Here is a 57,162-nt window from a genome sequence, read left to right on the forward strand (position 1 = left end):
AAAATTTTGGCACATTTTTCAGTAGTACCATATTTGGTGGAAAAAACAATTAAAGTTTTCATATTATCTCCTCTCAATTTAAAATTCCATTAAACAATAATTTAATTATATATGAAAATAAATCCATTATCAAAATATTAAATCAAAGAATAAACAATAGCTTCATATGGTCTTAATTTAATCTCATCAATACTGGTAGTTGAATCACTATAATTACTAATAAGAAGTTCAGCTTTTTTATACTTTATACTATTAGGCAATGTAAATAAAACATCACTTTTATCAAAATTACAAATTATTAAAAGTTTTTCTTTATCTAGTTCTCTAGTATATGCAAATATTTCATCATGATTTTCTAGTATTAGTGCATATTTTCCATATACAATAATTTTATTTTGCTTCCTCAACTCTATTAGTTTTTTGTAATGATAAAATATTGAATTCTTATCTTTCATGGCTTCATTTGCATTTATTGTTTTATAATTTGGATTTCCATCATTATAGCTAATATTTTTAACATCATTTATGTCAGGATACCCTTTTTCTTTAGAAATTATATTAATTACATCCATTCTAAAACCATCTATTCCTATATTTAGTCAATACCTCATAATATTATATACTTCATTTCTTAGATTAGTATTTTTCAAATTTAAATTCGGTTGTTCTTTTAAAAAATATGAAGATAATATTGTCCTGATTTCTCATCAAACTCTTCTTGTAATAATTCTATTAGCAATTGAACACTAATAGAACCCCTTTTGTACCTGTATTCAATCAATATTCTTTAGAGTACCTTTAAGCTTGATATACTAGAATTCTTTTCTTAATTTTTCTTTTCATTCTAAACTCATAGTTATTATTTTTTCTATTTTACATAATTTTATTAATATTTCTTCTGCCTTTTCGATTTTAAAAAAATCCCCATAAAATAAACAAACCAGTAGATTGTGATATCTACTGGTTTGTAACTAAATATTTATAATTTTCTCGAAAGCTATTCTTTCACTTTTATCTTCTAAATAAATTATTCCACAATACTTAAACTCATTTTTCTTGAGTAAGTTTTTCATAGAAGAATTTTCTTCCTGTGTATCTACCTTGATACTATGTACATCTTTACTTAAACAAAGTTCCTCAACCTTTTTTATTATTTCAGATGATAACCCCAATCCTTTGTAATTGTTATCTATAGCTATTCTATGAATAACAGCATAGTCGTTATTACTAATCCATTCACCGTCATAAATATTTTCATATGTTTTTTCTCCATCAAATGAAACAGCTATAGTCCCAACAATGTTATTATCTCTTAACATTACATATCCATTTTCATCTACAATATCTTTTCTTATTGTTTCAACATTAGGATAATTATTCTGCCATTGATCAATACCTTCTCTTTTAAAATAATCTTGCGCCTGTTTAATTATAGCCATTATACTATCAATATCAGTTTTAACCGCTTTTCTAAACTCCATCTTTATTCTCCTTTGTATTTATTCTAAGGATTACTCCAAGTTTATTATAACCAATTTAATTATGTAACTCTACTATATAATTCAGAGATTTTATCCATTGCATACTCGTTTGATCTTATTGATACTTCAAGAAACTGTTTATCTTTTATTGTTCAATAATATCACTACCTAGTAATTCACTATCAATATTACCATCTCTAATAATTAATACTCTATCACTCTTGTCGGTTCATCAAATATATATCTCTCTTAATCAACAAATAACTCTTTTACCAAAAGAACCTTTTGCTGATTACGTCCAAGATAAATATATTACATCACTCCAAATAGAAGGTAATTTTATTGGTAAATCTTCTATTACGTTTTCTGCTAATAAATGTAATTTTTAACATTTGAAAAAATCCTTTTCAAATATGTTTTAATGTTAATTACGATAAAAACAAATAAAACAAAAGAGAATCCTTATCAAAAACAGCAGAATCTGTATTTTTTTGTACCAAAAAAGTTTTTTTAGACCGGAAGCTTTCTATGCGCTAAACGTCCCAGTTACCTTAAGTTAATATTACTTTACATGATAAAATAGGTTTAATGAGTTCATTCATAACCCATTAAACCTATTTGTTATTTTCAAAAATAACTTACTCTGATTAATTAATATTGATATAAAATTTATTTACTCATTACTCGTAACAGCCTTTATCCCTGGTGATAATCCTTTAGCATCAAGATCTGTTATAATTTTATCACCTTCAACTAGACCTTCTTCAATAATAGTTTCTCCTGTTAATTCATATCCTAGTACAACCTCTACTTCCTCTGTTTTACCTTTTCTTATAATCATGACCATATCTTTTTCATCTTTTTGGTACAAAGCACTGTTTGGCACAACCAGCTTATCAGTTGCAGCATAAACAATAAATTTTACGTCCACATCATACCCTGTATTTAGATATGTATTTTCTGGTTCTATTGTAACCAAAACTTTTCTTTCTTCAACACCTAAAGGAGAAATATCAACAGTGGCTTTATCATCTATTTTTATAATTTTACCTTCCAGTTCTATATCACCACTTCTACGATCTAATACTAAAACTACTTCATCATTCAACTTGACCTCTTCAATATCCCTGGTATTAACCATAACTTCTATCTCTTTATTTCCATTACCTTGAATAACAAAAGCTGGTTCTATGCCACTAATGCTATTCACCTGATTTATTTTCACTTCATCAACCACACCGTCAATTGTTGTAATAATATTAAATTTATCTTTTTTACTTTTTAATGATTCTATACTTACTTTTGTACCTTCTATCAAAGCTTTATAATAATCTATATTAGCATATGTTCTATTTCTTGATAAACTAGTATTAATACCACTTATTTGTGCATTAATAGATTTTTTCATAGCCTCATAGTAATCGCCATTTGAGCTATTATTTTTAAGACTTTCAAGTTGAACAATATTTTTATTGTAACTTACTTCATAACCACTTACTACTTGTTTAAAATCTTTAAATTCACTTTGTGAAATAATACCACTATCTAATAAAATCTTATACTTTTCTACATCCTCTAATCCTCTATCTAATATTTCTTTGCTTTGCTTTACAATCATTTCTTGTAATTCAAGTTGTCCTTTTACGTCAGTCTGAGCTTTAAGTGCTTCTAACTGACTCAATAGATTATTTTTATTAGCAGTCAAAGTATCAACATTTGCTTGATTTTCCACTTTAACATTTGCCAATTGTGCTTCATAACCTTTTATTTGATTCTCAAGTTTCATTATTTCGAAGTCTAGTGCACTGCTATCAAGAGTGGCCAAAATATCCCCAGATTTAACTAGGTCACCCTCTTCAACATTAATGGATAAAACTTCACCACCGACTAGTGGATAAATATTTTTTACTCCATTATTTTTCACTACTCCCGCTTCCACAAAAGAAACTTCAGAATGACTCAACGTTAAAGTCTTTGTTTCAATTTTCAAAGGTTTTAAGTATGAATATATAGCGTATATTACACTTAATATAACTACTATAATAATTAAAATAATCTTTACCTTTTTTTTCATTATTCTCTCTCCTTCAACACTTCAACTAAGTCTAGTTTCTTGATAGCCTTCACTGTAGATAAATTAGATAAAAATACCGCAAATACACAACCAATAATTCCCATCACATAAGCGCTTGAAGGTATACCCGACGGCCATGAAAATGCATCAACATCAATGGCTTTCTGTAAACCATAATTCAACAACATTGTAAATGGTATCCCAAGTACTATACCAAAAAAACATAAAATCCAATATTCAAAGCTCATAATTTCTTTAACTTCATTGATATTAAGTCCCAAAACTCTTAAGGTTGCATATTCCCGACTTCTTTCTGACATAGATATCACCGCAGTATTATAAATAATTGTGAAACCTATTGCTGCAGCTGCAATTTGCATCATATAAATAATAAAACTATAAGAACTAAATAACTCTTTATACATTGCCAAAGTATCATTCTTATCTTCAATTTTAGACACCTTGTCACTATATATTAAATTCTTACGGACTTGACTCAAATCAGAAGTTTTTATTATAATTGAATTTGTTTCAACATCTTTGTTCAAGAGTTTAGATAATAATTTAATATCCATATAACCGCTCATACCAATGCTTTGATTCACCACATCACTAATATAAATTTTTTGATCCTTATCAAAATAAGGACTGCTAATATAAATATAATCACCTTTTTTAACATTTATATTATTAGCAATCATGTTACTTAGAACCATACCATCTTCATCTAATCTTTTGTTAATTTTATAATCATCATCATATATTTTATATAAATAATTTTCTTCTTTAATTCCCACTAAGGTCGTCCCTGTTTTTTCATGTCCATTATAAATTACCACAGGCACCTTTAACACACCTTCCGCATAAGTAATTTCATCCATGGCCATAGCAGACTGTACACCTTGCTCATAAGGTACATTTTCTCTTAAAGCAATCTCAGCATCATATTTTAGGACATGTGTGAACTGATTATAGAACATGGAATCAATCATTCCTGTCATAGTTCCAATAATTACAATCATACTGTAAGAAAAAATGATACCAATCACAATAAATCCTGATCTAACTTTATTTCTCATAATACTTCTAGTTGCCATAAATCCTCTTGGTGTCAAGATATGTTTTGAAAATGGTAGTATCTTTGTAATATCTTTTTTCACTGGTTTAGGTGCTTTAGGCCTCATTGCATCTGCAGGACGTAATTTTATCACATCTTTAGCTCCTAAATAAGCCCCTATTACTCCTCCCATAATGGAAATAATGCCTCCAATATAAAAATATCTATAATCGGTTATGACATTTTCTATAGGCAACTTATAATAATCTAAATAAACTTGAATAAAAGCACCTGTAACCATATATCCCACTAAAAGACCCACTATAGCACCAAATATACCTGTTACTAAGCCATATATTATATAATGATTAAGTACCACAGTATTGCTATATCCAAAAGCTTTAAGCATTCCAATTTGGCTACGATCTTGTTCAATAATTCGTTTTAACATTAAATATAGAACTATGGCTGCCATTGCAACAAAAGCCATTGGCATAGAGGTTGACATCGATTTACCGCTTTTAATTTCTTCTTCTAGCATAAGATAACTAAACAAATCATCTTTTTCGTATAAGCTTATTAATCCATATTTTTTAAGTTCATATTCTAACTCATTCTTAACATCATCATAAGTAATACCTTCATCAAATTGGAATGATAAATCATTATAAATACCTTCCATACCCGTTATATTCATATAGATTTCTTCATCTATATAAGCGATATTATATTGGGTTGTATCCGAAAATAAATCACCTTGTTCTTTAACAATATAAACATATTCTGGTGAATATACACTTCCTGCAATATTAAAATCATAAACCTTATTATCAACCAATAATTTTATCTTATCACCTGGTTCATATTCATATGCTTTATAAAAATCATAACCAAGAAAAATATCGTCAATATTCACCAAATCATTACCTGTATGTACATAAGCATTAAGTCTTTGATCATTATGTCCAATAATTGTGGATATTAATCTTAAAGTAATAACATCTTCATTGTTATCCGGCATAATCACCCTTACATTTTGTACTAGGCGACCATTTACTTGTTTAATTCCTTCAATTTCTTCTAATCTATTTATACTAGACCTTGGTATTTGGGTAACTGTAGCAAATGCATGCCCTAAACGGTTATCATTGTAATATGCTTCTTTACCTTTATCCACCACAAATAAAGCTGTATTCATTGATGTGAATATGATAACACCTAAAGCCATTAACACAATACATGAAACGTATGCTTTTTTATTTCGAAGGATTGATCTTAATGCCTTTTTTAAAAGTATCACCAAGTAACCTCCTCTGGCTCTATTGGATGATCATTAACAACTACTTTCTCAATCATACCGTCTTTTACATAAACAACTCGATCTGCCATCTCACCAATAGATTTGTTGTGAGTAATAATGACAACTGTTTTTCCATAAGCTTTGTTAAAATTTTTAAGAACACGTAGTGCCCCAATGCCTGTACTCATATCAAGTGCTCCTGTTGGCTCGTCACATAGTAGTATATCTGGATTTTTAGCAACAGCTCTTGCTATAGCAACTCTTTGTTGTTGACCCCCTGATAACTGTGATGGAAAATGATCGCCTCTATCAGCTAGTTCAATGTCCATCAATAATTTATTAACATCTATTGGGTGAATTGATAGTTCAGAAGCTAATAAAATATTTTCTTTAGCTGTAAGGTTTGGTACCAAATTATAGAATTGAAACACAAACCCAATAGCTTCACGTCTATATTTTGTTAATGCACGCTCCTTTAATTGAGCAATCTCTGTCCCCTTGTACTTCACACTACCTTCTGTTGGAGAGTCTATACCTCCAATAATATTTAAAATAGTACTTTTACCCGATCCACTAGGTCCCAATACAACAATAAATTCACCCTCATAAAGATCTAGATCAATACCCCTTAAGGCATGTACAATAACCTCACCCATTTTATATTCTTTTATAATATTTTTAACTTCCATTATTTTTTTCATTTTCGAATCAACCTTAATATTTTTTATTTAGTTTAACTTACACTTTAAATTTTTACCACACAATAATTATAACATAAGTATACTCTTTGTGAGAATTTGGCCTGCATAGATTTATAGTTGGAGTTACTTATTTTTTATTAGCTGACTACTCTTTCCATATTATTCTATAGTTACGTAATTTTATATCATTGTATATCGTGTCATTTAAAAAATATACATCTTGAAATACCATACTTATATGTTTTAGTAGTGAATCTGGGTTTACATCTTTTATATCTTTTCCACCTATCTTTATAGTTCCATCATTTACATCCCAAAACCTAGCTATAAGACTTGTAACTGTAGTTTTTCCTGAACCTGAAGGTCCTACAAGTGCAACTATATTCTTAGGCTCTATGGTTAAAGATAGATTATTAATACTTCCATTTAAAAACATTATTCCTCCAATTGGAATTATAAATAAAAGTCCTGAATCTATAAGAACTAAGAATATACCATAAAGTGGAGCAGTTTTCATAGTTATGTTAGTCCAGTAATCTTTTTATTCTTCTGTTGTATCTTTATAATTTTCAAAAGACCTTGCAGATAGATTAAAAGCTTTCATTTTATTTTAGATAAAAAAATGACTGTAAATAAATTTTATTCAAATCTATTTACAGTCTCCGATTTACAATTCACTCTTTATTTTTATAATCTACTACTATTCATAGGTTGCTCTCTTAAGTATTAATCAAACTACTTTTGTTTTTAATCTTTTTATTCTTAAATGCTATTAATATTTGTATCATTGTATTTTCATCTAATTTTCCGTTTAACGTTAGCAAATTATCCTCTATTTCATAATCAATTATTTTATCTATGCTAATATGTACATAATCTGCAGTAGATGTGTCATTTTTGGGATTATACCTATTAATAATGATTAATGGATCTGCAAAATATATATCAAAATACTCATAGTGAGTTTGTACCAAAATTTCCTTGTTATTATTTAGTATATTTACTTCACCTTTACATTGATATTCTGTTGTTTTTTCAATAGTTTCTTTTAATTCCTGAAGTTTCCTCATGTCAAATTCGTTTATTGCTTTTATATAATCTTTAAAACTCATTCTCATATTATACCCTCCTTTAAGTGATAATATATATTATATGAGGATTTGTTTAATATGTCTATGATCAAAGAGTAATTTAGAATAACTAACTTTAAACTTGATTTAATATTATAATTATACTATTATGTCTAATTATTCAGTATATACTTTAATACTGATAGGATGTTCTAAATCCAATGAAAAATCAAAAAATAAAACATAGTAAAGATATTGAAAAATCTAAATTTAAGTATTTATAATAATGGAAATATTCATTAAAATTATCAGCTATTCAATGTGAAGTTAAGTGTGAGGTGAAATTAGTTAATATATAATAAGACCGTCAATACTAGCTAGAGAGATTACTTTCATTGCTAATTTAAATCATTTCTGAGAACTCAAATTTGAGTTCTCAGAATTTTAGCCACTCTTATAAAGAATATTAATGTTTATTCATGGAAAAACTTCTATAAGCCTTTCCGTAAGAATCCTTACACACTAGACTATCTCTTACTGCAACCTTACCATTTAATATAACATATTTAACTCCAATAGGAGCTTTAGTTGGCTCAAAGTAATTTTCAAAACCTTTTATTTCATTTAAATCAAATAAAACTATGTCAGCTGTTTTGCCTACTGCAATCTCTCCTATATTACTAAGCCCTAATGTTTTTGCAGGTAAATATGATATTTTATATATTGCTTCTTCAAGAGAAAGCACCTTTTTTTCTCTTACAAATTTGCCTATAAAAAGAGGATAGTTACCATAAAGTCTTGGGTGTGGATTTCCTGCTGGTATGCTATCTGAACCTACCATTTGTAAAGGATGTTTTATAAGTTTAATGGTATCCTCTTGTGAAAATACATTTATCGTTACTATTGCTACACCAAACTTTTCTTCCATAAGAAGCTTTATGGCAAAGTCTACAGCTTCTATTCCTAATTCTCTAGCAATCTCTCCCACAGTCTTTCCAACATATTTTAGATTTTCTTCTCTTTTTACTGAAGTTATAAGTATTCCATCCCAACCTGTAATTAAGCTGTAATTATCCCAACCAGCATAATGAGTTTCATAACTTATAATTTCTTCTTTAAGTTTTTGGAGAGTTTCTTTATTTTTAAGCCTTTTTGTCATTTCTTCACTTCCTCCAGCAGTAACCCAAGGTGGTAAAAGCTGAGTCATAAGAGTGCTTCCAGATAAATATAAATGCTCATCAAAAGTTATTTTTACTCCTCTATCTATGGCATTTTCTATGTAACTTATAAGTCTATCAGCATTACAACCTAACTCCTTTGAGTTATAAGACCTCATGTGTGATATGTGAAGTCTTACCTTAGATTGTTCAGCTATATAAATCATCTCTTCAAGAGCATTTGTTATAGTATCATCATGATTTCTAAGATGAACCATAACAATTCCATCGTACTTTGCTATCACTTTACATATCTCTATCAACTCTTCTTTTGCACTAAAAATTCCAGGGATATATTGAAGACCCATAGACATGCCAAAAGCACCAGATTTCATAGCTTTATCTGCTATTTCACACATGGTGTTAATTTCATCTTCATTTGCTGGTCTATTTTCAAATTCCATAACTCTTGTCCTAATTGCACCATGAGATATTAAAACTGTAACATTATTTTTTAATCCTTCTGAAACTATTCTATCAATATATTCATCTAGGTTAGGAAAATTCCACTTGAATCCTGGATCTCCAACAACTCCTCTTATATAATTTTTCCATATATCATTTTCTTCTTCAATACAAGGAATAACGCCAAGACCACATTGTCCCACAAGTTCAGTTGTTACCCCCTGCATTAACTTTAAATTTCGAATGTCTTCGTCCATAAAAGGTACTAAATCATTATGGCTATGCATGTCAATAAATCCTGGAGACACTACAAACCCATCAGCATCAATAATTTCTGAAGCTTGTTCATCTATATTGCTTTGAATTTTTAATACTTTCCCATTTTTTATTCCTAAATCCCCTCTATAACTATCATCGCCCGTACCATCTACAATTTTTCCATTTTTAATTATGATATCTAACATCTAAATCTCCTCCTCGTATTTAAATATAATACTTTACCAATTATTATGCAACCATAGAAATTTTTAACATAACCCCATTTGATACTACTACCCGCACACTTAAATGAGCCGCCATAATGGCAGCTCATTTAAATTTATATTCATATACTTTGAGAATTTCTTTCATTTTTCAATTGATCTTCTAACGAATAATTTTTACTATTTATATTTAAAAATCTATTTGCAATAATAATAAAAATTCCTAAAAATATAAACATAACATATAATGAAAACTTATCACTAATATAACCTAATAATGGAGCCAAAATCACTAATAATAATGACTTCATTTGGCTATTTACAGAAAGAGCTGTAGCTCTTTCTTCCTTATCCATGTAATTACCACTTACATCCACAAATAATGGACCTCTTACATCTTTCATTATATATAATACAAAATATAATAAAACAACAATATTTGTATATCTATTTTTCATAGCAAAAGCAATCATAACAAGTGCTATTCCCATAAAATCAAGAAAACTCTTCATCATACCGTAAGAATCATGACGTTTAGTTAATCTATGAACATTTCTTGAAGCCATGGAACTACAAATATAAATAACTCCGTATATTATTCCAAGATATATTTTAAGTCTGTCATCCGATTCAAAACTACTAAAACTATTAAAATTAGAATTTAAAATAATTATTCCTAAAATAGGCTGAATATAATCCTTTAAACTATCAAAAATACCATTATAAATTGAAGAACTTAATAGTATTTTAGTTAAATCCTTTTTCTGCAAGATGCTTTTCAATTTTTTAACGCTTTCTTTGAAAAAACTATTCCCTTTCATACTATTATTTTTCTTATCAATATTATCTGGGTAAGTGCTTATTAATATGAAATCAACTATATAAGGTATAATCGCTATCAAAAATACCCATTTTACTTCTGGTAAATTTAGAACAAATAATATTGATACAAAAGCAGATATGGACGCTCCCATAAGCGAAAAAGACTTTGTCCTTCCATACACAAAAGCTTTATATTTAAACCATTGTCTTTCTTCTAAATACGAATATATCATTGCTTTATGAGTACCAGATCTAAAAGCATCACCGAGACCATAAAAGATCATCCCCATGACAAGAATAAAATAATTACTTCCAATAAAAAAGAATACAAAAGATATGATATAAAAGGTAAAACATATCATCAGTTCTCTTTTCTTTCCATAATTATCAGCAAATATCCCTGATGGAATTTCAAAAACATAAATAATAATCTCTCTAATTGAAATTAAAGTTCCGACTTGAAATAAATTCATACCCATAGATATCAAATATATAAATAAGTATGGTTCAAAAAATCTTAGGTTTTTAAAAAATCCATAAAAACAAAATTTCCATATTTGTTTATCCTTTTTTATTTCAGAATAAATATTTTGCAATATGTCCTCCCTAAATTATAAAATCCCTTAAATACTTGAATAAGGGTAACTATCTTATAATTCTATTTTATTTTTTAGTGCAAAAAGATATTACCTTTATATCTTTACAACAAATTTATTATAACAAATCTTATTAAAATTTACTAACTATTAGTACTTAAATATTAATAGAAAATTTCACCAGAATAAAACACCAAAAACTACAAAGAATAATTTTATAACTAATTCTAAAGACAAACCATATGTAAACTTAATCTATGCAAGTGTAAAATCTCAGTCACCCATAAGTCTTGAATCTGCATAGATTTATATTTGAAGTTGTTTGTCTATAATAAATAAAGGAGAATTTTATGGCTAAAAACAAGAAAAGAAAAAATGCTAAAAAATACGAGAGCAAAGCTCAAAATCCAAACTACAAAGAGAAAACAAAGGATTCTGATTCAAATTATATAGATCCAGTAAATCTTGATTAAATATCATAAAAAAATCCCAATAGAACTATTTAGTCCTATTAGGATTTTTTTTAACTGATTTTTTATTTTTATTCTGCAAAACTGCTTATTTCAGAATCCTTCATAAATATTGATGTAATTACAAAACCGCCTATATATGCAATAACTAAACCTATAAAATAATTAAACATTGACCCTGGTTGCATTAGAGGTATTGCACAAACACCAGATGGCCCCCAAGAAGTTGCTAAAACTTGTTGCAACATTACATATGCTCCACCAAATCCAGCTCCCAATCCTGCAGTTATAAATGGTTTTCCTAGAGGTAATGTAACACCGTATATTAATGGTTCACCAATTCCTAGAATACCTGCTGGCAAAGCACCTGAAATAATTTGTTTTAATTTATTATTACCAACTTTTTTAGCTTTTAAGTAAATTGCGATTGCTGCTCCTACTTGTCCTGCTCCTGCCATAGCTAATACTGGGAATAGTGATACTCCACCCATTGCTTCCAATTGAACAGCATATATTGGAATCAAACCATGATGTAACCCTAACAATACCATTGGTAAGAATAGCGCAGATAAAACATAACCTGAAATAACACTAACAGCTGGTACATCAGATGCTACTAATAATTCTAATATTTTTACCAGTCCATCTGATAAGAAACCTGAAACCGGCATTACAATAAATATCATAAGTACAGCTAATATAAGTAAACTAATAATTGGAGTAAGAATTAAATCTAACACATCCGGTATAACATTCCTTACTTTCTTTTCTACTTTTGATAAAATATATACGCCTATAATAACTCCTATAATTCCGCCTTTTCCAGATCTAAGAATTGAATTTAGTGGTGAATCTACATTATACATACCTACCATTTCAGATATTTCATTGATTTGTCCCATTACAGTAAGAGCACCAATCATGCCCCCAAGTCCCTCAGTAGCTCCAAATTGTTTAGCAGCATTCACACCTGTAAATATTGCAAAATATCCTAAGAAAGAACCACCAATTAATGAGAATATTAATCTAATCATATTCCATGTAGCAGTTGTTGGAAGACCACCTGTATTTTGAAGGTTAGTTATAAGTCCAGCAAATCCATTAAAAATCCCCGCTGCTATAATAGCTGGAATCAAAGGTATAAATATCATTCCTATAGTTTTAAGACCTTTTTTTAGCCAATTTTGTTTTTGCTTGTTCTTAATCTTTTGCTTGTTATCTTTCCAGTCATCATTTACATCAATATTTGCTTTTGTGTTAGTAATGCTGGTTGTTTCTTTTAAAATTATTAGCAGTTTTGCAGCCTTTCCAGGTCCTACTATAACTTGAAGAGTATCGTCTTCAACAACACCTAATACCCCATCAAGACCTTTGAGTTCCTTAACCTTAACTAACTCAGGATTTTTAAGCTTCAATCTTAAACGAGTCATACAGTTTGCAGCTTGTTCGATATTGCTTTCTCCTCCTACTAACTCAATAATTCTTGTTACTAGTTCTTTATTAGTCATTTTCTCACCTCATATATTTATATTTCAAAAGCTATAAATAACTTATGATTTCCAATTTAAATCTTCAAATTATTTGAAATTTTGCAATACTAGTCTAATATTATCTTTATTCTCTCGTAATAAATCTTTAGCTTTATTTGCATCCACTCCTAGTAAAATCATTACAATAGCTGATTTTGTATGGTTTTCAGTTTCTTTTAAAGCTGTTTCTGCCTCTTTTATAGATGCACCTGTAGCTTCTACAACAATATTTTTCTGTCTTTGAATAAGTTTTAAATTAGTAGTTTGTACATCAACCATAAGGTTTTTGAAAACTTTACCATTTTCGATCATCGCACCAGTTGTCAACATGTTGAGAATCAACTTTTGGGCTGTTCCCGCCTTCATACGAGTAGATCCAGTCAATACTTCAGGGCCAACAAGGGGAGCAATTGAAACTTCAGCAACTTTTGACAGTTTAGAATCTGGATTACAGCTTACTCCAATAGTCTTAGTTCCAATCCTTTTAGCATATTCTATGGCACTGATAACATATGGAGTTCTACCACTTGCAGCTATTCCAACAAGAACATCATTTTTATTCAAATTAACTTTTATTAAATCCTCCACTGCCTGTTCTTCAGAATCCTCAGCATTTTCAACTGCAGACCTTATAGCCTTTTCCCCTCCTGCAATTATACCTAATATTTGTAATGGATCAGTTCCATAAGTTGGCGGACATTCGGAAGCATCTAATACCCCAAGCCTCCCACTAGTGCCTGCTCCAATGTAAATCAGGCGACCTTCATTTTGCAATGCAAATGCAATAATATCAATAGCTTTTGCAATTTTTTCCGACTCTTTGCCAACAGCTAAAGGCACTTTACAATCCTCACTATTAATACACTTAACAATTTCAATTGTGCTTAGCATATCAATATTTTCGCTTTGCTTATTTCTTGACTCCGTTACTAAGTTATTTAAATTCATATATCTCATCCTTTCATGGTCGGCTTACCAATTACTCTTATTTTTCTTTCAAAAATATGAGGCTTTAATTATTTTTTGAAAGAAATTAGTAGAAGTTATTGTTAAACGATCCCATTCATTAATTGGCTAGTAATATATAAAACAAAAAAAGAGCTCACAAATTGCAAAACTGCAAATTGTAAGCTCGTGCCTGCGTTACCAGTAACACGCTTATTAATAATACGCATTATTCTATTAAATTAATAATACCACATAATAACTTATTTGTAAATATATAATTATTTTATTTAGCTTTAATTTTAAAAACATTATCATTACCTGCAACAACAGATTCACCAAGATTACAATAATCTATTGTTTCTAAAGATTCCATATTAGTTACAAGAACAGGTGTAACTAATGAGTATCCACCGCCTTCAATTAACTCTCTATCAATTTCAATAATAGGTTGTCCTTTTTTCACCATCTCTCCTTCATTAGCTAATCTTTTAAAACCTTCTCCATTTAATTTAACAGTATCTATTCCAATATGAACCAATATATCTATTCCATTTTCAAGTGTCATTGCAAAAGCATGATTTGTCTCAAAAATCACTTTTAATTCCCCACTCGCTGGAGCAATAAATATCTTTCCACTAGACTCTATTGCAATACCGTCACCTATAATTTTTTCTGAAAAAACTTTATCCTGTACTTTTGTTATATCTATTACCTTACCATCTACAGGCGCAGTAAGTATTTCAATACTTTTATCTCTTTTATTCATTATCTTATCAATAAATTTAAACATTATTGTCTAACCTCCCTATAGTGTTAAAACTTTTTTTCTATAAATCTAAATTTCTTTTCTTCTTTTATGTATTTAAGTAGAAAAACTTCTTCTTGAACTACTTTTCCAACTACATTTACTCTTCTATCAGCAGGTAAATTTTTTATACATACTTGTAACTCTCCACAATATCTTAAATAATCTACGTTATCTATAGTTATATATCCAATTTTTCTATCTATGTTGTTTTGAGGAAATATCTTATCTTTTTTTACTGATTTTTCTCTTGAATAAGTTGATCTTATTACATCACTTGAGTAATCCGCCCTATTTATATGAAATTCGCTAAAAATAATTTTTTGTTCTAGATAATTGTTAGTCATCAACTCTATATTTAATTCTAATATATTCTCATCTAATTCACCTACTGACTTAAGCTCATCCTCATTAGCCATATAATCTCCAAAAAAAACATTATCAGTCCCTAATGCCAAAAGTTGTTTAGCACAAATACTTGGTTTCATAAATCTATGTTCCTCTAAGGTTGGTAACCCTTCATAAATAGGACCTCTCTTACCTACTTGTGAAGGTATAAAAGCTGATATCTCAACTCCATACTTCCTTAACAACTTATTTTTTTTAATAAGAAGTGCTTCTGAAATACCTGTATTAAGTCTTGGATAATAATTGTGGCTCGCCTGAAACATTTTATAATTTGGATTATTCATTTCAAACTCTTCTAAAAATCTTTCAGTTACTGTACTTGCATTTATTTCAATCTTTATGCCATATAAATTCTGAGTAAATAAGGCTATCTCATTTGGTGTAAAACCAAAATCAACTCTAATAACATCTATCTTCAAATCTGAGATACTCTTTATATCATTCATATCTGCTTTCAAATAATTGAATGCTCTAGGAGAAATATCCGCCACAATATTCATTCCTAACTTTTTAGCAAGTTTTGTAATTTCATTAAAATCATCAACTACATAACCATAGTTAGCTTCAGGAATATGCAAAGATGTAAATATTCTATCAAAACCATGTTTATGAGCTTTCTTTATGTAATCAAGATTCTCTTTCAAAGACTTATCCATTCCAACAAATACTGATATGCCTTTTCCCAAACTATCTCCTCCTCATTAATAATGTGAATAATTTTCTAACATCTAATTTTTTTCTATTTCACTTAAAATGTTTTCTAGATGAATTGCTATATATCCTATCTCTCCATCTGGAAAATCTAAAAAGTATTCTTCTTTAATCTTTTGAGCTAAATTAACTGATACATCATAAGAATTTTTATACTTTTCCTTTATATCAGATAATACCAAATTTTTTATATTAATGTTTTTTATGGCCCTATCAATAGCAAATCTCAAATGAACAATTAGTCTTGTATATTGTAAGCTATCTTTGTTCATTGTCACTCCTAGAGTATCTTCAATATAAGCTACTGCATCACTTATAATAGATGTATTTAGACTAGCATTTGAAATACTTTTATTATTTAATGCCGCATGAATATGCATCGCAATAAAACCTACTTCATCATTAATAAGATTTACTCCAAGTTTTTCATTAATAATTTTCAATGATTGTTCTGCAACTAAAAATTCTTCTTTGTATAACAATTTTATCTCAAATAAAAAAGGATTTTTCATCTGTATATTACTCTTTAACCTTTTCAAAGCAAAATTTATATGATCTAGCAATGTTATGTGAAGCATTTCATTCAACTCTTGCGAAAAAGACCTAGAAATCAGTGCAATAACTTCTTCAGTAACCCCAACAATATTAGCATCTACCTTTTCAGCCATCCTACTAAACTTTTCGATATTATGTTCTTCCATAAGAAAGAACACTTTTTCAATATTTTTATTATTCTTAATAACTTGGTTATTTTTCACTCCAAAACCAATACCTTTTCCAATTAATATACACTCTCTTTTTTTATTTCGTGAGATACAAAATACTACATTATGATTAAAAGGTTTTATTACTCTAAAGCTATCTCTAAGCAAGATCTCTTCACTCCTTTAAAAGATATAATCTCTTTCATATTTATATATGCCCTATTTTGAACAACAAAAAAAGCCACGAGAGAATCCTATACCTGCAGTGGTATACGTTATAATTCTTGCTCATGCCTAATCTAATTAGTAACACACATTATTTTTTTTCAATCTATATGCTATATAAGTATTATTATAGCACATCATTTTTATGTAAACAAGGTATTTTATGGTTTAACCATTATATGATAAAGTCATAAAAGCTACTATAGCATTTTGCCTCTAGTAGCTTTTATTAGATAAATAAATCTTAAATTTTGTTTAGTCTTTTTTATTATTTTTCTATTTGCAATAATACGCAATTGCTTTGCTCATAAATTCTGCTAATCCTTCACCATATTTATCAATATTCTTAGTAAATCTTTCATCAGCTATATACATTTGTCCTAAACCAGCCAATATCTCTTTTGTACAATTATAGAAGTATTTTGTTATATGATTTTTCCACTCTTTAACATAATTTTGAACTTCTGGTGAAGAAACTTCTTTATCCATATTATCTATGAATCCTTTATAAATTCTCTCGCTGTCTTTAGAAATTTCCTCCCATTCTTCTTTACCATACTTTGAAGTTTTTCTTTCACTTTCTTTGTAAGCTTCAGTACCGCCCCATCTTTCCTCAACTTCTTCTTTATATTTTTCTTGCACTCTCTTTATCTCTTTCATATCAAATTCTTTAAAACTCATTTTCTTTTCCCCCTCTAACGTTTTATTAACAAGTTCAATTAGTCTATCCATTCTATCTCTCTTCAATTCCAATAGCTCTTTGTGTTTTTCTAAAGCTTTTGTTTTATCAAAGTTTGGATTATCAATAGTTTCTTTAATATCTTTTAATCCAAAATCAATCTCACGAAAAAATAGTATCTGCTGTAATCTTTGAAGATTTTCATCATCATATAATCTATATCCTGCTTGTGAAATATTAGATGGCACTAACAATCCTATTTCATCGTAATAATGAAGAGTTCTAACTGTAATTCCAGTAAGTTTTGCTACTTGTTTCACAGTAAGTTCCACAGATTACCTCACCTCCTTAAATATATTCTAGCCCATAACGTAACGTTAGAGTCAAATGTTTTTAATAAGTTTTCGTAGTTCTTATAGAATATAAGGTATAATAAATATAAGCATAAAACTTCAACTATAAATTAATATAAGGAGAAAACAAATGAAAGAAATAAATAACGTAACAGCAGATCTCATTGAAGACCTAAAAACTTCAAATGACAAACAACGAACTGCCATAATAAATCAACTTTCCCTAGATTACAATAATGCAATTCCAATGCTATGGTCAAAAGTATTAACCGAAGATAATCTTAGGTCAATACTTTCTGTTATAAGAGATCTTTTAAAAAAGGAAAAACCAAGAGGTATATTAACAAGAACCATTGGTAATTCAAAAGAAAAACTTGCTATTCTTCTTCAGCATTCAGATCCAAAAGTAAGAAAAAACGTATGTGGTGTAATTGGTGCATTAGAAGACCCTGCTTATTTAGAGCCTTTATATAATGCCTATACTTCCGAAGATAAGCTATTTGTAAAGTCTTCCTATATACTTGCAATCGGAAACTGCGGCGGTGCTGCTGACGCAGAAAGATTGCAAAAATTTCTACAAGATTTAACAACAAAAGAAAAGAATTCAAAAGATACAGACTCACAAATAACAAATAACAAACATATTAATGAAGAAAAACGTGCACTTACAAAGGCCATAGATAAATTATCTCCACCTGTACGTCATACATTTACAGGATTTGAAAACCCTGTTCCTATGTTACTTACAGCAATGAATCATCAGTTTAAGCTTACTTTAAATGAACTTAATGAAAAATCAATTAAGGGCAAACTTATTGATGAAGGTATACTTATCCACGAAAAAGATTTATCTAAGGTTTACTCTTGTAGAACTTTTTATGACCTTTTCTATCCTTTAGATAAGTGTAAAAACTTAGAATTTGATTATAAGTTAATAGCTTCTGCTATTATAGATGCAAATATTGTAGATTTTCTAAATCATTGTCATGCTAGTGATTCTAATTCTCCTTTTGGGTATAGAATTGAATTTAAAAGTGATGATTACATCAAAGAAAGATCATTGTTTATAAAAAATTTATCTAGAGAATTAGATGAACTTTCTCATGATGCTTTAAGAAATAGTACTTCGTCCTATGAAGTTGAAATTCGAATAGTAGAAAAAAAAGGTCTTTGTAGTGTATTTGTGAAACTCTATACTTTTAAAGATAATAGATTTGACTATAGACAAAATACCATATCTACCTCAATAAATCCTGTATCTGCAGCTATTATTACAAAATCTATAGAAAAATGGCTAAAACCAAATTCTAAAGTTATAGACCCGTTTTGTGGTACTGGAACAATGCTTATTGAGAGAGCTAAATCAAAAAAATTCGACACTTTAACGGGGGTTGATATATTTGGAGAAGCAATATCATCTGCAACAATAAATTCTAACTTAGCTAATGTGAACATCGAATTGATATATGAAGATATATTAGAGTATTCTACCTTAGAACCTTTTGATGAGCTTATAACAAATATGCCTTTTGACAATAAGTCATCAACCCATAACAGGTACTCCGACTTATATAGTGAATTCATAAATAAAATTCCTAGTCTTGTAAGACGGGGAGGAATGGCATTTGTTTATACCGTAGAAAAAAAATTATTTAGGGAATTTCTAATAGGTACTGATGAACTTGAATTGCTCCAAGTTATAAAAATTGAAAGTGGTACACTTACACCTCATGTGTTTGTATTAAGGGTGAATTAAAAATAGAATAAAAAATACAAAGGAATAGATAAGCCTAATTATTAAGGTACCTATTCCTTTTCTAATTTTTATTCTGATAAAAACTTCATTCTTATTTAAATGATTTCAACTTTGTCTCCAACAGAAATAGTTCCGCTTTTTAGAACTTTACCAAATCTGCCTTCTCTACTTATTATATAGTGTCTATCATGTTCTTTAAACTTGTCTTTTCCAATATGAAATATTTGAAATTCAGCATCTCCAATTCTAAGTTTTGTTCCAACAACAAATTTTTCTAGTGAAATTCCTGAAATAGTTACATTCTCAGTATAACCTCCTCTTTCAACTTCTTCTTTCATATGATCTGGAACTTTTTGTAGTGCTTCTACAGGAAAAATACTTATCTGCCTGTCCCAATCGCCTCCATGAGCATCTCCCTCAACACCCCAACCTTCAACTATTTTTGCAGTAGATACACTATTTTTAATAGTTCCTCTTTTCTCACTTATATTTATACTAATAACTTTACCCATTTGAATCCCCCTAAAATGTTTCTGGCTTATGTTTTTAATAAGGCTATATTTTAATGTGTTGTTGATTTAAAATTGTTCTATTTTTGTTATCAACATCACTTTAAAACATTACTTATAATAATTGTATTATATATATAAACTAATTTTAACAAAATATTACTGATAAAAAAAGTAATTTCACACAAAGTTTTCTCTATCCTCTACACTTACTATCACTAAGTATCCCTGTTATTTATAAATAGATTGCTGTAACATAGTAAGTATGTTATTCTATTAAATACACTAATATATTTTAGATGGAGGAAAAGATGGTTAGAAGTAAAAGAGTAAATGATCAAATTAACATTAGTAATAGGAAAAAAACCGGTTCGGATTTTATGTATAAGGATTTAAGAAGAAGTAATTGTTACAGCTGTAATTTTTCGAATTCTAACTTTAATCATACAAGTTTTAGAGGTGCACAGTTCAAATCATGTAACTTTTTTGAATGTACATTCGAGTCTACAGAATTTGTTGCAACTAATCTCAAAAAGAGTAGATTTAAACAAGCTAAATTTGTAAATGCTATATTTGATTCGTCAAATTTAGAGGGTGTAGATTTTGAAGAAGCAGAATTTAAAAATGTTATATTCGTATCTACAGATACAAGTAAAGCTATAAATTTAGATTTATCAAATGAAGAAATAAAAATATTTAATAAAATGCCAAAATTAGAGATTAGTGAAGAACTTGAAAGTGCAGTTAAATCAGCTATGAAAAATGAATACATAAAGTTTGCAAGAATATTGGATACAAAAAAAGGTGGGATTAATCCTATTAGTATGATGATATTATTAGAAAACTTTGATGAAAAAACTTTAATCAAAGGGTTTGATATTTTAAAAAGTAAAGTGAATAAAAATTTTGGTACATTAAGTTATATAATTCAAGAATTAAAAACTTATCAAGCTGACGGGGTTATTTAAAGGAATATGATTCAAAACTTATAATATACTTATATTTTTGAATACACTTCCTTTGAAGTGTATTCAAAAATTTTCATATTCTATTCCCATCTGGTACTATTATGATAATTCTGGGAAATATCCTTTATTGGCTTCTATATAATCATCTAGTATTTTTTTAGCAACATGAATTGAAGGAATTATTGGATTTAACGTTAATGCTTTTAAAGCTTTTTGGTATGAACCTTCTAAAGCTGCATCAACTGTCAATTTTTCATACGCATTTACCACTTCCATTAAGCCTTTTTGGAATGTTGGAATTTCTCCAATAGCAATTGGTTGATATCCTGTCGCATTAATAACTGCAGTACATTCTATAATTGAATCACTTGAGAAGTTAGATATAACTCCATCATTTGGAACATTAACTATGAACTTTTCATTTGAGTTATTAGCTATTGCTGCTGCAATATCAACTATAAAGTCACCATGTATTGTGTCAGTAAGAACATTTCCTTTTGCTGTACCATCCTTTACTCCTTTTCTACACAAATCAAAAGTTTCTTTTTCTCTATGGTCCATACAGTAATCAGCCCTTGTATAATTAGGATCTTCATCTTCAAACATCTCATCTGGGTAATAATAATATTGTAAGTAACTTGTTGGTAACACATCATCAAAATGCCCCACAAATTGTTTTAATCTCTTAGCTGTTTTTTCCCAATAAGGATCAGTATAAACATCTGCTTTCAATCCAGTTTCTTTAATCATATTAATAAGTCCTGGTAATCTATCCTTACCATCTTTATCATGCATATGAGTGAACCACCCTAAATGGTTTAATCCAAAATAAGTGTATTCAAAGTCTTCTTTTTTGCTATCTAACATGAGTGCCATATCTTTTTGCTGCCATGGTGGCACATCACAGATACAAATACTTTTAACCTCTGGAACCTCTCTCTTTATCGCTTCAGCTATTATTGCTGTTGGATTACTGTAGTTTATTATCCAAGCATCAGGAGCATACTTTACTACATCCTTAGCTATAGAAACCATTTCTGGTATTTCTCTCATAGCAAATGCAAATCCTCCTGGTCCACAAGTTTCCTGTCCAATAACCCCATATTTCATCGGAATTTTTTCATCAATGCTTCTCATTTTTAAGCATCCTGACCTGATTTGTGCTAGAAGAAAGTCCATTCCTTTAAAAGCTTTTTTTCTATCTGTTGTTAATACAAGTTCAACTTCTGGCGCTCTTTCTTTTATCAAGATATCCATAAAGTCTCCTATAATATGAAGTCTTTTATCATCGCTGTCTATAAGTGTTATTCTCTCTAATGGCAGCTTATCTTTTTTTTCTAATAAACTATTTACCACACCCGGAGTATACCCGCTTCCAGCTCCAATGATTGTAATGTTATACCTCTTCATTAATTTGTCCTCCTTAATATTTTTTTCTCAATACCTTAAATATATCTATTATCCCTTACTAAGGAGTAAGCTAAAGATGCACTAGAAAATGATTTTAAGCATGTACCACCTTTATCCGATATCTAGCCACTCTAATTTTCTCACATTTTAAAAGTGCATAGATCCTAAAAAATTCATAACTATTTTCTTGTATCCATCATTTCAAATATGTCTACTAACTCATTTACTAAGGAATGAGCAAAAGATGCACTAGAATAATGATCCTCAGCATGTACTACCAAAAAATGTGTTGCCTGATTTTCTTGATTCATAGATGCCGTTAATAAATCCATATGATCCTTTGATGCATTTGAAAGTTTATTTGATGCTTCTTTAAGTAACTTTCTAGCTTCATCATAATCTCCTTTTTTAACTTTTTTCAATGAATACATTACGTCACTTTTAGCATCACCTGCTTGTGATATTATTCCAAACACTTGTTTTTCCAATTCTTTATCCATTTCACTCAATCCTTCCATTTAATCCTTAATGTTTTAAAAATCAAAACTTGTATCGTCTACATTTTCTACAATTTCTTTCTCTATTCTTAACTGCTCTTTTTCCATTGTTTTAAAGAATGGATAATATATTAATGTCATTAAAACTATACTTCCCAAACATAATACAACAGCCTTCCAATCTAATGTAAGTATGAATGCTCCTACTCCAGGTGGCATAAATCCAGGGGGTTCCATTATTGGTTTACCAACTAAACCAGTAGCGAATGTCATAAAGTCAATCAGCCCAACTAATACTGGTCCAAAGACAAAAGGTATAAACATATATGGATTCATAACAATAGGTGTCCCAAATATCACTGGCTCATTTATACCAAAGATTGATGGTATTATTGATACTTTACCCATACTTTGAAAACTCTTAGATTTACTGAACATCATAAGTAATACTAATCCCAAAGTTATTCCTGACCCTGTCACTTGAAGAAAGCTATAATAAAATCCTATAGTGAAAATATGTATTGGATCTTGTCCTGCTGCTATTCTTGCTGCATTTTCAGCAATATAATTTGCAGCTATTGGCATCCATATACTTGAAGTTATTGCTGGTCCATGTAATCCAAAGAACCATAATAATTGAGTAAGTAATATTATTATTACTATCGCTGCTGGACTATCTAAACTACTTATAGCTGGAGCAAGAATAGTCATAACTAATTTGGGTAATGGTTCTCCAGTAGTATTTTTGACTAATACTGATAATCCTGTGAATATAATTACGCAAACTATCATTGGAAGTAAGTTATTGAAACTTTTACTTACAATACTTGGTACTTCTTTAGGTAATTTAAACACTAAATTTTTCTCATTCATAAATCTAGTAATTTCAACTACTAAAATTGCAGCTAATATGCTTACGAATAATCCCTGTGCATCTAAATACCCTGTCTTAATAGCCCCATCAGCCACTTCTGCACATAATATAAATTGCACTATTACTGCTGTCACAGCAACTTCTATATAATTTAGACTATATTTTCTAGCTAAAGATATTGCTATAAAAAAGGCAGAATAAAGTGAAATAATGCCCATTGTAAAGTTGAAAGGAAACATAAATATTCCTAAATTATTGCCTAAGAAATCTTTAGCTGCCCCATTTGGCAACATATTTTTTAACGCTATAGATAGAAGGCAAAGTGATCCCACTATAATGATTGGAACTATGCTCATCATTCCTTCTTTAACCGCTTGAAGATGAACTTGTTTTTCTACTTTTTTAGCTACTGGCACTAAATATTTTTTTAGAGTTTCTTGAAATTTACCATTTTCCTTACTCATATGACTCCACTCCTCTTATAATTTACTTTTAAGTAAACACATTGCAGTTTTTCAACTTCTCCATTTGAGTATTAATACTGCCATGGATCAAATTTGAATGCTGATTCAACATCTTTATCTGGATCATATTCTTGCAGAATCTTTTCATAACGTTCTTTATAATCGTTATCTACTTGTTTTTGAGGAATTACAATGCTTGCTTCATTTAAGAAATGAAAAGAATCACGTCCCATAGCCGCTCCCCTTAACGTATGTTTATCTAAAGCAATATCAGGTATTTCTGGAACATACCCCATAGCAAAACTCTTGATTACAATATTTTTTAATAAATCACTTGAACGATCCTTTTCACATTGACACAAATAACGTATAGCATGAATAAAGTATATTGGACGATCTCCATCAGCATAAGTAAATTCTTTACGCATTTGATTTAAATTATTAACCAAAATAGCTGCATTAGTATCACCCATACCAATATCTTCAACAGGTATAGTAATTAATCTTCTCCATAATTTTTCTTCCATTTGAGGAGAAGTTATATACATCTCATAAGCAAACTCACATGCCTGCTCTACTAAACCACGTCTAATTGATTTTTGTAAAGCTGAAATTACTTCATCTGCATTCAATCCATTTCGTGTTTTTGTTCTAGCCCATGGATCTTTAATAAATTTATTTTCCATAATATAAACTCCTTTATTATTTTTTATTTTTATATAATTTAATTGCAGTTTTCAAAACTGCCGGGGCATCCATTCTTCCATAATCTTGTGTATTTATGACTTCCACTCCTATGGAATATGGTGCACATATTTCATTTATTTCATCTTCTTTATATCTTATTTGTGGCCCTATAAGCACTACATCCGTTTCATGAGATTGAAGATAGTTTTCTATACTTTCACAGGATACTGCTTCAATGTTAATTTCTTTCGTTTTTAATTTTTCATGTTCCTTAGCAAACCTTTTCATTTTTTCTACTAAAACTCCAGTAGATGCTCCATTGGCACAAACTAAAAGTATATTCATATTAGCTCCTCCTTTTTTCATAGTTTTGTTTATCTTGATATTATATTTAGCAATTATTATACCAAAATCATATTAACCTTTGAGACTGGCTAATACTGCTCATTCTATTAACTCAACACAAAATCTATTTAAATATCAACCAATGTGTTTAATAAAATCTCTGTGTTTTTAAACAGACTATTACAAGTGTTTAAAATTTAAGAATCTCTAGAATTCTGATTAAAATCAAAATTCTAGAGATTCTTTATTATAAATTATCTTGTGATTTACCCATCATATGGTTATTCCACAAAAAGTATCTTAGTTGAACTTCAACCACAATATATAGCGTCAGAACGATTCAATCTGCGGTAGATATTGTAGTTGATTGTAGTTCAACTTACTTTTTGTGGTTTAACCATCATTTAAAATACAAAGGATTCCATAACATTCATTGTCATCAATATTAATGTTATACTGCTTCTCTAATTTATTCATTTCTTTCTTTATTATATACAGTTTCTTCTCATGTTTCTCTAATTTTTCAGGAGCAAATTTTTGCCCCACCCTTATATTACCAACTAAAGTATCCACCATAAAGGCAAGATGCATTGCCAGACCAATTACCATATCATATTCCTTTTTTATACCAAATCTAAATAAAACAATCTTAATAGTATCTCTTACATCTTCAAATAACTTAGAATAGTTTGTAAATTTTAATGAACTCTTTAATCCCTCAATTACATTATTATATCCCTTATTAATTTTAATAATAGTTCTTAACCTATTAATGCCTTCATTGCATTTTAATTCATTTCTTTTAAAATATTCTATTCCATCTATACCAAAAGAATATTCATTAATAAGTGCAATAACATTATTATCCTTAATAATTTTATTAACAATCATACGAAATTTTTGATCATTATCATTAGGAACAAGTACAATATCTATACCCTCAATATATGTACCCAGATTATCCTTTATAATCTTCTTACTTTCTTTTCCTAAATCTTCACTGACACTATAACCAACAATCATTATATTTTCTTTTTTCTTGTTAGTAATTCCGGTTTTACTATCAACACTATAATTCATCATCTCAATTATAGAATTGTATACCTCAATAAGCGAAAAACCTATATTCAATTTTTGCACAGCCTCTAACACCATTAATGTTGTAACCATAGAAATAGTTTTAACCTGTATACCCAACTCCTGCTTAATGATACTGTCAAATGAATTCAATGAGCCCATATCCGTAAATAGCAGTAATCCATCCTTAGCCTTGATACTTCTTATTATCTCTTTAAATTCCTCAACTACTTCAATATAACTTTTATTCAACTTCATATCAAATGAATAGATATTTCCTACACCTAAGATATCTTTAACAGCTTTAACCATACTACTTGCTGTACTATCTCCATGCATAGCTACAATAACATCAACATCATGGTTAAACATTTTCTGCTCTTCCTCTATATCTTTCGCCAAGAATAACGCAATATATGACACATCTTCTATAGATAAAAATATATTAAATTCACTCTCAATTATATTAATTATTTTTAGTGCCACCTTAAATTCTTCCTTATTTTTCTGCCTCACTTCATTTATATCTAATTTATTTCTAGTAATTTTAAAAGAATTATTTTCAATAATATAATTTATATGAATCACCATATGATAGAACTTGTTTTCACCCAATGGTACTGATAACTCATTTTGTATTATAGCTCTTATATCTTGGCAAATCTTAAAAAACTTTGCATTCATAAACAACTTTTCTATAAGTGCATTACTTCTTATACCTTCCCTAAAAAGTGCTAATTCTGCTTTACCTCCATCATCATCTTCATCTTTCTTTATCTCCTTAAAACCAAAATTTTCTTCCTTTCCTGATGGATAAAATATATGATAATCTATATCTTTGGGAACCAAAATCTCTACTTCATATGCCTTTCCCCTATAGTTACTTTCTATTATCTTTAATGATTTATTAAAATAACTTAAATGCATATCCAAGATTTTACTTGAATCCCTAATATGATTTAGAAATGAGTTTGCAACTGCCAGTCTAATATCGCTTTGAAGTTGACCTATATTGTTTTTACACTCATAAAGCAATAATGACTTCATAATCTGCCTATGCATTTTGATAGGCTTTTTAACCCTTTTAGCCTCTTCTCTAATAAAGTGTTTAATTAGTTCTATCCTCTCAACAAGACTTCTTTCCCTCAATGGTGGCATTTCAATAGCCATAGGAATTCTTCTATTAAATGTATCCAGAAGAGTGGATTCAGGATTTTCAGTAGTTGCTGCTATTATTAATACTTCTGAACTAATCTCCTTAGTAGATTGTCCCATTTGCTTAAAGGTACCCTTATCTATAAATGTAAATAGCATTTCTTGCCCTTCTGGAGGTAATCTATGTATTTCATCTAAAAATAAAACACCTTTATCTGCTCCTTTTAAAAGTCCAGTCTTAGAACTTTCTGCACCTGTGTATGCCCCTTTTTCCACCCCGAAAATATGTCCCATCAAAAGTTGAGAATTATTAGCATAATCAGCACAATTAAATGTAACAAAAGGAGCTCCCTCTTTCCTAACCCCAGATTCTATTGAAAAATTATACATATACTTTGCTAACATACTCTTTCCAACACCAGTTTCACCATAGATAATCGAATGTAATCCATAGGGTGGGTATAGAATTGCAGCTTTAGCCTTTTCTACTACCTTTTTCAAGCTGTGCCGCTTACCAATAAGAGTTGAAAAACTACCATCTTTATAGCCGTGTTCCGATTTGCTATTTTTATCAATTGGGAAAAAATATACCGGCCTAGATTTGATTTTTTGGACTTTACCCTCTTTGTACAATTTATTTAAATAGTTGCTTGTATTAGATCTACTAATTTTAAGTCTATTAGAAACATCTTCAGCAGTTATTCCACTCTTGGTATCTATATATAATTGTTTTAAAATATCATACACCTTTTCTTTATTATTCATTTGCTATCACACCTTTTAGTAAACATTTCAAATTTATTATATGGATAATCCACATGATAAAAGAATCCTTTAATAAATTATATATAATATATCCAAACAAAGATATAATATTGCCTAAATTTTTCTAATATATCTTAAAATCACAAAAATAATGGACTATCTAAGATTTTAACAATACTTTTGATAAGTTTCAGCAGCATGTAGCATCGCTCGAATATTTTCTTCCGGTGTATCCCTAGGCACTTCGCAACCTGAACTCAATATAATTCTTCCCTTTGGACCAATATCTTTGATGCATTTAATACTCTCTTGATATACTTTTTCAGGTGTTCCTTGAAGCAATGTCTCTACCGGAGCAACATTTCCTGTAATACATACTCTATTTCCCACAATTTTTTTTGCATGTTCAAAAGATACTTGTGTATCCACTTCCAATGAATCCGCTCCTGTATCAGCCATTAAATCTAAAATATGATTGGCATCGCCACAAATATGCAAAAATACAGGAATTCCGTTTTTCTTCAATTCAGTAATTGCATGTTTTACAAATGGAAATGCATACTTTTTATATAATTCCCGACCTATTAAACCAGCTGTTGAATCACCAAATGTCAATCCATGAGCCCCTGCTTCTGCCGCTGCTTTTCCATATTTAATAAGTGTATCAGTACATATTTGGAGTAAATCCATAACAAACTGCTCATCATCATATAAATCCATAAAAAATTTTTCTTCTCCTCTAACCGCAGATGCTAAAGAAAAAGGACCCGAATCTATATTTGTTTTAATAAAATACGCTTCTTTCAACTCTTCTCTTGCTATTTTAGTGGCATTAAGAATTACAGGAATCCTTGCAGATTTTCTTGTGTCTACCTTTAATAACTTTGTCAAATCTTTAGTATCACCAAGAATTCTTTGTACTATTTGAGGTGGTTCATCGTAAGGTAAATGTATCCCACATCCCCACGCTTCCGCTAAAATCGAATTATCTGTAGTAAGATGAATACCATCATAGTTATATAATTTTGCAGCAACTATTTGAGACTCAGCCATTTTTTGTGCATTACTAGAATAAATTGAATGAGGAATACCACTTATCTTCAAAGAATGCTGTATAATTAAAGGAATAACAGGAACTCGATCTATCTTATCCCCTTTTAAAGCTCCCATTGTTCGTTGATATGAATTCATTTTATCCCACCTTTCAAAAGTGATATAAATTATCCTTTAATAGCTCCCATTGATAAACCTTTTACAAAATCTTTTTGTAAGGCCCGTACTATAATAACAACTGGAATAATTGTTACAACTGTTGTAGCAGCCATTGGTCCCCAAGCCAACCCTCTATCAGTAATAAACCCTGCAATAACAACTGGTAAAGTCTTTGCTTTTCTTATACTTAGAATAACTGCAAAAAGAAATTCGTTCCAAGTTGCCACAAATGTTAAAATTGCTGCCGCAATCAATCCTGGTTTTGTTATTGGTAAAACTATTCTAAAGAATCTATTAAACATATTACATCCATCAAGCATAGCCGATTCTTCCAATTCAATAGGTAGATCCTGAAAAAAACCCATCATCAACCAAATTACTAAAGGTATACTAAAACTTGTATTCATAATAATTAAAGCTGACTTTGTATCCATTAATCCCAATTTTCTTATAACTAGAAAAACAGGAATTGCAGTAGCAATAGCAGGGTACATTTTTTGAACCATAAACCATACTCCAAATATTGTTCGTGCAATTTTGCTTAACTTTCCTCTTGCCAAAGAATAAGCCGCCATTGAGCCAATAAAAACACTAATGAGAGTAGTACTCGTAGAAACTACTAAAGAATTATATAGTGCTTTACCTAATCCATTATTGTTGAAAACATCTATAAAGTTGTGAATGGTAATCTTAGACGGAATAAGAATTGGTGGATATGATAGATATTCTTGTTCTAATTTTACAGAACTTGTAATAAGCCAATACAAGGGAAATGCCACTAAAAAGACACTTAAAAAGACTAAGATTACTTTTACATATCTACCAGCAAAGTTACTAATAGCATCATTTACATAATCAACTTGATTTATCTTTTTCACTACACACTCCCCCTTGTCTTTTTTTGTTCCTTCACTCTTAATTGAATAAAGCTATAAGTGACTAAAGACATAAATATTATAAATATTATTGCTAAAGCTGCTGCATATCCTGCATCAAAATATTTTAATCCTTGACGATAAATAAAGTTTGGAAGCATTTCAGTGGCTATTCCTGGACCTCCTCCAGTCATTACATAAACTGTATCAAATACTTTAAAAGCATCTATAATTCTAATCATTAAAGCAATAATAATTACTGGTTTTAAATAAGGTATTATTATTTTGGTGAATATCTGCCATCTTGAAGCACCGTCTACCATACCTGCTTCAATAGTTTGTCTCGGTATTCCCTTTAAAGCTGCTGCTAATATAATAGTTACCCATGGTGTTAATTGCCATACATTAACACCAATGACTGATACCATAGCTGTAAATGGTTTTGATAACCAAGGTATATTTGGAAATCCAACTAACACAAGGAAATAATTAATTACTCCTGTGGATGAATCTAGCATCATCCTCCATAACGTTCCTGCAGCTACAGGTGCCATAATCATCGGAATCATTAATAATGACAGTACCCATTTGCTCCATTTTTTATCACTTGATATTACCATTGCAATTGCTAAGCCTAACAACATTTCTGCACCAACAGATACTATCGCAAATACTATGGTATTTAAAGTACATCGTTTAAGCACTTCATCTCCAAGCATCTTTACATAGTTACCTAATCCTATAAACTTTAGTTTTTGATTAGGTAAATTAAGTTTAAGTCTAAATAAACTCAGATAAATAGAATATACTAACGGAAATAATGCAGTAATCCCTAAGAATATCAATGTAGGCACTAAAAATAGCCAAGATGTTATTTTATCTCCCAGATTTTTAACATTTCCTTTCATAACTATCCTCCATATGAGACATTATAATTTTGTACAAGGAAGACACAACATATTCCTTGTACAAAATCTCACTTTAAATATATTCGTCTAATAATCTATTTACCTGTATTCTTTATGCCTTCATCTATCGGGTTATTTTCTAATGCTGCCTTTAGCCCTTCTTCTAGTTCTTCTAAAGCCTCTTCAGTGGTTTTCTGTCCAGACATAACCGATGATACCGCCATTCCAACTGCAGTATCTGCTTCAGTTGATGCAGGTACTCTCCACCAAATTAATGCAGTATCCAAAGCTGGTCTTACATCCTCAATTGGAGTTCCAACTATAGCATCAGTTTTCCAAAAACTTTCTCTAGGAGATAAAATATTAAATTCTTTATAGAATTCTGATCCTTTTTCTTTGCTTGAATACATCTTTATCCATTCCCACGCTAATTCCTTATTTTCAGAAGCTTTTGGTATGCTTAAATCCCAAGCACTTAGCATTGTTTCTCCAGTTTTATCTTTTGGATAAGATGCTAATGCCCATTTTCCAACAATTTTTGATTTTTCAGGATTATCTCCATTCTGAGTAATTCCTAATGTTGGCCATGCTTCACAAACAGCTGCTTTCCCATCTAAGAAAGCCTTTATTGATTCTTCTAATCCCCATGATAATGCTGCCGGATCAGCATATTTAGTTAACTCTTTAACATGCTCCATTGCTTTTTTACCTTCTTGAGAATTAACTGTAACATTCCAATCTTTATCAGCCCAAGCTCCGCCCATAGACCATAAACGAATATCCCATAATCCTGCAAATTGTTCTTTCACACCTGGTATAGAAACACCATACATTCCTTCGTCAGGTTTTGTGAATTCCTTTGCTAATTCTAAGTACCCATCCCAAGTATCCGGCATTTTATCTATTAAATCCGTACGATATGCAATAACCATTGGTGTATTAGCATGTGGAATACCAATAATATCACCCTGCCACTTTCCCGCATTTTCAAAAACATTTGGTATAAAATCTGTCGTATCATAATTATCTGCTTTAATAAATTTATCTAAATTTTCCATATAAGGTGCAAATTCTCCGTCCCATTGACAAGCTACACTCATTACGTCATAGGAGCCAGTACTACTAGTTAAATCTAATAATGATTTTTCATGAAGTGTCACATAAGGGAAATCTACTACTTCAACTTTAGCTCCAGTTTTTTCTTCAAATTCTGGCACCATTTTCTTAGCTGCTTCAGTGTATACACTAGACATATACAAAACAGTTAAAGTTTCTCCTTCAAAAGGTTTATCTTTAGATTCAGATGTACTTGTTGATTCAGAATTCTTCGATTCACTAACCTCATTAGATTTACCGCATCCAGCTAAAAGACTTATCATAAGTGTTACTACAAGAATTATTGATAATAATTTACCATGTTTCATTAATATCCCCCTCCAATATTAAATTTCTTGACTCTTTCTCAAACTATGCATTTCCTTAAATTAATACAATTTAAGACCACTCCTTTCTATTTCATTTATTAAATTGTATATTAGTAAAGTTTATCTAAAACAGCTTCGCATGTCTTTTCTTTATTTTTGATTGACTGATTTTTTAACTTTAAAAATACCCCATTATACAAAATACTAATTACAAATAATTGAGCTATTTGTGCTGAAACATCCCCACCTTGAAGTGGTGCTTCTTTTGCTCCAGTAAGCAGCACAATATCAGAATACCTTGTTATAGGTGAATTAGCATGATGAGTGATGCAGATTATTTTAGCTCCAGCATTTTTAGCTATTTCCAAATTTTTCACAGTATCAATTGAACTTCCTGAAAATGAAATACCTACTGCAACATCATCTTCACTAAGTAAAGATGCCGTCATAGCCTGAATATGTGAATCAATATCTGCATAAGCATTTATCCCAATTCTAAGAAACTTATTTTTTGCTGCCAACGCAATAATCCCTGATGACCCTAATCCATAAAAATAATTTTTTCTGGCTTTTGCAATTGCAGAAATTGACTTTTCCACATTTTCTATATTAAGTAACTTAACTGTATCGTTAAGTGCTTTATCTTGAATAATAAGAGTTTTATGAATAATATCATCAAGCGAATCATCTTCATAAATTTCATCGTTTAGTTGTTTAATGCCTTTTGTATTAGCAATTGCTAATTCTTGTGCTATTGCCATTTTAAATCCTTGATATCCTTTAAAATTAATCTTACGACAAAACCTTAAAACCGTAGTATCACCTACACCAGCCATTTCAGCAAAATCTGATATAGAGGCATATAATATACTTTCAGTTTCATTTAAAACTACATTAGCTACTTTTTTTTCAGCCTTTGTTAATGAACTATAAACACTTTTTATCAAAGGTATCACATTAGCTCCAACATCAACTATCATTCATCACCTCTTTATCTTATTTATAATTCCATATTTGTTTTCTTAAGTTGTTTCACATTTTCACTTTATATTTTGAATAGAATCAACAAATTTACGAGTTATAAGACGTGGTCTTGTAATAGCTGCACCTACTACTATTGATGTAGCGCCTCTTTTAAAGCATTTAATTGCTTGTTCAGGTGTTTGAATATTGCCTTCTGCAATAACTGGTATACTAAGATCTTTGCTTAGTTTTTCAACTAACTGTAAATTTGGTTTTTCACACCCTAAAGTATAATCTGTATATCCACTTAAAGTAGTACTTACTATATCAACTCCTAATCTCTCAGCTTGTATCCCTTCTTCATAGTTTGATATGTCAGCCATTAATAAACCTTTGTATGATTCTCTAATTTCTTTAATAAACTCTTCAAGTGTTTTTCCATCAGGTCTTTTCCTTGATGTAGCATCAATAGCAATGATGTCTGATCCTACTTCTTGAATTTCTTTAAATTCTCTTATTGTTGGTGTAATGTATACGTCATTATTCTTATATACCCTCTTTAAAATTGCTATTAAAGGTAAATCTATATTTTCCTTTATAGCTTTACAATCTGCTACAGTATTTGCTCTTATACCCATCGCTCCCCCTATTTTAGCTGCTTTAGCCATTCTAACCATTATATCTGAACTATATAATGGCTCATCTTCTAATGCTTGGCAAGAAACTATTAATCCACCTTTGATTTTTCCAAGTATATTATTTAAATCTCTCATATTTCCTCCTTACTCAATTCAACTAGTCATCTCATACAACATATTTATTTTTGTAATTAATTCACAATAATAGATCCATCCCACATTATTATTTAACCATGTTATATTAATATTTATATGTCCAGTTAAATGGAATATTCTTTTTTTATTTTTCAACATAATGAAATAATCCACTAAATATAATAATTTCTAGTAATTTTTTATTAAGCTAAAATTCTTTATACCACCTCCACTTAGACAATTCAAAAATTTATATAAACACAAAAAAATAGTGTGCTCAAATTTTAGCACACTATTTTTTCTATATAATTCATAACTCCATAAAGGTTATAAAAAATTTTGTTCCTACATTAATCTTACTTTGGACCTCTATAATGCCACCGTGAGCTTCTACTATAGATTTAGCTAAAGCTAATCCTATTCCAACAGAATCATTCTTTTTAGATGTTTTGGATTTATAAAATCTTTTGAATATGTTTGGTAAATCTTCTTCTTTTATACCTTCTCCAGTATCCTCTATAATAATTCTAGTATAAAGAGGATTTTGTATCATTTCTATTGTGGCTTTACCACTTTGATCAGTATGTTCAATTGAATTTTTTAAAACATTTATCAAAGCTTCTTCTAACCACAATTTATCATGACACATATATATTTCTTTATTTTCTATGAATTCAATATCAATATTTTTATCATTTGCCTTGCCTACTAAAGCATCTATAGATTCTTGAATAGTATCGTTTAAACTTAAATTAGATTTATTAAGCTCAATTGCCTTAGCATCTAATTTTGCAAGTTTTAATAAACTTTTTATCAATGAATCCATTCTATATAGCTGAATTTCATTATTTCTCAAGAAGCTTTTTCTTTGTTCGTCAGATAATTCTTTATTTAAAAGTATATCATTATAAACTATCATAGAAGAAAGTGGAGTTTTTAATTGATGAGAAATATCTGATAATAAATTCACCAAAAAATTCTTTTCAGATTTCAGATTATCAATATTACTTCGGATTATATCCTTCATAGAATTAAATGAACTTGCTAATTTAGAGATATCCCCCTCTTTGTTCTCATCAATTGTTATTGAATAGTCTCCCTTTATAACTTTTCTTGCTCCTAAAGTTACCGCCCTTACTCTATTATAAAAAAATAGATGTTGTAAATAATTCATTATAAATAAAAATACAAACAAAAATATAAAAATTATAGTTAGGAAATAGATATTTCTTTCAATAGTCCTATTTACATAAGGAAATAGTTTATTCTCTAAATCACTATCTATCCCATACTGTTTCAACAATTCTTTACCCTTCACAACGTCATCTTCATTAATTTCTTTTGTAATAAGAGGTATAATCTCTTTTTCTAATTCAGGATCTTTTTCAATAACTCTATTAGCTATAACTCCTAAACTTTTTATATAATCTTCCTTTAAATTTTTATGATATAAATTTAATACAAAAATAGTAGCTGAAAAAAATAAAATTGTAGAGAATAAAAGAATGATTGAACTTTTTTTTAGCTCTGGATTATTAAAATTCTTATTCATTTCACTCTACTCCTTAATAACCTCTTTAGCCCACTTATACCCAAATCCTCTTTTATTAACAATATACTCAGGCTGTTTTATATTATCTTCAATTTTTTCTCTTATTCTTTTTATATAAACTGCTATAGTATTTTCATCGAAAAAAATATCTTCACTTTGAATTAGTTCCCCTAGTAATTCATCTCTTTTCATAAGCAGGTTAGGTTTGTTCATAAACACTAATAAAAGCTTATACTCTTGAGCAGTCAAAACAACTTTTTCGCCTAACTTTTTGACTAATGCTATATCTATATCTACACAAATATCTCCACTAATTAATTTACTACCCATAGATTTATTCTTATTATTTCTTCTAATCGCTACTTTAATTCTAGATAAAAGTTCTCTAACTCTAAAGGGCTTAGTAATATAGTCATCTCCACCAATTTCTAAACCTAGAACAATATTTACCTCATCATCAAGCGCAGTCAGAAAAATGATAGGAATTTCGCTCTCATTTCTTATTTCTTTGCAAAACTCATAACCACTACCATCAGGTAAATTTACATCTAAAAGAATCAAATCAAAATTCTCAGTAGAAAAAAGTTTTCTACTCTCTTTCAAATTTTTAGCTACATGAATTGAATAACCTTCATCCTTTAAAGTAAATTCTATACCAAGTGCTAAAGATTCATCATCTTCAACCAACAGGATTTTACTCATTTATTTCACTTCTTTCTAACAATATATCAATGCACAATTATGAAAATTATGCATTGATATATAAATTATACCATTAACTAAACTAATAATCTTCCCTTATTGTTTCAATTAAGTTTGCTTTCTTTATTCTTGATAAAGGAGCAAGAACTGAAAGATATCCAATTACTAAAGCTGCAACACCAGCTATTAAAATTGCCTGCCAAGGCACTCCCCATGAAAACTCTCGAATTCCGCCTAAGCCTATAAACATTAGATAAGATAATCCCGTTCCAAAAATAGCTCCATAGATAGTTCCAATTATTCCATATAATAATCCTTCAAGAATTATAATTTTTCTCAATCCTTTTTGTGTCATTCCTATAGATTTTATTGTTGCAAACTCCCTTTTTCTAAGTATAATATTTGTAGTCAAAGTATTAATTATATTGATACTACTTATCAAGGAAACAATTATCACAAATCCATATAATAGTATTTTAACCATCAATATTACAGATTTACTTCTTTTATTCTGATCAATATTGTTTATAACTCTAAAATCTTCATCTACGTCTAATATTTTCTCTAAATTTTCTAATGTGATTTCTTCATTTTTAGTATTATCTATTTGAATATTTAAACTATAAGGAGTCATTTTTTCTACTCTATTTAGTTTTTTGGCCATTTCCTCTGTAGTAATCATCTTTAGCACATTATTTGCTCCTCTAAAATTAAACGGTTCACTTTCTAAAATAGCCAAAACTTTAACCTTTGATGGATGATTACTTTCTTCTTCTTCAACTTCATTTTGTATTTTAACTTCTATCTCGTCTCCAACCTTTATATTAGCAATTGGTCCTATATATGGCTTATGAGTTTTTTCATTATAAATGGTATTTTTCTTTATTATAATTACTCCGTTTTCTTCATTTAATTTATCTATGTCAATTTCGCCAGAATCTATATACTTCTTTGCAAGTTCCATAGATTTTTCGTCATAAATCTCAATAGCTCCTTCCAAATTTACTTTTCCTTTTTTATCTACCATATTTTCTTCATAAATATTTTCCATATTTCTAACTGCTTCATTTTCCATATTCTTATCTATAAGTACTGAAACTCTAGATATATCAAATGCTTTATACGTATTTTCAACCAATGGCAATTTATTTATTTCCCGTACAATATTATCATAATCTTTGGAGTCTCCCAGTCTATCATTTGATGAACTAATAACAGAAAAATGAATATTATGAGACTCATTTAAATTGCTTGAAATATTTAAACTCATATCCATAAATGATTTAAAAGTGATAAATAATAAAACACTTATAAATATTGAAAACACTGTAGTTCTATATCTTCTCCTACTTCTTTTAATATTTTTATAAGCTAATTGTCCTTCAAAGCCAAATACTTTCATAACAATTGCATTTTTTCTCTTTTTAATCTTTTCTTTAGTTATAGAATTTCTGCTACTTATGGCAACAAGAGGCGATATCCTTCCAGCCATAAATGATGGTACGAAAGCAGATATATATACTGAAACCAAACCAATAGCAGCACTTATAAGCATAATATTTAATGATATTGATGGTTTCATTTGTATTACCGAATCTGCACCAATTAATTTAAAAGTAAAATCAATTCCATAAATCGCTATAATTCCACAAAGTAATCCTACAGGAACACCTATAATTGCAAAGAATGTAGCTTCTCTTATAACTATATTTCTTATTTGTCTTGGTGTTGTTCCAACAGCTCTAAGCATTCCGAATTGCTTAATTCTTTCCACAATACTAATTTGAAATGAATTAAATATTACAGCGATTGTGGCTAATACTACTATGGCAATAATAATTCCTGTTACAAAATATAGTCCTGTTACTCCTTCTGTATTATCTCCCACTCCTTGAATAGTAAGAAGCTGCCTATTTTCAATAACATCATCTTTTCCTCCTAAGTTCTTTAATTCTTGGAGTGCTTTTTTTAGATTGGTTTTCTTACTTATTTCAAGAAGTAAATAAGGTTTTTCCCCATCTTGAAACTTATAATGATATAGTGCTATTCCTTTATTTATCTCCTGAGTTTTAATATTGTTTTCTAGTATACCTGATAGTACATATTCTTTATTCTCAACTAAAATCTTATCCCCAACAGATGCATCTTCAAATAATTCTTTAACCATCCATTTTTCTAAAGCAATATTTTTTTCATCTTCCGGAAACTGGCCTTCGATTAGTTTGCATGGTAATAGTTCAAATGCTCCTTTTGTTCCTGATATTTTGTTTATAAACAGATTCTCTTTTATTTCTTTCTCTCCATCTTCTCTATATACTCCACTTCTAGATACCTTAGAATTAAAAGCTATTTTATCCTTAAGTTCATCATCAAATTTTGTAAAAAGTAAATGGTATGAACCAACATGGTTCTTTACCTCTTCAATTTCTGCATTAATTAAAGCTTTTAGAAAAAGTCCTATAGATGAGACTAGTGCAACGGATAAAATTATCCCTATTATAGTTAATAAACTTCTTTTTTTATTTAATTTCAAATACTTCCATGAAAGTTGTTTATAGTTATCTAACATTTTTTTCACCACCTAATTATTCTTCATATTCTTATCTGAAAGAATTTTCCCATCCTCAATTGTAATTACTCTATCAGCCATAGTCGCAATATTGATATCATGGGTGATTAGTATAAGTGTTTGATTATATCTTTTTGCAGTGTATTTTAATAAATCAATTACTTCTTTAGAATTTTTACTATCAAGGTTTCCAGTAGGCTCATCTGCAAGAATTATAGATGGTTTATTGAGAATCGCTCTTCCTATTGACACTCTTTGCTGTTGTCCTCCTGATAATTCTGAAGGAAGATGCTTTTTCCTATCTTTAAGTCCTAATATCTCTATTATTTCAGCTAAATATTTTTCATCTACTTTATCGTTATCTAATAATGCTGGCAAAGAAATATTTTCTTCCACATCTAATACAGGTATTAAATTATAAAACTGAAATATAAACCCGATTTTTCTTCTTCTAAATATAGCAAGCTTTGCTTCTTTATAATCATAAATATTTTCCCCTTCAATAACAACATTTCCACCTGTAGGTCTATCTAATCCTCCTAATAAATGAAGAAGTGTACTTTTCCCAGAACCAGAAGCACCAACAATTGCTACAAATTCTCCTTTATTAATAGATAAATCTATATTTTTTAAAGCTTCCACTTTATTTTCATCTTTCCCATAAGTTTTACTTAGATTCTCAACTTTTAAAATCTCCATATTTTTTCTCCTCACTTTTATTTGGCTTTATTTTAGCTATGAAACCATTATACTTTTTCTTTGTTTTATACTCTATGTCTTGTAGCTTACAGGATAATTTTTTGTCTTACAATTTTGTAATATAAAAAAACTACAGTTTATTCTTTTTTAAATAAAAATAAACATTATTATTTAGAAATAAATAATAATGTTTATTACTTTACTTAATATATAATTTTAGTTATGTATTTTATAATTCACTGCTTGCAATTTCTATAATTTTATCTAACAATAAACTAGCATTCTTTGCTGCGATAGGTAAAAATTCCGGATAAGACAACTCTGCTTCACCATCAGCATTATCTGAAATAGCACGAATGATTACATATGGTACTTCATTTAAATAAGCAACATGTGCAATAGCTGCACCCTCCATCTCAACTGCATAAGGCTCAAAATTAGTTCTAATTCTTTCTTCTAAATCTCCGCCAGCTATAAATTGATCTCCACTTGCAATACGACCTTTAAAAACATTTACACCCTCTAAATTTATACCTACAGCTGCTTTTTCAGCTAAATTAATTAAACTTTCATCTGCCTTAAAGTATGTAATTCCCAATCTTGATATTTCACCTAATGGCTCCCCTAATGCTGTTACATCAAAATCATGTTGTACCGCATCTGTAGAAATAACAATATCCCCTTGCTTTAATTCTCCGAACATTCCACCAGCAACACCGGAATTAATTAAATAGTCAATATTAAATGAACTAGCCATTATTTGAGCACACATAGCTGCATTAACTTTCCCAACACCTGAACGCGCTAACACAATATTTTGATCATGTACAGTACCTTGGTAGAAAGTCATTCCTGCTATCTTTACTTCTTCTTCTATATCCATTTTATTTTTCAATATCTCTACTTCCTCTTCCATAGCCCCAATTATTCCTATAACTTTTGTCTCTGAGGTTATAGTTTCTTTAGTTTCATTTTTTTCTTTTGTACTTGCATTAGTTGTCCCACATCCTGTAAAAATTATAATACATGCTACAATTACTGTTATTAACTTATTAATTTTTCTGCTCATTTCTTTTCTCCCCCTAAATTTGATAATTAACGAACATTATTCTTGTTATTCCTAAAATTATTCGCAAGCTAATTAAACCACATAATGGATATATAATCAAGCCAATTGCCTATTTTATTTAAAAAATATATTTTCGAAAAAGAAAAACAGCAGAATCTGCTGTCTATAATGTTCCTTTTATATAATAATCCTTATAAGTTTCTATTCTTCAATTATTCTTACAATTCCATTTGATCCATCAACTTCAAGCATATCTCCGTCTTTTACAATATCCATAATTCCAAGCATTCCGCTTACACAAGGAATACCATATTCTCTAGCAATTATACCTCCATGTTGAAGTGGTCCTCCTACTTCCATAATAACTCCTGCAGCATTTATAAAAATAGGTGTCCATGATGGTTCTGTGGCTTTTGTTACTAATATTTCACCAGGATTTAACTGTTTTTCATATGGAGTTCTGAGCACCTTAGCCCTCCCTCTTGCAATGCCAGGAGCTATTGCAGAACCAACTATATCACCATCTTTAGCATTAATTTTGGGCTTAAATATCTTCCCTCTGCTATCAATAACAAGTGGCCAATCCTTAATATGTGCTACTTTTTTATAAGGTGCAAGGTTTTTATCTCTAATAGCCTTAAGATCAATATCTTCACCATTTTGAACTTTAGTTATTTCATTCATATGAAGATCAAATATATGCCATTTGTTTTCAAGTCTACCCTCCTGCACAAATTTCTCTCCCAGTTCAAGTGCTATATCGTGAAGTTTTGCAAATATCATTACAATCATATATTTAGGATGTTCTCTGTACCCAAAAGTTGCCTGATAAATTTCTGCTTGTTTTTTGAATTTTTTATCAAACCCACCTTCTTTAGCTACAGAGAGTAATTTTTTATACGCTTCTTCTCTTTTCGCTTTAACATTTGTTATTTGACTATCTTCAATATTAATATTAATTAACTTCTCATATAGCAATGTAATGTCTTCATATACTCTCTTTGAAGCAATATCTATCTCCATAAAACCTCTTGCTCCAAACTTGTCTATATACTCAACATAATCCTTCATGAATTCTTTTGAATATGATTTTTGTTCTACCTTTAGCACAAACTCATCTAATGATTTAGTCAATTGAAATTCATCATAAGAAACAAGTTTAAACAATAAATGCCCCATTTCACTGGTTGGATTTCCATCTAAATCCATTCCCAGCGCAGTTACTAGTTTCTCTACATCCTTGCCTTTAAACATTTTTTTAATAGAAGCATATGATGCCATACCAGCCATCATGATTCCAATGGTATTCATAATAGTTTTAAGGTCTTTCATTGAAAAATCAACTAATTCACTAAATTTCTTTTCTGAATTTAATGTTTTTCGATGCTCCATTATATTACTTGCTGTTATATTATATTCATTAACAACTTCTTTATAATCCGAAAATTTTGCTTTTATTGTTGATGGTAACATTTTAAAAACCATCTTAAACATATTTAATTTTGTTTTTTTCATTGATTCTGGCATTTTATCAGGTTTATATTCTTTGTCTAAATCTATATCAGCAAATATTTTTTTCACATTTTCATCATAGCTTTCCACAAACTTTTTAGTTGCAAAAGAACCCCAGCCAACTAACATATTAGAAACATTGGTATATTGTCTTCCGTGAATAGCCGGCATAGCTCCATCTATAGATGTTGGGGTAATACCACCTTTTAAGTCTTCTAACATTCTTGCCCATAGATCCATACCAAGAACAGACATACTTTTAGTAAATCCTTGTGTAAGTCCCATTACGTCAATATAAATATTTTTCTTTTCTCCAGGATTTGTTACAAGCTCTGGAAACAAAGGAATATATGTTGTAATAGGTCTTGATTGTAATAGATATAATCTATTTTTTTCAAAAGCCCATTCCGTATCCATTGGCATTCCGTAATGTTTTTCACATTCTTTAATAAGTTCCGACAGCTGAAAAATCTGCTTATCAGTGAGTGCCTGATGGTTAGAATTATCATTATCTTTTTGAATAATGCCGCCATCATCTTTAAGCCAAAGTGCAGTTTGTTTATCCCCTATTTTCTTTTCAATAATTTCATTTTTCACACTATCTACAACATAAGTATCAGGTGTTACTATTCCTGAGACTATACTTTCTCCAAGTCCATAAGAAGCATTTATCATCACTTCATCATAGCAATTGTTATTAGGATTAAGTGAAAAACCTACACCACTTACATCTGAAGCAATTTGTTTTTGCACGATAACAGCTATACATGTATTTTCCAAATTTATTTTATTTTGCTTTTTATATTCCATAACTCTAAAATCAAAACATGAAGAAAACGCAGAGGCTATAGACTTTTCAATATTCTGTATTGTTATACCAAGAAGTGTTTCATACATACCTGCAAAGCTTGTTCCTTCCAAATCCTCTTCTGGAGAAGATGAACGTACTGCAAAAATTGTACCTTTCTCAAATTCATTTAAAGCTTCTTGTATGGCTACCTTTTGTGCTTCGCTAAACTTTAACTGTGTTGCTTTTGATTTTATTACATCACATTGTTCTCTTGTTACATTTGAAAGTAATTCTGACCATTCACTTGAATTTTTAATTTCTCCGAGCCATGGATTAAAAAATTCAACTGATAAAGCAAATCCTGAAGGAACTGGAAAACCTGCCTTTGTAGTTTCAATAAGTGCTTTAGCCTTGCCTCCTACTTCTGTTAACATTGGACTATCTTTCGTAGTAAAATAATAAATCTTCTTATTCATTAATTTCCCTCCTTTTTAACTTACATTTCATTCAATTTTTGCTCTATTTTAAAAGATACTAAAAATCTCAAGGATACAATCATAATTATAATTGCAACAAATATTTATACAATTTCTTACTTTGCAACTTATCACCTCATTTCAGTGTTTACATTGCTTATATAAAAAATTGTTCTCTAAAAAATGTAAAATACTCATCACATTTATCAATTATAACATCTGCTTCAAATTTCTCATTACGCGCTCTTATCATCTCCAAATATTCTTCTATTATTCCTTTTAATGTAAGTTTTATAACATTCACCATTTTGTCAAAATCAATACTTTCTTTAACCTGACTAAAATCTATGTTGTATGAGTATACTCTTTCTCTAATTCCAGGTGAAATAGTCTCAACGTGCTGATTTATGAAGGATTTAGTTAGTTTATTCGCGTATTTATCATAGAACTCCATCATATAAGGATATCGTTGTATATGTTCTAATTTTATTATAATCACTTGACGTAGACGATTTATGAAATCGCTATCCTCCCAATTTATTTTCTCATCTAACCCAGTTATTGATTCTTTAATAGAAAAATACAAAAGAAAATCGAATAGTTCTTGCTTATCTTTAAAATAGTGATATAGCAACCCTCTAGATATACCTGCTTGTTTAACCACCATATTTGTTGAAGCTTTTTCTAAATCATTTTTACTAAATACTTCAAATGCACTGTTTACTATCTTATATACTTTCTCATTCTTCATATCAATGTGTTCAAATCTATTATCCATAATACTTAACTCCTTATAAAAACAAAATTGACAACTTCTGTCTAGGTTCATCTTATCACCACAGACAGAAGTTGTCAATTTTTTTTAATAGAAATATCATATCTATTATTTTTTTATTATTCCCACTTTTTTAAGAGTACTTTTTATTCTGCTGCATTAAGTAAGTAAGAGTTAATAAACTTTCACTTAAATGTACATTTTCAATAATACTTTCATAATTAGCTTTCAGATCTATTGGTGCAAAATTCCATATCCCTTTAACGCCGTTCTGAACTAGCATATCACATACATTTTGAGCCATTTGATAGGGAACACAGATAACCCCTATATCAATTTTATTTTCTTTCAAAAATTCTTCAAGTTTATCAATATCTAATACTTCAACATCGCTTATTTTCAATCCTATAAGCTTTGGATTTACATCAAATATAGCCTCTATTTTAAAACCTTTCTTTTTAAATCGAGAATAATTTGCAGTAGCCTGTCCAATGTTACCAGCTCCCACTATTATAGTTCTATACCCAATATTTATTCCTAAAATAGAGCTGACCTCTTTATATAAATCAGCTACGTTATACCCATATCCTTGCTGACCGAAATCACCAAAGCAATTTAGGTCTTGTCTTATTTGTGATGCAGTAAATCCAATTTTCAAACTTAGTTCTTTTGAAGAAATTCTATCTACACTATTTTTTAAAAGCATTTCAAGATATCTATGATATTTAGGTAATCTTCTTATAACTGTCATCGAAATTTTTTTCTTCTTTTCCACCTAGCGCACTCCTTTTTAAATAATTTAACATAAATTCACTTATCTAGTTTTATTCTATATAAAGGTTATTCCACAAAAGTAATTTAGTTGAACTTCAACCACAATATGAATTGTCAGAAATCTTTAATCTGCAATATATAGCGTCAAAACGCACTAATCTGCGGTAGATATTGTGGTTGATTTTAGTTCAACTTACTTTTTGTGGTTTAACCATATAAACTATTCATAGTAATAAGTCTTTGATTATGTTTTTTGATTAAAAATAATTATAACATGTACACTGCAAATAGTCAGAACATTTTTTAAATTTTTTAGTTAAATTCACCGAAAGAATAGCTCAAAGAGAAATTTGTTCTAACTTATTTAGGAAATAAATTGAAATATATATAGTTTTATGTTAAACTATTTTTCATTAATAAAAGAATATTACTTCAAAACTTTTAAGTAATAAAATAAATAATAGAAAAACTCTAGGGAGGATTACTAATTATGTTAGCATCACAAAAAATCGACAAATTTGACGGAAATGATAGCTATATTGTATCTGAAAATTTACAATATGCAGTTAATATTTCTATCGCTTTAGGAAAACCACTTTTGATAAAAGGGGAACCAGGAACAGGCAAAACTATGTTAGCTGAAGCTATCGCTAATTCTATGAATAAAAAACTTATTGTTTGGAATATAAAATCAACAACAAAGGCTCAGGAAGGTATGTATGTTTACGATACAGTACAACGTCTATATGACAGCCAATTTGGCGGAAACAATGTTGACGATATAAAAAAATATATTAAACTCGGAAAAGTTGGAGAGGCATTTAATTCTGATGAGCAAGTTGTACTATTAATTGATGAGATTGATAAGGCAGATATAGAATTCCCCAATGATTTATTATGGGAACTTGATCGAATGAGTTTTTATATACCCGAAACTAAAGAAACTATTGTAGCAAAACAACGCCCTATCGTTATAATTACAAGTAATGCAGAAAAAGAACTTCCAGATGCGTTCTTACGTCGTTGTATCTTCCATTATATTGACTTCCCAGATGTAGAAAGCATGGAATCAATAGTACGTGTACATTATCCAGATATAGATAAGAAAATTATAAAAAATGCTATGGAGACATTTTATTGGATTCGTAGTCTAGATGAACTACATAAAAAACCAAGCACATCAGAGTTACTAGATTGGTTACAAGCATTAATTGTTGGTGGTATAGATCCTAAGCATTTAACTACAGAAATTCCTTTCTTAGGTGTTTTACTTAAGAAAAACCAAGATATAGACATGTTATTAAATGGTGCATTAAAAAAACGTAATCGTAGATATTGAAGTGATATGTCTATAGATTTTTCGAAAGGAGAGTAAGACATGTTCACAACTTTTTTTTATCACCTAAGAGATAGCGGTTTGAATGTATCATTAAATGAGTGGATGAATCTTATAGAAGCACTTGATAAAGGCCTTTATAGTGCTAGTCTTAATGACTTCTACCAATTGTGTAGAGCTATCCTTGTTAAAAGCGAAGTAGATTATGACAAATTTGACTTAGCTTTTGCAACATATTTTCAAGGAATAGAAACACCTAAAGATCTTCCAGATCAAGTATGGAAGTGGCTTGATAAAGAATTGCCAAAGAGGCCTATTGATAAAAATAAAGAGTTTAAAAAACATACTTTAGATGAGTTAAAGGAACTTTTAGAAAAACGCCTTAAAGAACAGAAAGGCGAACACAACGGCGGTAGCAAATGGGTAGGCACCGGTGGGACCTCTCCCTTTGGACACTCTGGTTATCATCCTGGAGGAATTCGTATTGGTGGACAATCAGGATATCGTTCAGCAGTAAAGGTAGCTGGAGAACGTCATTTCAAAGATTTTCGCCAAGATACTACACTTGATATACGTCAATTTCAGATGGCTTTTAGAAAACTAAAACAGTTTTCTAGCAAAGTTGAAGGAGCGAAAACAGAATTAGATATTGAGGGAACTATTCAAGAAACCTGTAACAATGCAGGAAATTTAAAATTAGTATGGGATCGTCCTAGGACTAACACTATGAAAGTACTATTACTGATGGATTCTGGAGGATCTATGTGGTCCTATAGCAATCTTTGTAATAAACTATTTCAAGCTGCACATAAATCTAATCATTTTAAGGATTTTAAAGTATATTATTTTCACAATTGTATTTACGAAAATCTGTATCTAGACCATACTTGTTCTTATAATAATAGTATAGCTACCGAATGGGTTATGAAGAATTTAGATAGCGATTACCGCGTAATTATAGTTGGTGATGCTAGTATGGCTCCCGAGGAACTTTTATACCCAGGAGGCAATATCTACTGGGGATTAGATAATGAAATTGCAGGAATTGAATGGCTTAATAAACTACGAGAGAAGTATTCAAATAGTATTTGGCTGAATCCAATAAGAAAAGACTATTGGACATATTCAATGGGCGCATATACAATCAAACAAGTAAAAAATGTATTTCCTATGTTTGATTTGACTTTAAATGGTCTAGATGAAGGTATAAAAAAATTAAAAGTGTCTAGATAACATTATTACTTATATCTATAAGTGAGTAAATCTACGTATGGAAACACCAAAACGAGCCACAACTGGCTCGTTTTCATGTTGCTACTATTATTCTACTACAGAGTTTTTCATCCTTAATCTTAGTTCCTTTTCTTTTCTGTCTTTCCATGATATTTACTATAATATATCCATAGAAATCCTAATATTACAACTATAACATTTAAGACTGTTTGATGTGCTGTATAACAATCCACTGCAGCGTTTAAATATCGTCCTGCCATAGCTCTCATCATTTCATATATCATATATATCACTCCATTTCTTATAGAAACTAGTAACCAGTTTACAATAGCTAATTTTTTAGTCTATTTCTGGAAGTATTGCGTATTTAATTCCCTCTTGTCTTCCAATACGCACCAATGCATCTATAGCTTTAGACAACGGATACTCATCAGTGATAAATAAACTTCCATCTACTTGTTTTGAAGCTAAAAGATCTACTGCCATTTTAATGTGGTACGGAGTATGATGATAAACTGCCTTTATTTCTATTTCTTCATAGTGGAATTTTTGACAATCCATTGTGAAAGTAGTCCCTTTCTTAGTTCCTCCAAAAGTTAGAACTAATCCTCTTGGTCTTACCATGTTTACAGCATTTTCCCAAACTTTTGGAAATCCAGTAGCTTCTATTACAACATCGGCACCTTTAAGTTCTTCTGTTAACTTTCTTACTTTCTCTACATGATTATCTTCATTTGCATTAACAGTATAAACAGCTCCATACTTTTTAGATTCCTTTAGTCTATATTCTGATAAATCTACTGCTATTACTTTTGCTCCTTTTAATGTTGCTAATTTTACAAACATAAGTCCTATAGGCCCTACCCCTATTACAACTACTGTTTCTCCAACCTTGATTGGTGTCCTATCAATTCCATGGAGAGCACAAGCCAATGGTTCTACTAACGCTGCCTCTTTATAACCTAAAGTATCTGGAATTTTATAAAAATTATACTTAACCAATTGTTTCGGTACCGCAACATATTCAGAATATGCTCCATTTAAATATTCTAGATTTTCACATAGACTATACATATTCCTCTTACAAAAGTAGCAATCAAAACAAGGTACAGAATTTCCTCCAACAACCCTATCTCCTACTTTAAACTTTGTCACACTATCTCCTATTTCTACTACTTGTCCTGAAAACTCATGTCCAAAAGTAGAGGGTACACTTCTTATAATTGTGGGATGTCCTCTTTTATAAGTCTTTAAATCTGTCCCACAAGTTAATGCAGCTTTTACTTTTACAAGTATTTCTCCATCATTAATATTAGGAATATCTACTTCTTCAAATCTTACATCTCCTGGTGCATAAAACATCATAGCGTTCATTTTGCCTTCCATCTTTATCACCCTTTATATTTGTTAGATATAAATTATTGACCATAGTTTTCAGCAGTATCCTTTTGTAAAAATTTACACATTTCTTCATCTATAGGTTTTAGGTCTGCAATTTGAGATGCTACATAAGTTACTTTTGCAGATTCTTCCACAATAACAGCATTAACAAACGCTTGGTCTATATTCTGCCCAACAGCAAAAGCTCCATGTTTTTCCATTAAAACAACGCTATCTTCACCTAACCAATCTGTAGTAACCTCTGCTAAATCAACAGTTCCCATCGGTTTAAATGGTGCACATTTAATTTTCCCACCTACTAATGCTGCTGCTTCGGCAGTTACACATGGCATTTCTATACCTGCACATGCCCAAGCAGTACAATAAGTAGAATGTGTGTGAACAATACCGCCTATATCACTTCTTTTTCTATATGCTGCACAATGAAGAGGTGCTTCTATAGAAGGCTTTCTTTCTCCATCAATTTTATTGCAATTAACATCTAAAACCACTATATCCTCAGGCTTTAAAGTTTCATAAAGCATACCACTTGGAGTAATACACACGTAGCCTGTTTCCTCATTTTTTAAACTAAAATTACCAAAAGTCAATGGTACTAACTTTTCTTTTTGTACTGCTAATGCAATTTCAATAACCTTTTTTCTTTGTTCTTCTAACATCATAAATAATACACCCCTTAGCATTTTATAATACTTTTCTTATCTTTTTTTTTATTGTGCTAAATTATACACCAGCACCAGTGAATATTTGAACAATCTTATAAATAATATATGGTACTAAATGAGCTCCTCCATCAATTGATGATATAGTAGTTGCTCCCTCTGGAAAATCAAATCCAGCCGCTTGCCCCATTATTGTTGATACTCCTGCTATATCAGTTGCTATATAAAGCATTGCTATCATAAAAATTGTTCCTGTAATAATTCCTCTAAATACATTTCCTTTTGAAGGTAGTACAGCCCAAATCATAAATATTGGTACTATGGCAAGGTCAGTAAATGGAAGTAATCTATTTCCTGGTAAAATTGCTGCTAATACAAGCGTTATAGGTATCATAACTAGACCTGTGGCTATTACTGAAGGATGACCTATTGCTAATGCTGCATCTAATCCAATATATATTTCTTTTCCAGGGAATTTCTTTTGTAAAAATTCTCTTGCACTCTCTGATAAAGGCATTAATCCTTCCATTAAAATTCGAACCATTCTTGGCATAATAAACATAACTGCTGACATACTAACTCCAAGCTGAATTATTCCTTTAGCATCATAACCTGCAAGTGCTCCAATTCCTGCACCAAGTAAAATACCCATTATCATTGGTTCTCCAAACAAGCCAAACTTTCGTTGAATAGAATCTGTATCTAATTGGATTTTATTTATTCCTGGTATTTTATCTAATACTTTATTAATTATAATTCCTACTGGAGCCCATGAAACTGTTTCAGTATGCGGTAGCGAAACTCCTGGTAACCCAAAGAACTCTTGTACTAATGGTGCTGATAAGTCTGCAAATTTTAATATTATTATAAATGACAACCCAGCTGCAGCTAATCCTAACATAACACTACCTGTTAAATACTGTACTAATGCACCTGCAAATATAAAATGCCAATAATTCCATAAATCTACGTCCATAGTTTTAGTCCAATTCATTGCAAGCATTATAAAGTTAATAACAATACATATACCAAAGACTGCTGGAACAATTGAAGTACCAAAACTTATAGCAGCCGATATTGGCCAACCAACATCTATTACATCTAAAGCCAATCCCCATTTGTCAACCATAGCCTTAGTTGCTGGAGCTAAGTTACTAACTAATAAACCAATTACTAGGTTAATACCTGCAAAACCAATACCTATAGTTAAACCTGCTCTAAATGATTGTGAAAATTTTTGTCTAAATAGTAAACCTAAAAGTGTTACAATAATTGGCATCATTACGGTTGGTCCTAAATCAAGAATAAATTGAATAAATTGCATTTGTATAATCCCCCTATCGTAATTTTTTTTGAAAATTAATAAACTTATTTGTCTAAACTTTTAAGATGTTCTGCAATATCATCTGCAAGCTTATCTACGCCTATACCAGTCAAAAATCCTATAGCTAGAAACTTTTTAATTCCCCCAGCTGAAGCATCACTTACTGGTGTTGTATGAACGATAACATGTGGCATATATGTTGAAACTTTTGATGCTACCTCTGTTACCCTACACTCAATAACTTCAACGTCTAATCCTCTATCTTTAAGTCGTTTTTTACAGTTTTCAGCTGCAACTGTGGATGTAGCAATACCTGTACCGCAAACTGATAAAATTCTGAATCTCATGATTATCTCTCCTTTTTTTATTTTATATTTTATTAAAATATAAGCTAATTAATATTAATTTTGTCTTCCAGTAATGTCAGTAATACTTCCTCATCTTGTGCTGATGAAATTTCATTAAGTAATTCCTCATCTTGTATTATTCCCATAATATTTTGAAGTACTTGTAATTGAGCGTTTCCATCCTTCATCGCTAGCATAAAAACAACTTTAACATCTATTGTATCTTCTATATTACCTCCCATAATTCCAAATTGTACCGGACGATTTAATGTAGCTGCCGCTACCATTGGCATATTCACGTGTTCCACATCAGTATGAGGAATCGCAACACCAATGTCTCCTGTAGGTAAGCCTGTAGGAAATACCTCTTCTCTTTTTAAAATTCCATTTAAATAACTTTCTTTAACATATCCAGCATTTTGGAGCATATTTGCCATTTCAATAAATACTTCTTCTTTTGTTTCTGCTTCAAGCTGAATTTTAACCACTTCACTATCAAGCTTAAACCCTTTAGTCACCTTCAATTACCCCCTTAAGTTGTTTTGCATTTTCTGCGTCTTTGATTTTTTCTATAATACTTTCATCATTTAGTATTTTATATAGTTTCTTAAATTCATCTTTACTATAGATATTTAACGCTAACATGAAAATACAATCTACTTTGAACTCTCCACACCATTGAATTGGTTTTTTTAAAGTTACTATCCCTATACATTGCTTTATTACATCATCGCTATTACCATGAGGGATAGCAATATTACTATTAATAACAGTAGGTGCCATCATCTCTCTTTGATGAACAGAAACTAAAAATTTATCTGTAACATAACCTTTTTTCTCCATAATTCCTGCTAATAGAGATAATACTTCTTTTCTAGTTTCTATTTCAGGATGAATAACAATTAAATCTTCTTGTATCAAATCCTTTAATTCACTTTTCTGTCCAAAATCGGCATAAGAAATTTTTATCTTACTTTTGTTCTTAATAATCCTTTTTAATTTTAATGCTCCATCACCTTTCACAAGTCTTCTCATTGATATAAAAGGAACTTCAGATATTTTTGGATTCATTGTACCTACTATAGCTAATACATTCTTATTTTTCATGATATTTTTAATTTTTATATTAATATCCTCATTAATTAATACTCCAATATTAATTAGTCTAATTTTATCTCTTATTTCTGGTAAATACTTTAATATCAAATTTGATGCCTCTTTAGCTGATCCCTCCCCTGTTAAACATAAACAAATAATTACGTCTTCATCTTTATTACTTATTTCGTCACTTTGTATTTCTACATATCCAAATTTGTCCATTTCCAAAGAATCTGCAATCTCATTTAAATCCGCATTAGGCAAAATGGCTTTCCTTGAAGCTTCAATAACCATTAAAGTATCAACTCTTGATACAGTTCTAATTGGAATATTTGTTTTTCCAGAAATAATGTTAGCAAAACTAACCAAAGAACCCATATCTACTAAAAACAATACTCCCTTACCACGATCAACTTTTTCAACTGCTTCTTCTGCTCTTTTTAAAGCTTTTTTAGGTGATTCATCTAAAGACATTTCTATAGCTCGTGCATGCGTTGTACCTAAAAGTCTATTAGCAACATTAACCATACCTTCTGCTACATGTCCATGGGTTAAAATAACAACGCCTACATGATGTTCCTCTAAAACATTTTCCTTTGAATAAGCTTTAAGGTACATAGCCAAAAATGCTACCTCATCTTCTGGGAACTTTACTTTAAGATGACATCCTGCTAATTCAGCAATACTATCAGCAATTGCATATTCTTTTGGATATTTATCTTTTATTCTTTTTAGCTGTGGATTTACAATTTGTTTATTCTGTAGTATTCTCTCATAAGTTGCAGCTAAGTGAGTTGCAAGGCAATAGAATAAACTATCATCAATATTATTCAACTCTTTTTTTGCTTTATTTATCATTACATCTACAGCATTTATTATTTTGTCCCCAACTATCTTTTGTAGATCTTGTCTTATTAAATTTTGTTTGTTATATTGCATTTGTTTTACTAATTGTAAAACTTTAGTTTCTAATTCATCCCCAATAATTCTATTAATTATTTGAATATCAATACCCTGATTTTCATATTTTTGATATTTATATTCAATTTCTTTATAAATATCTTCTGGAAGCATATAAGATGTATCTTTAATTACCTTTACCTCTTGTTTTAAAGATGGATATATCTCTAAGCTACCATCAACAATATTAGATATTGACTTTCTTCTATGACTTATACTTAATAATCCTCTAGCAACATGACTTGCTAAATCAAGTATTTCAATTTCTATAGCTTCGTATTTTTTAGAAATATATTTCAAAAATCCTCTAGCACAAGCTACTTGAATATCTGATCTAAGCTGCCCCACATTACCTCTAGCATCATATAATAAAAGTGCTACTAATACATCATGGGAAATTACTATCTTTACATTAATTCTTGTTGCCTCTTCTTTAAAGAACCTCTTTATTATCATATATCTTTCTTCTAAAGGCCTTTTATCTAAAGGTGGAAGTTCAACTGTCATAGGAATTCTTCTTCTAAATGTAGCTAATAAAGATGACTCTACATCTTCTGTTGTAGCTGCAATTATCATAACCTTTACTTCTCTTAATGAATCAGTTTCTCCTAGCCTTCTAAACTTTCCTTTATCAATGAGATAAAAGAGATTTTCTTGTCCTTCAGGTGGCAGTCTATGAATTTCATCTAAGAACAATATTCCACCATCCGCTTTTTCTACAATACCTTTTTTTTCGCTATCTGCACCAGTATATGCGCCTTTCATATAACCAAATAATTGAGACATTAATAGTTGAGGATTCTCAGCATAATCTGCGCAATTGAAGACTACAAAGGGTGCTTCTTTATCCTTTACTGATGCTTGAATTGCAAAATTGTACATGCATTCTACAAGTTCACTTTTACCAACTCCAGTAGGTCCACATATCAATGTGTGTAGTCCATTAGGTGGATATAATACTGCCGCTTTTGCTAACTCTACTTTAGGTTTTAAGCTACCAAAGGCACCTACTAACTTAGAAAAAGCATTTTCTGGTTCTTTAACAGTTTTTTCTGGTTTACTTTGTGATTTAGCTAAAGGTTCTGAATTTTTCAACAAATTTGAAACAGCTTTCCTAGAAATTTCAAACCCCTGTTCATTCAGTTTAGAAGTTATACCCCTTTCTGAAATGTCTAGATTCTCTTTAATTATTTTGTTTATGTGTTTTATTAAAAGTTCTTTTCTTCTTTCTCTAGAATCTTTAATATTTAATTTCTGTCTAAACATAACTACATCAGTTCTATTAGTACCTATTATTTTAGCTATTTCACTATCTGTTAAAGGATTTTTCTTATCTTCTGTAGCAATGATTTTTAAGATTTTATCTTTCATTTCTTCACCCACCCTTATTAATAGCAATTTAAATGCCAACTTTTCGGTTCTTTTTGTAGAACCTTGGTATTACAGCATTTCTTTTGTCATTTTGAATTATTTTTTTTAAATTATAACATAATGAACCAATTAATGAAAACGTTTTGAACCATTTACTAATTTCAAAAAAAACAATTCTAAAGAGCTAAAGTTAAGTCATTAGCTCTTTAGAATTATTTTTTTAGTTCTTTTATTAATACACCGTTTGGTTAAACCACCATATAGAATGTAAATAAATCTAATACACAATAATCCGTTTCAAAACACATATTTACTGTTTTGAGAATTTTAAAACTTATACCCATTAATTATATATAATATTTTTACTAAAAACACCTAATACTATAGATGCATTATTTTATTGACAAAGAGTTAAGAATCAATAAGGAAATTGTTCTTAGTTCGTTATAAATTCAATGTCATATACATATTTGTTAATACAGAAGGAGCTGTTTATATGTACTTCATTTTATTTTTAATATCTATTTTAGTAATAATCTTGGTTTTAATAGCAATAGTTCCTCTCCAAATTTTATTTAATTCGGATGAAAATATTGACTTTCATATGGAAATCTCTTGGTTAAAACCCTTATTCAAAGCAATTATTTTAAATAAAGATACTAATATTTTTTTAACAATATATTTATTTAACAAAAAAATATCAACTAAACCTTTAAAAGCAAAAAAAGAAAAAAATTCAAATAATTATAAGGACAAATTTTATTATCTAAAACAACTTAAACCATATTACTCTCACATTGATGCTTCTTATGGTTTCCAAGATCCGTCTACAACTGGAATAATATTTGGAATAGTGAATTCACTTACAAAATTTCTTAACCTAAGAAATATAAATAACGAAGCTAACTTTACTTCTGAAGAAAACTATTTTAACATAGATGGAATAATTAAGTTAAATATAGCTACTACCATTATAAAATTATTAAAATCATATAGAAAGTCGCATCAAACTATTTATCAAAAATAAAATGTTTATAAGCAAACAACTTAGACTGTGAATTTATGCAGGTATAGAATTCATTGATTCCTGAGATTTTAGCCCTGCACAAATTATGTTTACGTAATGTTTGTTTTATAATAAATCACAAAAATACTAAGGAGGAATAGATATGCAAGATACACAAACTATTGATACCTTATTTACAGATTTACAGAACTTCGTAAAAACAGAGTCAGTTATGGGATCTCCAGTTCCAATAGGAGACAGAACTTTAGTTCCAATTATTTCAGTTACAATGGGTTACGGAAGTGGAACAAATAAAAAAGACCCTGCAGCACCTAATGGAGGAACCGGAGTTGGTTTAGGAGCTAGAATATCAACTAATGCTGTTGTAGTTGTTGACAAAGATTCTGTATCTATGCTTCCTGTAGATGGAAAAGGGAACGTTAATAACCAACCAAATGACAATAATGCCATGAATAACATTGTGAATAAAATTCCTGAAATGATTACGAACTTTAAGCAAGGTGCTCAACCACAAAATATGGCTCAAAACCAACAACAAAACCAGCAACAAAATCAACCACAAGACCAAGCGCAAAATGCTGGTCAAAACCAAAAAAAACCTCCTACAAAATAAAGGTATATTTTAAGTTCAAACTTACTTTTTGGGGGTGTGCTCAATTTAAAATGGTACCTATGTCAAGGACAATTTAAAAAGGGTGTTAAGATGCTAAGAGATGATTTCTGTATTGTACAGGAGTCATCTTGTTTAGGTTCCATTGATATCTATAATTATTGTAATATCTTATA

At 29.7% G+C, this 57,162-nt stretch carries 51 protein-coding genes and 1 pseudogene (1 of these 52 cut by a window edge); 7 read left to right on the plus strand and 45 right to left on the minus strand.

The genetic code is table 11. The annotated features are described in order from the left end of the window. From ACQ3F0_RS20295 to ACQ3F0_RS20340, 10 genes and pseudogenes are all read right to left on the minus strand, one after another. Nucleotides 1-62: the beginning of a flavodoxin domain-containing protein gene (locus ACQ3F0_RS20295; RefSeq protein ID WP_428867552.1), read on the minus strand. Its footprint begins 442 nt before the window's first position; the window shows 62 of its 504 coding nt (coding positions 1-62); the start codon lies at nt 60-62; its stop codon lies beyond the left edge, outside the window. 75 nt (nt 63-137) lie between these two features. Then, nucleotides 138-572 (minus strand): alpha-amylase family glycosyl hydrolase, encoded by a 435-nt coding sequence (locus tag ACQ3F0_RS20300; protein ID WP_487250448.1) that lies wholly within the window; start codon nt 570-572, stop codon nt 138-140. A 399-nt stretch (nt 573-971) separates the two neighbouring features. Next, nucleotides 972-1,481, minus strand: coding sequence for a GNAT family N-acetyltransferase (locus tag ACQ3F0_RS20305; protein ID WP_428867553.1), 510 nt, complete (start codon nt 1,479-1,481; stop codon nt 972-974). A 673-nt stretch (nt 1,482-2,154) separates the two neighbouring features. Further along, nucleotides 2,155-3,555 carry an efflux RND transporter periplasmic adaptor subunit gene (locus ACQ3F0_RS20310; protein WP_428867554.1) on the minus strand — a complete coding sequence of 467 codons (1,401 nt, stop codon included), beginning with the start codon at nt 3,553-3,555 and terminating at the stop codon, nt 2,155-2,157. Then, nucleotides 3,555-5,912 (minus strand): ABC transporter permease, encoded by a 2,358-nt coding sequence (locus ACQ3F0_RS20315; RefSeq protein ID WP_428867555.1) that lies wholly within the window; start codon nt 5,910-5,912, stop codon nt 3,555-3,557. Before ACQ3F0_RS20315 ends, ACQ3F0_RS20310 begins: the two co-directional genes overlap by 1 nt. Next, nucleotides 5,909-6,613 carry an ABC transporter ATP-binding protein gene (locus ACQ3F0_RS20320; protein ID WP_428867556.1) on the minus strand — a complete coding sequence of 235 codons (705 nt, stop codon included), beginning with the start codon at nt 6,611-6,613 and terminating at the stop codon, nt 5,909-5,911. Before ACQ3F0_RS20320 ends, ACQ3F0_RS20315 begins: the two co-directional genes overlap by 4 nt. Nucleotides 6,614-6,776: 163 nt before the next feature. Further along, nucleotides 6,777-7,034, minus strand: a pseudogene (locus ACQ3F0_RS20325) (ATP-binding cassette domain-containing protein); the annotation flags it as partial. 298 nt (nt 7,035-7,332) lie between these two features. Continuing rightward, entirely contained in the window at nt 7,333-7,731 is a 399-nt protein-coding gene (locus ACQ3F0_RS20330; RefSeq protein WP_428867557.1) for a hypothetical protein, read from the minus strand. A 418-nt stretch (nt 7,732-8,149) separates the two neighbouring features. Then, complete coding sequence (locus ACQ3F0_RS20335; protein WP_428867558.1) at nt 8,150-9,769, minus strand: N-acyl-D-amino-acid deacylase family protein; 1,620 nt, start codon at nt 9,767-9,769, stop codon at nt 8,150-8,152. Nucleotides 9,770-9,909: 140 nt separating this feature from the next. Beyond that, nucleotides 9,910-11,205 (minus strand): MFS transporter, encoded by a 1,296-nt coding sequence (locus ACQ3F0_RS20340; protein WP_428867559.1) that lies wholly within the window; start codon nt 11,203-11,205, stop codon nt 9,910-9,912. A 350-nt stretch (nt 11,206-11,555) separates the two neighbouring features. Here ACQ3F0_RS20340 and ACQ3F0_RS20345 point away from each other — a divergent pair, with 350 nt between their 5' ends. Then, nucleotides 11,556-11,678 (plus strand): hypothetical protein, encoded by a 123-nt coding sequence (locus ACQ3F0_RS20345; RefSeq protein WP_428867560.1) that lies wholly within the window; start codon nt 11,556-11,558, stop codon nt 11,676-11,678. A 68-nt stretch (nt 11,679-11,746) separates the two neighbouring features. On the opposite strand, the gene ACQ3F0_RS20350 is transcribed toward ACQ3F0_RS20345, so the two are convergent. The 6 genes from ACQ3F0_RS20350 to ACQ3F0_RS20375 all read right to left on the minus strand — a co-directional run bounded on the left by ACQ3F0_RS20350 (nt 11,747) and on the right by ACQ3F0_RS20375 (nt 18,016). Then, nucleotides 11,747-13,183, minus strand: a complete 1,437-nt coding sequence (locus tag ACQ3F0_RS20350; RefSeq protein ID WP_428867561.1) for a PTS transporter subunit EIIC — start codon at nt 13,181-13,183, stop codon at nt 11,747-11,749. A gap of 69 nt (nt 13,184-13,252) precedes the next feature. Continuing rightward, nucleotides 13,253-14,161 (minus strand): N-acetylmuramic acid 6-phosphate etherase, encoded by a 909-nt coding sequence (gene murQ / locus ACQ3F0_RS20355; protein WP_428867562.1) that lies wholly within the window; start codon nt 14,159-14,161, stop codon nt 13,253-13,255. 274 nt (nt 14,162-14,435) lie between these two features. Next, entirely contained in the window at nt 14,436-14,942 is a 507-nt protein-coding gene (locus tag ACQ3F0_RS20360; protein ID WP_428867563.1) for a PTS sugar transporter subunit IIA, read from the minus strand. A gap of 23 nt (nt 14,943-14,965) precedes the next feature. Then, nucleotides 14,966-16,051 (minus strand): DUF871 domain-containing protein, encoded by a 1,086-nt coding sequence (locus tag ACQ3F0_RS20365; protein ID WP_428867564.1) that lies wholly within the window; start codon nt 16,049-16,051, stop codon nt 14,966-14,968. Nucleotides 16,052-16,093: 42 nt separating this feature from the next. Then, complete coding sequence (locus ACQ3F0_RS20370) at nt 16,094-16,948, minus strand: PRD domain-containing protein (protein WP_428867565.1); 855 nt, start codon at nt 16,946-16,948, stop codon at nt 16,094-16,096. 333 nt (nt 16,949-17,281) lie between these two features. Further along, nucleotides 17,282-18,016 carry a MerR family transcriptional regulator gene (locus ACQ3F0_RS20375; protein ID WP_428867566.1) on the minus strand — a complete coding sequence of 245 codons (735 nt, stop codon included), beginning with the start codon at nt 18,014-18,016 and terminating at the stop codon, nt 17,282-17,284. A gap of 151 nt (nt 18,017-18,167) precedes the next feature. Between ACQ3F0_RS20375 and ACQ3F0_RS20380 the strand changes: the two genes are divergently transcribed. Then, nucleotides 18,168-19,793, plus strand: a complete 1,626-nt coding sequence (locus ACQ3F0_RS20380; RefSeq protein WP_428867567.1) for a methyltransferase — start codon at nt 18,168-18,170, stop codon at nt 19,791-19,793. 95 nt (nt 19,794-19,888) lie between these two features. On the opposite strand, the gene ACQ3F0_RS20385 is transcribed toward ACQ3F0_RS20380, so the two are convergent. Beyond that, nucleotides 19,889-20,305 (minus strand): MOSC domain-containing protein, encoded by a 417-nt coding sequence (locus tag ACQ3F0_RS20385; RefSeq protein WP_428867568.1) that lies wholly within the window; start codon nt 20,303-20,305, stop codon nt 19,889-19,891. A 308-nt stretch (nt 20,306-20,613) separates the two neighbouring features. Between ACQ3F0_RS20385 and ACQ3F0_RS20390 the strand changes: the two genes are divergently transcribed. Beyond that, the gene (locus ACQ3F0_RS20390; RefSeq protein ID WP_428867569.1) at nt 20,614-21,270 is read left to right on the plus strand and encodes a pentapeptide repeat-containing protein; all 657 of its coding nucleotides are present in this window, start codon (nt 20,614-20,616) and stop codon (nt 21,268-21,270) included. Between the two features lie 99 nt (nt 21,271-21,369). Here ACQ3F0_RS20390 and ACQ3F0_RS20395 read toward each other — a convergent pair whose 3' ends face one another. The 20 genes from ACQ3F0_RS20395 to ACQ3F0_RS20490 all read right to left on the minus strand — a co-directional run bounded on the left by ACQ3F0_RS20395 (nt 21,370) and on the right by ACQ3F0_RS20490 (nt 45,618). After that, nucleotides 21,370-22,680: a family 4 glycosyl hydrolase gene (locus ACQ3F0_RS20395; RefSeq protein WP_428867570.1), complete on the minus strand. Its 1,311-nt coding sequence runs from the start codon at nt 22,678-22,680 to the stop codon at nt 21,370-21,372. Nucleotides 22,681-22,859: 179 nt separating this feature from the next. Further along, nucleotides 22,860-23,180, minus strand: coding sequence for a PTS lactose/cellobiose transporter subunit IIA (locus ACQ3F0_RS20400; RefSeq protein ID WP_428867571.1), 321 nt, complete (start codon nt 23,178-23,180; stop codon nt 22,860-22,862). 33 nt (nt 23,181-23,213) lie between these two features. Beyond that, nucleotides 23,214-24,515, minus strand: a complete 1,302-nt coding sequence (locus tag ACQ3F0_RS20405; protein WP_428867572.1) for a PTS sugar transporter subunit IIC — start codon at nt 24,513-24,515, stop codon at nt 23,214-23,216. A 71-nt stretch (nt 24,516-24,586) separates the two neighbouring features. After that, nucleotides 24,587-25,201, minus strand: coding sequence for an AAA family ATPase (locus ACQ3F0_RS20410; protein WP_428867573.1), 615 nt, complete (start codon nt 25,199-25,201; stop codon nt 24,587-24,589). A 16-nt stretch (nt 25,202-25,217) separates the two neighbouring features. Continuing rightward, nucleotides 25,218-25,547: a PTS sugar transporter subunit IIB gene (locus ACQ3F0_RS20415; RefSeq protein WP_428867574.1), complete on the minus strand. Its 330-nt coding sequence runs from the start codon at nt 25,545-25,547 to the stop codon at nt 25,218-25,220. Nucleotides 25,548-25,940: 393 nt separating this feature from the next. Further along, nucleotides 25,941-28,544, minus strand: a complete 2,604-nt coding sequence (locus ACQ3F0_RS20420; protein ID WP_428867575.1) for a sigma 54-interacting transcriptional regulator — start codon at nt 28,542-28,544, stop codon at nt 25,941-25,943. Between the two features lie 168 nt (nt 28,545-28,712). Continuing rightward, nucleotides 28,713-29,735 (minus strand): uroporphyrinogen decarboxylase family protein, encoded by a 1,023-nt coding sequence (locus tag ACQ3F0_RS20425; protein ID WP_428867576.1) that lies wholly within the window; start codon nt 29,733-29,735, stop codon nt 28,713-28,715. A 29-nt stretch (nt 29,736-29,764) separates the two neighbouring features. Beyond that, nucleotides 29,765-30,634 (minus strand): carbohydrate ABC transporter permease, encoded by an 870-nt coding sequence (locus ACQ3F0_RS20430; protein WP_428867577.1) that lies wholly within the window; start codon nt 30,632-30,634, stop codon nt 29,765-29,767. Then, a complete protein-coding gene (locus ACQ3F0_RS20435; RefSeq protein ID WP_428867578.1) occupies nt 30,634-31,539 on the minus strand; it encodes a carbohydrate ABC transporter permease in 906 nt (301 codons plus the stop codon). The genes ACQ3F0_RS20430 and ACQ3F0_RS20435 overlap by 1 nt, the downstream gene beginning before the upstream one ends. 95 nt (nt 31,540-31,634) lie before the next feature. Then, on the minus strand, nt 31,635-32,963 hold the full coding sequence (locus ACQ3F0_RS20440; protein WP_428867579.1) for an ABC transporter substrate-binding protein: 1,329 nt from the start codon (nt 32,961-32,963) through the stop codon (nt 31,635-31,637). Between the two features lie 110 nt (nt 32,964-33,073). Continuing rightward, nucleotides 33,074-33,943: a MurR/RpiR family transcriptional regulator gene (locus ACQ3F0_RS20445; protein ID WP_428867580.1), complete on the minus strand. Its 870-nt coding sequence runs from the start codon at nt 33,941-33,943 to the stop codon at nt 33,074-33,076. 60 nt (nt 33,944-34,003) lie between these two features. Next, nucleotides 34,004-34,699, minus strand: coding sequence for an N-acetylmannosamine-6-phosphate 2-epimerase (locus ACQ3F0_RS20450; protein ID WP_428867581.1), 696 nt, complete (start codon nt 34,697-34,699; stop codon nt 34,004-34,006). A 310-nt stretch (nt 34,700-35,009) separates the two neighbouring features. After that, complete coding sequence (locus tag ACQ3F0_RS20455) at nt 35,010-36,251, minus strand: HAMP domain-containing sensor histidine kinase (protein ID WP_428867582.1); 1,242 nt, start codon at nt 36,249-36,251, stop codon at nt 35,010-35,012. Nucleotides 36,252-36,257: 6 nt separating this feature from the next. Further along, nucleotides 36,258-36,953: a response regulator transcription factor gene (locus tag ACQ3F0_RS20460; protein WP_428867583.1), complete on the minus strand. Its 696-nt coding sequence runs from the start codon at nt 36,951-36,953 to the stop codon at nt 36,258-36,260. Nucleotides 36,954-37,035: 82 nt separating this feature from the next. Further along, nucleotides 37,036-39,522 carry an ABC transporter permease gene (locus ACQ3F0_RS20465; RefSeq protein ID WP_428867584.1) on the minus strand — a complete coding sequence of 829 codons (2,487 nt, stop codon included), beginning with the start codon at nt 39,520-39,522 and terminating at the stop codon, nt 37,036-37,038. 12 nt (nt 39,523-39,534) lie between these two features. Then, a complete protein-coding gene (locus tag ACQ3F0_RS20470; RefSeq protein WP_428867585.1) occupies nt 39,535-40,221 on the minus strand; it encodes an ABC transporter ATP-binding protein in 687 nt (228 codons plus the stop codon). Nucleotides 40,222-40,450: 229 nt separating this feature from the next. Continuing rightward, the gene (locus ACQ3F0_RS20475) at nt 40,451-41,290 is read right to left on the minus strand and encodes a 5'-methylthioadenosine/adenosylhomocysteine nucleosidase (RefSeq protein WP_428867586.1); all 840 of its coding nucleotides are present in this window, start codon (nt 41,288-41,290) and stop codon (nt 40,451-40,453) included. Between the two features lie 201 nt (nt 41,291-41,491). Beyond that, a complete protein-coding gene (locus ACQ3F0_RS20480) occupies nt 41,492-44,068 on the minus strand; it encodes a PEP/pyruvate-binding domain-containing protein (protein ID WP_428867587.1) in 2,577 nt (858 codons plus the stop codon). A gap of 157 nt (nt 44,069-44,225) precedes the next feature. Further along, nucleotides 44,226-44,846, minus strand: a complete 621-nt coding sequence (locus tag ACQ3F0_RS20485; protein WP_428867588.1) for a TetR/AcrR family transcriptional regulator — start codon at nt 44,844-44,846, stop codon at nt 44,226-44,228. Nucleotides 44,847-44,976: 130 nt separating this feature from the next. Beyond that, nucleotides 44,977-45,618: a redox-sensing transcriptional repressor Rex gene (locus ACQ3F0_RS20490; RefSeq protein WP_428867589.1), complete on the minus strand. Its 642-nt coding sequence runs from the start codon at nt 45,616-45,618 to the stop codon at nt 44,977-44,979. A gap of 489 nt (nt 45,619-46,107) precedes the next feature. On the opposite strand from ACQ3F0_RS20490, the gene ACQ3F0_RS20495 reads away from it, so the two are divergent. Both ACQ3F0_RS20495 and ACQ3F0_RS20500 read left to right on the plus strand, forming a co-directional pair. Next, a complete protein-coding gene (locus ACQ3F0_RS20495; RefSeq protein ID WP_428867590.1) occupies nt 46,108-46,956 on the plus strand; it encodes an AAA family ATPase in 849 nt (282 codons plus the stop codon). A 39-nt stretch (nt 46,957-46,995) separates the two neighbouring features. Beyond that, the gene (locus tag ACQ3F0_RS20500) at nt 46,996-48,186 is read left to right on the plus strand and encodes a vWA domain-containing protein (protein WP_428867591.1); all 1,191 of its coding nucleotides are present in this window, start codon (nt 46,996-46,998) and stop codon (nt 48,184-48,186) included. 119 nt (nt 48,187-48,305) lie between these two features. Here the strand turns inward: ACQ3F0_RS20500 and ACQ3F0_RS20505 are convergent, their stop codons facing one another. The 7 genes from ACQ3F0_RS20505 to ACQ3F0_RS20535 all read right to left on the minus strand — a co-directional run bounded on the left by ACQ3F0_RS20505 (nt 48,306) and on the right by ACQ3F0_RS20535 (nt 55,349). Continuing rightward, nucleotides 48,306-48,470, minus strand: coding sequence for a hypothetical protein (locus tag ACQ3F0_RS20505; RefSeq protein WP_428867592.1), 165 nt, complete (start codon nt 48,468-48,470; stop codon nt 48,306-48,308). 55 nt (nt 48,471-48,525) lie between these two features. Further along, complete coding sequence (locus tag ACQ3F0_RS20510; protein WP_428867593.1) at nt 48,526-49,572, minus strand: zinc-dependent alcohol dehydrogenase; 1,047 nt, start codon at nt 49,570-49,572, stop codon at nt 48,526-48,528. 32 nt (nt 49,573-49,604) lie between these two features. Further along, nucleotides 49,605-50,249: a class II aldolase/adducin family protein gene (locus ACQ3F0_RS20515; protein WP_428867594.1), complete on the minus strand. Its 645-nt coding sequence runs from the start codon at nt 50,247-50,249 to the stop codon at nt 49,605-49,607. Nucleotides 50,250-50,310: 61 nt separating this feature from the next. Next, a complete protein-coding gene (locus ACQ3F0_RS20520) occupies nt 50,311-51,573 on the minus strand; it encodes a PTS galactitol transporter subunit IIC (protein ID WP_428867595.1) in 1,263 nt (420 codons plus the stop codon). A 44-nt stretch (nt 51,574-51,617) separates the two neighbouring features. Further along, on the minus strand, nt 51,618-51,920 hold the full coding sequence (locus ACQ3F0_RS20525) for a PTS sugar transporter subunit IIB (protein ID WP_428867596.1): 303 nt from the start codon (nt 51,918-51,920) through the stop codon (nt 51,618-51,620). 44 nt (nt 51,921-51,964) lie between these two features. Next, entirely contained in the window at nt 51,965-52,438 is a 474-nt protein-coding gene (locus tag ACQ3F0_RS20530; protein ID WP_428867597.1) for a PTS sugar transporter subunit IIA, read from the minus strand. Further along, the gene (locus ACQ3F0_RS20535) at nt 52,431-55,349 is read right to left on the minus strand and encodes a sigma 54-interacting transcriptional regulator (RefSeq protein ID WP_428867598.1); all 2,919 of its coding nucleotides are present in this window, start codon (nt 55,347-55,349) and stop codon (nt 52,431-52,433) included. The genes ACQ3F0_RS20530 and ACQ3F0_RS20535 overlap by 8 nt, the downstream gene beginning before the upstream one ends. 496 nt (nt 55,350-55,845) lie before the next feature. Here ACQ3F0_RS20535 and ACQ3F0_RS20540 point away from each other — a divergent pair, with 496 nt between their 5' ends. Further along, the gene (locus tag ACQ3F0_RS20540; protein WP_428867599.1) at nt 55,846-56,376 is read left to right on the plus strand and encodes a DUF2953 domain-containing protein; all 531 of its coding nucleotides are present in this window, start codon (nt 55,846-55,848) and stop codon (nt 56,374-56,376) included. Between the two features lie 142 nt (nt 56,377-56,518). Next, nucleotides 56,519-56,989 carry a GerW family sporulation protein gene (locus tag ACQ3F0_RS20545; protein ID WP_428867600.1) on the plus strand — a complete coding sequence of 157 codons (471 nt, stop codon included), beginning with the start codon at nt 56,519-56,521 and terminating at the stop codon, nt 56,987-56,989. 85 nt (nt 56,990-57,074) lie between these two features. On the opposite strand, the gene ACQ3F0_RS20550 is transcribed toward ACQ3F0_RS20545, so the two are convergent. Continuing rightward, nucleotides 57,075-57,162 (minus strand): IS3 family transposase (locus tag ACQ3F0_RS20550; RefSeq protein ID WP_428867605.1); only part of this gene is annotated, 88 nt, incomplete at its 5' end.

The sequence above is a fragment of the Clostridium sediminicola genome (genome assembly GCF_050402865.1).
Taxonomy (GTDB): Bacteria; Bacillota; Clostridia; order Clostridiales; family Clostridiaceae; genus Clostridium_AF; species Clostridium_AF sediminicola.

What these genes read in the sequence shown, in the direction of transcription:
- ACQ3F0_RS20500 (WP_428867591.1), top strand. Translation starts at nt 46,996, where the DNA reads ATGTTCACAACTTTTTTTTATCACCTAAGAGATAGCGGTTTGAATGTA.
- ACQ3F0_RS20330 (WP_428867557.1), bottom strand. Translation starts at nt 7,731, where the DNA reads ATGAGAATGAGTTTTAAAGATTATATAAAAGCAATAAACGAATTTGAC.
- ACQ3F0_RS20380 (WP_428867567.1), top strand. Translation starts at nt 18,168, where the DNA reads ATGAAAGAAATAAATAACGTAACAGCAGATCTCATTGAAGACCTAAAA.
- ACQ3F0_RS20420 (WP_428867575.1), bottom strand. Translation starts at nt 28,544, where the DNA reads ATGAATAATAAAGAAAAGGTGTATGATATTTTAAAACAATTATATATA.
- ACQ3F0_RS20525 (WP_428867596.1), bottom strand. Translation starts at nt 51,920, where the DNA reads ATGAGATTCAGAATTTTATCAGTTTGCGGTACAGGTATTGCTACATCC.
- ACQ3F0_RS20405 (WP_428867572.1), bottom strand. Translation starts at nt 24,515, where the DNA reads ATGAGTAAGGAAAATGGTAAATTTCAAGAAACTCTAAAAAAATATTTA.
- ACQ3F0_RS20480 (WP_428867587.1), bottom strand. Translation starts at nt 44,068, where the DNA reads ATGAATAAGAAGATTTATTATTTTACTACGAAAGATAGTCCAATGTTA.
- ACQ3F0_RS20385 (WP_428867568.1), bottom strand. Translation starts at nt 20,305, where the DNA reads ATGGGTAAAGTTATTAGTATAAATATAAGTGAGAAAAGAGGAACTATT.
- ACQ3F0_RS20460 (WP_428867583.1), bottom strand. Translation starts at nt 36,953, where the DNA reads ATGAGTAAAATCCTGTTGGTTGAAGATGATGAATCTTTAGCACTTGGT.
- ACQ3F0_RS20320 (WP_428867556.1), bottom strand. Translation starts at nt 6,613, where the DNA reads ATGAAAAAAATAATGGAAGTTAAAAATATTATAAAAGAATATAAAATG.
- murQ (WP_428867562.1), bottom strand. Translation starts at nt 14,161, where the DNA reads ATGAGATATATGAATTTAAATAACTTAGTAACGGAGTCAAGAAATAAG.
- ACQ3F0_RS20425 (WP_428867576.1), bottom strand. Translation starts at nt 29,735, where the DNA reads ATGAATTCATATCAACGAACAATGGGAGCTTTAAAAGGGGATAAGATA.
- ACQ3F0_RS20520 (WP_428867595.1), bottom strand. Translation starts at nt 51,573, where the DNA reads ATGCAATTTATTCAATTTATTCTTGATTTAGGACCAACCGTAATGATG.
- ACQ3F0_RS20390 (WP_428867569.1), top strand. Translation starts at nt 20,614, where the DNA reads ATGGTTAGAAGTAAAAGAGTAAATGATCAAATTAACATTAGTAATAGG.
- ACQ3F0_RS20345 (WP_428867560.1), top strand. Translation starts at nt 11,556, where the DNA reads ATGGCTAAAAACAAGAAAAGAAAAAATGCTAAAAAATACGAGAGCAAA.
- ACQ3F0_RS20360 (WP_428867563.1), bottom strand. Translation starts at nt 14,942, where the DNA reads ATGTTTAAATTTATTGATAAGATAATGAATAAAAGAGATAAAAGTATT.
- ACQ3F0_RS20455 (WP_428867582.1), bottom strand. Translation starts at nt 36,251, where the DNA reads ATGAATAAGAATTTTAATAATCCAGAGCTAAAAAAAAGTTCAATCATT.
- ACQ3F0_RS20440 (WP_428867579.1), bottom strand. Translation starts at nt 32,963, where the DNA reads ATGAAACATGGTAAATTATTATCAATAATTCTTGTAGTAACACTTATG.
- ACQ3F0_RS20545 (WP_428867600.1), top strand. Translation starts at nt 56,519, where the DNA reads ATGCAAGATACACAAACTATTGATACCTTATTTACAGATTTACAGAAC.
- ACQ3F0_RS20505 (WP_428867592.1), bottom strand. Translation starts at nt 48,470, where the DNA reads ATGATATATGAAATGATGAGAGCTATGGCAGGACGATATTTAAACGCT.
- ACQ3F0_RS20435 (WP_428867578.1), bottom strand. Translation starts at nt 31,539, where the DNA reads ATGAAAGGAAATGTTAAAAATCTGGGAGATAAAATAACATCTTGGCTA.
- ACQ3F0_RS20515 (WP_428867594.1), bottom strand. Translation starts at nt 50,249, where the DNA reads ATGATGTTAGAAGAACAAAGAAAAAAGGTTATTGAAATTGCATTAGCA.
- ACQ3F0_RS20395 (WP_428867570.1), bottom strand. Translation starts at nt 22,680, where the DNA reads ATGAAGAGGTATAACATTACAATCATTGGAGCTGGAAGCGGGTATACT.
- ACQ3F0_RS20510 (WP_428867593.1), bottom strand. Translation starts at nt 49,572, where the DNA reads ATGGAAGGCAAAATGAACGCTATGATGTTTTATGCACCAGGAGATGTA.
- ACQ3F0_RS20485 (WP_428867588.1), bottom strand. Translation starts at nt 44,846, where the DNA reads ATGGATAATAGATTTGAACACATTGATATGAAGAATGAGAAAGTATAT.
- ACQ3F0_RS20495 (WP_428867590.1), top strand. Translation starts at nt 46,108, where the DNA reads ATGTTAGCATCACAAAAAATCGACAAATTTGACGGAAATGATAGCTAT.
- ACQ3F0_RS20305 (WP_428867553.1), bottom strand. Translation starts at nt 1,481, where the DNA reads ATGGAGTTTAGAAAAGCGGTTAAAACTGATATTGATAGTATAATGGCT.
- ACQ3F0_RS20540 (WP_428867599.1), top strand. Translation starts at nt 55,846, where the DNA reads ATGTACTTCATTTTATTTTTAATATCTATTTTAGTAATAATCTTGGTT.
- ACQ3F0_RS20350 (WP_428867561.1), bottom strand. Translation starts at nt 13,183, where the DNA reads ATGACTAATAAAGAACTAGTAACAAGAATTATTGAGTTAGTAGGAGGA.
- ACQ3F0_RS20300 (WP_487250448.1), bottom strand. Translation starts at nt 572, where the DNA reads ATGGATGTAATTAATATAATTTCTAAAGAAAAAGGGTATCCTGACATA.
- ACQ3F0_RS20450 (WP_428867581.1), bottom strand. Translation starts at nt 34,699, where the DNA reads ATGAGAGATTTAAATAATATACTTGGAAAAATCAAAGGTGGATTAATA.
- ACQ3F0_RS20400 (WP_428867571.1), bottom strand. Translation starts at nt 23,180, where the DNA reads ATGGATAAAGAATTGGAAAAACAAGTGTTTGGAATAATATCACAAGCA.
- ACQ3F0_RS20415 (WP_428867574.1), bottom strand. Translation starts at nt 25,547, where the DNA reads ATGAATATACTTTTAGTTTGTGCCAATGGAGCATCTACTGGAGTTTTA.
- ACQ3F0_RS20445 (WP_428867580.1), bottom strand. Translation starts at nt 33,943, where the DNA reads ATGATAGTTGATGTTGGAGCTAATGTGATACCTTTGATAAAAAGTGTT.
- ACQ3F0_RS20465 (WP_428867584.1), bottom strand. Translation starts at nt 39,522, where the DNA reads ATGTTAGATAACTATAAACAACTTTCATGGAAGTATTTGAAATTAAAT.
- ACQ3F0_RS20470 (WP_428867585.1), bottom strand. Translation starts at nt 40,221, where the DNA reads ATGGAGATTTTAAAAGTTGAGAATCTAAGTAAAACTTATGGGAAAGAT.
- ACQ3F0_RS20475 (WP_428867586.1), bottom strand. Translation starts at nt 41,290, where the DNA reads ATGAGCAGAAAAATTAATAAGTTAATAACAGTAATTGTAGCATGTATT.
- ACQ3F0_RS20335 (WP_428867558.1), bottom strand. Translation starts at nt 9,769, where the DNA reads ATGTTAGATATCATAATTAAAAATGGAAAAATTGTAGATGGTACGGGC.
- ACQ3F0_RS20535 (WP_428867598.1), bottom strand. Translation starts at nt 55,349, where the DNA reads ATGAAAGATAAAATCTTAAAAATCATTGCTACAGAAGATAAGAAAAAT.
- ACQ3F0_RS20310 (WP_428867554.1), bottom strand. Translation starts at nt 3,555, where the DNA reads ATGAAAAAAAAGGTAAAGATTATTTTAATTATTATAGTAGTTATATTA.
- ACQ3F0_RS20410 (WP_428867573.1), bottom strand. Translation starts at nt 25,201, where the DNA reads ATGGAAAATAAATTTATTAAAGATCCATGGGCTAGAACAAAAACACGA.